Annotated in this window: 43 protein-coding genes; 23 read left to right on the plus strand and 20 right to left on the minus strand. The window is 74.6% G+C overall.

Features of this window, described 5'->3' with window-relative positions:
- A partial coding sequence (locus tag AC0IVP_RS17725; RefSeq protein ID WP_471758254.1) for a hypothetical protein occupies nt 1–597 on the minus strand: 597 nt, incomplete at its 3' end.
- Nucleotides 598–683: 86 nt separating this feature from the next.
- Here AC0IVP_RS17725 and AC0IVP_RS17730 point away from each other — a divergent pair.
- The 6 genes from AC0IVP_RS17730 to AC0IVP_RS17755 all read left to right on the plus strand — a co-directional run bounded on the left by AC0IVP_RS17730 (nt 684) and on the right by AC0IVP_RS17755 (nt 6,124).
- Nucleotides 684–1,283 (plus strand): signal peptidase I, encoded by a 600-nt coding sequence (locus AC0IVP_RS17730; protein ID WP_471758256.1) that lies wholly within the window; start codon nt 684–686, stop codon nt 1,281–1,283.
- A 29-nt stretch (nt 1,284–1,312) separates the two neighbouring features.
- On the plus strand, nt 1,313–2,398 hold the full coding sequence (locus tag AC0IVP_RS17735; protein ID WP_056301058.1) for an ATP-dependent DNA ligase: 1,086 nt from the start codon (nt 1,313–1,315) through the stop codon (nt 2,396–2,398).
- A gap of 65 nt (nt 2,399–2,463) precedes the next feature.
- Nucleotides 2,464–4,041, plus strand: a complete 1,578-nt coding sequence (locus tag AC0IVP_RS17740; RefSeq protein WP_056301061.1) for an alpha/beta hydrolase — start codon at nt 2,464–2,466, stop codon at nt 4,039–4,041.
- 21 nt (nt 4,042–4,062) lie between these two features.
- The gene (locus AC0IVP_RS17745) at nt 4,063–5,118 is read left to right on the plus strand and encodes a DNA polymerase domain-containing protein (RefSeq protein WP_471758258.1); all 1,056 of its coding nucleotides are present in this window, start codon (nt 4,063–4,065) and stop codon (nt 5,116–5,118) included.
- The gene (locus AC0IVP_RS17750) at nt 5,115–5,792 is read left to right on the plus strand and encodes a lysostaphin resistance A-like protein (protein ID WP_471758260.1); all 678 of its coding nucleotides are present in this window, start codon (nt 5,115–5,117) and stop codon (nt 5,790–5,792) included. The genes AC0IVP_RS17745 and AC0IVP_RS17750 overlap by 4 nt, the downstream gene beginning before the upstream one ends.
- Before the next feature lie 128 nt (nt 5,793–5,920).
- Nucleotides 5,921–6,124, plus strand: a complete 204-nt coding sequence (locus tag AC0IVP_RS17755) for a cold-shock protein (protein ID WP_055766945.1) — start codon at nt 5,921–5,923, stop codon at nt 6,122–6,124.
- Nucleotides 6,125–6,226: 102 nt separating this feature from the next.
- Here AC0IVP_RS17755 and AC0IVP_RS17760 read toward each other — a convergent pair whose 3' ends face one another.
- A complete protein-coding gene (locus AC0IVP_RS17760) occupies nt 6,227–6,715 on the minus strand; it encodes a hypothetical protein (RefSeq protein WP_235565016.1) in 489 nt (162 codons plus the stop codon).
- Nucleotides 6,716–6,947: 232 nt separating this feature from the next.
- Between AC0IVP_RS17760 and AC0IVP_RS17765 the strand changes: the two genes are divergently transcribed.
- From AC0IVP_RS17765 to AC0IVP_RS17775, 3 genes are all read left to right on the plus strand, one after another.
- On the plus strand, nt 6,948–9,641 hold the full coding sequence (locus AC0IVP_RS17765; protein WP_471758262.1) for an ExeM/NucH family extracellular endonuclease: 2,694 nt from the start codon (nt 6,948–6,950) through the stop codon (nt 9,639–9,641).
- An 80-nt stretch (nt 9,642–9,721) separates the two neighbouring features.
- The gene (gene msrB, locus AC0IVP_RS17770; RefSeq protein ID WP_056301070.1) at nt 9,722–10,144 is read left to right on the plus strand and encodes a peptide-methionine (R)-S-oxide reductase MsrB; all 423 of its coding nucleotides are present in this window, start codon (nt 9,722–9,724) and stop codon (nt 10,142–10,144) included.
- A 46-nt stretch (nt 10,145–10,190) separates the two neighbouring features.
- Nucleotides 10,191–11,171: a hypothetical protein gene (locus AC0IVP_RS17775; RefSeq protein ID WP_471758264.1), complete on the plus strand. Its 981-nt coding sequence runs from the start codon at nt 10,191–10,193 to the stop codon at nt 11,169–11,171.
- A 27-nt stretch (nt 11,172–11,198) separates the two neighbouring features.
- Here AC0IVP_RS17775 and AC0IVP_RS17780 read toward each other — a convergent pair whose 3' ends face one another.
- The 4 genes from AC0IVP_RS17780 to hemE form a co-directional block, all read right to left on the minus strand.
- The gene (locus AC0IVP_RS17780; protein ID WP_471758266.1) at nt 11,199–11,579 is read right to left on the minus strand and encodes a hypothetical protein; all 381 of its coding nucleotides are present in this window, start codon (nt 11,577–11,579) and stop codon (nt 11,199–11,201) included.
- Between the two features lie 119 nt (nt 11,580–11,698).
- A complete protein-coding gene (hemQ, locus tag AC0IVP_RS17785) occupies nt 11,699–12,451 on the minus strand; it encodes a hydrogen peroxide-dependent heme synthase (protein WP_471758268.1) in 753 nt (250 codons plus the stop codon).
- Between the two features lie 32 nt (nt 12,452–12,483).
- Nucleotides 12,484–13,851 carry a protoporphyrinogen oxidase gene (hemG, locus tag AC0IVP_RS17790; RefSeq protein ID WP_471758270.1) on the minus strand — a complete coding sequence of 456 codons (1,368 nt, stop codon included), beginning with the start codon at nt 13,849–13,851 and terminating at the stop codon, nt 12,484–12,486.
- On the minus strand, nt 13,848–14,945 hold the full coding sequence (gene hemE / locus AC0IVP_RS17795; RefSeq protein ID WP_471758272.1) for a uroporphyrinogen decarboxylase: 1,098 nt from the start codon (nt 14,943–14,945) through the stop codon (nt 13,848–13,850). The genes hemG and hemE overlap by 4 nt, the downstream gene beginning before the upstream one ends.
- Before the next feature lie 126 nt (nt 14,946–15,071).
- On the opposite strand from hemE, the gene AC0IVP_RS17800 reads away from it, so the two are divergent.
- From AC0IVP_RS17800 to AC0IVP_RS17820, 5 genes are all read left to right on the plus strand, one after another.
- Nucleotides 15,072–15,698, plus strand: a complete 627-nt coding sequence (locus AC0IVP_RS17800; RefSeq protein ID WP_056301259.1) for a DUF3000 domain-containing protein — start codon at nt 15,072–15,074, stop codon at nt 15,696–15,698.
- Between the two features lie 117 nt (nt 15,699–15,815).
- Nucleotides 15,816–16,544, plus strand: coding sequence for a LuxR C-terminal-related transcriptional regulator (locus tag AC0IVP_RS17805; RefSeq protein ID WP_082557250.1), 729 nt, complete (start codon nt 15,816–15,818; stop codon nt 16,542–16,544).
- A complete protein-coding gene (locus AC0IVP_RS17810) occupies nt 16,541–17,785 on the plus strand; it encodes a ribonuclease D (RefSeq protein ID WP_471758274.1) in 1,245 nt (414 codons plus the stop codon). The genes AC0IVP_RS17805 and AC0IVP_RS17810 overlap by 4 nt, the downstream gene beginning before the upstream one ends.
- Before the next feature lie 140 nt (nt 17,786–17,925).
- Nucleotides 17,926–18,222: a YciI family protein gene (locus AC0IVP_RS17815; RefSeq protein ID WP_056301089.1), complete on the plus strand. Its 297-nt coding sequence runs from the start codon at nt 17,926–17,928 to the stop codon at nt 18,220–18,222.
- Nucleotides 18,219–18,506 (plus strand): hypothetical protein, encoded by a 288-nt coding sequence (locus AC0IVP_RS17820; RefSeq protein WP_471758276.1) that lies wholly within the window; start codon nt 18,219–18,221, stop codon nt 18,504–18,506. Before AC0IVP_RS17815 ends, AC0IVP_RS17820 begins: the two co-directional genes overlap by 4 nt.
- Here AC0IVP_RS17820 and AC0IVP_RS17825 read toward each other — a convergent pair.
- The 5 genes from AC0IVP_RS17825 to AC0IVP_RS17845 form a co-directional block, all read right to left on the minus strand.
- Entirely contained in the window at nt 18,503–18,793 is a 291-nt protein-coding gene (locus AC0IVP_RS17825; protein ID WP_235565017.1) for a thiamine-binding protein, read from the minus strand. The genes AC0IVP_RS17820 and AC0IVP_RS17825 overlap by 4 nt on opposite strands.
- On the minus strand, nt 18,790–20,700 hold the full coding sequence (dxs, locus tag AC0IVP_RS17830; protein ID WP_471758278.1) for a 1-deoxy-D-xylulose-5-phosphate synthase: 1,911 nt from the start codon (nt 20,698–20,700) through the stop codon (nt 18,790–18,792). Before dxs ends, AC0IVP_RS17825 begins: the two co-directional genes overlap by 4 nt.
- 69 nt (nt 20,701–20,769) lie before the next feature.
- Nucleotides 20,770–21,168 (minus strand): hypothetical protein, encoded by a 399-nt coding sequence (locus tag AC0IVP_RS17835; protein WP_471758280.1) that lies wholly within the window; start codon nt 21,166–21,168, stop codon nt 20,770–20,772.
- Nucleotides 21,169–21,200: 32 nt separating this feature from the next.
- The gene (locus AC0IVP_RS17840; RefSeq protein WP_471758282.1) at nt 21,201–22,442 is read right to left on the minus strand and encodes a class I SAM-dependent RNA methyltransferase; all 1,242 of its coding nucleotides are present in this window, start codon (nt 22,440–22,442) and stop codon (nt 21,201–21,203) included.
- Nucleotides 22,435–24,468, minus strand: a complete 2,034-nt coding sequence (locus AC0IVP_RS17845; RefSeq protein WP_056301103.1) for an APC family permease — start codon at nt 24,466–24,468, stop codon at nt 22,435–22,437. Before AC0IVP_RS17845 ends, AC0IVP_RS17840 begins: the two co-directional genes overlap by 8 nt.
- 145 nt (nt 24,469–24,613) lie before the next feature.
- Here AC0IVP_RS17845 and AC0IVP_RS17850 point away from each other — a divergent pair, with 145 nt between their 5' ends.
- Both AC0IVP_RS17850 and AC0IVP_RS17855 read left to right on the plus strand, forming a co-directional pair.
- Nucleotides 24,614–25,282, plus strand: a complete 669-nt coding sequence (locus AC0IVP_RS17850) for a potassium channel family protein (RefSeq protein ID WP_056301107.1) — start codon at nt 24,614–24,616, stop codon at nt 25,280–25,282.
- Nucleotides 25,282–25,941 (plus strand): potassium channel family protein, encoded by a 660-nt coding sequence (locus tag AC0IVP_RS17855; RefSeq protein WP_056301110.1) that lies wholly within the window; start codon nt 25,282–25,284, stop codon nt 25,939–25,941. The genes AC0IVP_RS17850 and AC0IVP_RS17855 overlap by 1 nt, the downstream gene beginning before the upstream one ends.
- Nucleotides 25,942–25,965: 24 nt before the next feature.
- On the opposite strand, the gene AC0IVP_RS17860 is transcribed toward AC0IVP_RS17855, so the two are convergent.
- The 7 genes from AC0IVP_RS17860 to AC0IVP_RS17890 all read right to left on the minus strand — a co-directional run bounded on the left by AC0IVP_RS17860 (nt 25,966) and on the right by AC0IVP_RS17890 (nt 30,517).
- Nucleotides 25,966–26,775, minus strand: a complete 810-nt coding sequence (locus tag AC0IVP_RS17860; protein ID WP_471758284.1) for a DUF3159 domain-containing protein — start codon at nt 26,773–26,775, stop codon at nt 25,966–25,968.
- Nucleotides 26,772–27,149 carry an OB-fold nucleic acid binding domain-containing protein gene (locus AC0IVP_RS17865; RefSeq protein WP_056301112.1) on the minus strand — a complete coding sequence of 126 codons (378 nt, stop codon included), beginning with the start codon at nt 27,147–27,149 and terminating at the stop codon, nt 26,772–26,774. Before AC0IVP_RS17865 ends, AC0IVP_RS17860 begins: the two co-directional genes overlap by 4 nt.
- On the minus strand, nt 27,146–27,931 hold the full coding sequence (locus AC0IVP_RS17870; RefSeq protein WP_056301115.1) for an alpha/beta hydrolase family protein: 786 nt from the start codon (nt 27,929–27,931) through the stop codon (nt 27,146–27,148). The genes AC0IVP_RS17865 and AC0IVP_RS17870 overlap by 4 nt, the downstream gene beginning before the upstream one ends.
- Nucleotides 27,928–28,677, minus strand: a complete 750-nt coding sequence (locus AC0IVP_RS17875; protein WP_471758286.1) for a DUF3710 domain-containing protein — start codon at nt 28,675–28,677, stop codon at nt 27,928–27,930. Before AC0IVP_RS17875 ends, AC0IVP_RS17870 begins: the two co-directional genes overlap by 4 nt.
- Before the next feature lies 1 nt (nt 28,678).
- Complete coding sequence (gene dut, locus AC0IVP_RS17880; RefSeq protein ID WP_056301121.1) at nt 28,679–29,188, minus strand: dUTP diphosphatase; 510 nt, start codon at nt 29,186–29,188, stop codon at nt 28,679–28,681.
- A gap of 41 nt (nt 29,189–29,229) precedes the next feature.
- Nucleotides 29,230–30,147, minus strand: coding sequence for a hypothetical protein (locus AC0IVP_RS17885; protein WP_471758288.1), 918 nt, complete (start codon nt 30,145–30,147; stop codon nt 29,230–29,232).
- Nucleotides 30,148–30,217: 70 nt separating this feature from the next.
- Nucleotides 30,218–30,517: a DUF4193 domain-containing protein gene (locus AC0IVP_RS17890; RefSeq protein WP_056301126.1), complete on the minus strand. Its 300-nt coding sequence runs from the start codon at nt 30,515–30,517 to the stop codon at nt 30,218–30,220.
- A gap of 315 nt (nt 30,518–30,832) precedes the next feature.
- On the opposite strand from AC0IVP_RS17890, the gene AC0IVP_RS17895 reads away from it, so the two are divergent.
- Both AC0IVP_RS17895 and AC0IVP_RS17900 read left to right on the plus strand, forming a co-directional pair.
- Nucleotides 30,833–31,891, plus strand: a complete 1,059-nt coding sequence (locus tag AC0IVP_RS17895; RefSeq protein WP_471758290.1) for a phosphotransferase family protein — start codon at nt 30,833–30,835, stop codon at nt 31,889–31,891.
- A gap of 79 nt (nt 31,892–31,970) precedes the next feature.
- On the plus strand, nt 31,971–32,504 hold the full coding sequence (locus AC0IVP_RS17900) for a LytR C-terminal domain-containing protein (protein WP_471758292.1): 534 nt from the start codon (nt 31,971–31,973) through the stop codon (nt 32,502–32,504).
- Between the two features lie 20 nt (nt 32,505–32,524).
- On the opposite strand, the gene AC0IVP_RS17905 is transcribed toward AC0IVP_RS17900, so the two are convergent.
- On the minus strand, nt 32,525–33,385 hold the full coding sequence (locus AC0IVP_RS17905) for an inositol monophosphatase family protein (protein ID WP_471758294.1): 861 nt from the start codon (nt 33,383–33,385) through the stop codon (nt 32,525–32,527).
- Between the two features lie 62 nt (nt 33,386–33,447).
- Between AC0IVP_RS17905 and ppgK the strand changes: the two genes are divergently transcribed.
- The 5 genes from ppgK (at nt 33,448) to AC0IVP_RS17930 (ending at nt 40,251) form a co-directional block, all read left to right on the plus strand.
- Entirely contained in the window at nt 33,448–34,191 is a 744-nt protein-coding gene (gene ppgK, locus AC0IVP_RS17910) for a polyphosphate--glucose phosphotransferase (RefSeq protein ID WP_056301139.1), read from the plus strand.
- A 275-nt stretch (nt 34,192–34,466) separates the two neighbouring features.
- Entirely contained in the window at nt 34,467–35,774 is a 1,308-nt protein-coding gene (locus AC0IVP_RS17915) for an RNA polymerase sigma factor (RefSeq protein ID WP_471758296.1), read from the plus strand.
- 418 nt (nt 35,775–36,192) lie between these two features.
- Nucleotides 36,193–36,408, plus strand: coding sequence for a DUF7455 domain-containing protein (locus tag AC0IVP_RS17920; protein ID WP_056301144.1), 216 nt, complete (start codon nt 36,193–36,195; stop codon nt 36,406–36,408).
- A gap of 142 nt (nt 36,409–36,550) precedes the next feature.
- Entirely contained in the window at nt 36,551–39,097 is a 2,547-nt protein-coding gene (locus tag AC0IVP_RS17925) for a VanW family protein (RefSeq protein ID WP_471758298.1), read from the plus strand.
- 56 nt (nt 39,098–39,153) lie between these two features.
- The gene (locus AC0IVP_RS17930) at nt 39,154–40,251 is read left to right on the plus strand and encodes a YihY/virulence factor BrkB family protein (protein ID WP_056301146.1); all 1,098 of its coding nucleotides are present in this window, start codon (nt 39,154–39,156) and stop codon (nt 40,249–40,251) included.
- Nucleotides 40,252–40,329: 78 nt separating this feature from the next.
- Here the strand turns inward: AC0IVP_RS17930 and AC0IVP_RS17935 are convergent, their stop codons facing one another.
- Nucleotides 40,330–40,554 carry a DUF3039 domain-containing protein gene (locus tag AC0IVP_RS17935; RefSeq protein ID WP_056301150.1) on the minus strand — a complete coding sequence of 75 codons (225 nt, stop codon included), beginning with the start codon at nt 40,552–40,554 and terminating at the stop codon, nt 40,330–40,332.
- Between the last annotated feature and the right edge of the window lie 111 nt (nt 40,555–40,665).

A 40,665-nucleotide genomic window follows, 5' to 3' on the forward strand; every position in this document is an offset into this window, starting at 1 on the left:
TCCCACGACCCCGCCGCCACCGGTCACCCCGCCGGCAGCAGCCCCACCGGAGGCCGCACCGCCACCCGGGTCACCCGCCCCCACGTCCGCACCGGAGCCGGCCGCGACGAGGGACAGGCCGACCCCGAGCGTGTCGGACTGGGCGACGTCGTCGTCGGCGCCGTCGGGGAAGTCGAACGTGAGCACCAGGCACTGTGGGCCGGCCAGCGCGAGCCGGGTGACGGCCCCGCCGGTCAGCGCGAGGGCGGCGGGCGCGGTGGCGGCCACGCAGGTGCCGTCGTCGTAGCGGCCGGCGGCGATCGAGGCGGACACCTGACCGGCCAGGTCACCCTCGTCGGCAGCACAGGTCTGGTCGCCGGCCCGCACCTCCGGGCGCAGACAGTCGTTCTCCTGCTGGTCCAGCGTCACCACCGAGACGCCCAGCCGGTCAGCCTGGTCGGCCCACGCGTCGGGCAGGTCGACCGGGGTGGACCAGGTGGCGCCGGGCAGCAGCTGGGTGCCGGCCCACGCGGTCCCGGCCGGGGCCAGGACCGCCAGCACGACGCCGGCCAGCGCGGCCACGGCGACCGGGCGGCGGTGGGGACGGGGGTGTGGCACCCGGCCATCCTGGGACGGCGGGGGCAGGCCCGGCATCGTCTGTCTTGATGATGCGCCGCGCGTGCGGGCCCGCCCACGATCGTCCCGTGCACCCCGCGACGCGCGTCCTCCGTCACCTGCTGACGTGGCTGCTCGGCCTGCTGCTGCTGGGCGCGACGGCGGCCGCGCTCACCGTCGCGCTGTACCCGCGGGTCACCGACGGCCAGGCGCTGGCGGTGCTCAGCGGCAGCATGGAGCCACGCATGGCGGTGGGCGCGATGGTCTTCACCCGGCCCGTCGACCCGGCCGAGGTCGCCGTGGGCGAGGTGATCACCTTCGTGCGTCCCGGCGGACAGGGCGAGCTGGTCACCCACCGGGTCGTCGGCGTCGACGCCACCGGACCGGTGCCGGCCTTCACCACCCAGGGCGACGCGAACGACGTCGCCGACCTCGACCCGGTCCCCGCCGCTGCGGTCGTGGGCGCACCGCAGTGGGTCGTGCCCGAGCTGGGCCGCTGGGCGGCGGTGCTGCACAGCCCCAAGGGGCTCGGTGCCCTGGTGCTGCTGGCCTGCGCGGTGATCGCCCTGGCGCCGGGGAGGCCCACCGGCGAGGGCAGCGAGACCGGCACCGACGCCGACGACGTCGAGGACACCGGGGCACCCCGACCCGGCGGCACCACCACCCTGGACCGGCTGCGCCTCGTCTGAGCCCGGCGCACGCTGCCAGACTCCCCCGCATGGACCTGCCCGTGATGCCCCCGGTGAAGCCCATGCTGGCCAAGGCGACCAAGGACGTGCCGACCGGCGAGGGCTGGTTCTACGAGCCCAAGTGGGACGGCTTCCGCTGCATCGTCTTCAAGGACGGCGACGAGGTGGAGCTGGGCAGCCGCAACGAGCGGCCACTGACCCGCTACTTCCCCGACGTCGTCGAGGCCGCCCGCGCCCAGCTGCCCGAGCGTTGCGTGGTCGACGGCGAGATCGTCGTGCCGCGCGGGGACCGGCTGCACTTCGAGTCCCTGCTGCAGCGCATCCACCCCGCGGCGTCCCGGGTGACGAAGCTGGCCGCGGAGACCCCGGCGTCCTTCGTGGCCTTCGACCTGCTGGCCCTGGGCGACGAGTCGCTGCTGGGCACCCCGTTCGCGCAGCGTCAGGCCCGGCTGCGGGAGGCGATGGCGACGGCCCAGGCACCGGTGTACGTCTCCACGATCACCCAGGACGCCGCGGTGGCCCAGCGCTGGTTCGAGGAGTTCGAGGGTGCGGGCCTGGACGGCGTCGTCGCCAAGCGGGGCGACCAGGGCTACGAGCCCGACCAGCGGCTGATGGCCAAGGTCAAGCACGTCCGGACGGCGGACTGCGTGGTGGCCGGCTTCCGCTGGCACAAGACGACGACCCCGGAGAAGCCCCTGGTCGGGTCCTTGTTGCTGGGGCTGTACTCGGCGGACGGCACGCTGCAGCACATCGGCGTCGCTGCCTCCTTCACCACCAAGCGGCGCGGCGAGCTGGTCGGTGAACTGGCGCCCTTCCGGGCCGATGCTGTCTCCGGGCACCCCTGGCAGGACTGGGCCAACGCTCAGGTCGAGGGTGAGGGTGAGCACCGGATGCCGGGGGCGACGAGCCGCTGGAACGCGGGCAAGGACCTGTCCTGGGTGCCGCTGCGACCCGAGCTGGTCGTCGAGATCCGCTACGACCAGCTGGAGGGCAGCCGGCTGCGGCACACCGGCCAGTTCCAGCGCTGGCGCCCGGACAAGGACGCCGCCCAGTGCACCTACGACCAGCTCGACGTGCCGGTGCGGTACGACCTCGCCGAGGTGCTGGGAGGTTGAGAGTCTGACCACCCGGGGCCGCTGGGACGGGCGTGACGCGTGAGGTCCTCCTAGGGTGGACGACCGTGACCGCTCGCTCCCGGCCCCGCGCCGGCTCCCGCACCCGGGCCGCCGCCCTCCTCGCCGTCGGGCTGGTGGCCCTGACCGCCTGCACGTCCGGGGACGACACGGCACCCGCGGCCGGCTCGACGACCGCGTCGCCGACGCCCACCGAGGCCCCGGTCGAGCCGGTCGCCTGGGACGACTGCACCGCCCAGATCGCCCCGATCATCGCCGGGCGGCCCGGCGCCGACCGGCCGCTGACCTTCTCCTGCGGCACCATCGACGTGCCCCTGAGCCACGAGGACCCGACCGGCCCGACCCTGTCGCTGTTCGCCGTCCGCGCGGTCTCGGGCACCCAGGCCGACCGGATCGGCTCGCTGGTCGTGAATCCCGGCGGCCCCGGCCTCTCGGCCACCGACGCCGCCGTGCAGTCCGCGCTCACGCTGCCCGACGCCGTGCTGGGCCGCTTCGACGTCGTCGGCGTCGACCCGCGCGGGGTCGGGCTCTCGCAGCCGGTGGAGTGCGTCTCCGACGCCCAGAAGGACGAGTTGTCGGCCGCCGAGCCGCGCCCGACGTCGGCCGCGCAGCTGGACGACGCCTTCGGCCTGGTCGACGAGGTCGCCGCCGGTTGCGCCGAGGAGTACGGCGCCGGGCTGGGTGCCTTCTCCACCGTCGACTCCGCCCGTGACCTCGACATCGTCCGCGAGGCGCTGGGCGACGAGCAGCTGAGCTACCTGGGCTACAGCTACGGCACCACCCTGGGCTCGACGTACGCCGAGCTGTTCCCGGAGAACGTGCGGGCGCTGGTCCTCGACGGCGCCGTCGACCCCGACGCCGACCGCGAGGAGGCCGCGGAGGCGCAGGCCGCCGGCTTCGAGGCCGCCTTCGACGCCTTCGCCGCCAACTGCGTGGCCCTGGTCGGCGGGTGCCCGGTCGGCGCCGACCCGCGCACCTTCGTCAACGACCTGCTCACCCAGACCGCCACGACCCCGATCGCCAGCTCCCGCGAGGGCGAGACCCGCGCGGCGACGCCGGGTCTGGTGCTCGCCGCCGTCCGGTCCGCGCTCTACACCCCGGCCGCCTGGCCGCAGCTGGCCCAGTCGCTGGCCACCGCCCAGCAGGGCGACGCCGCCGGGGTGCTGACCCTGGCCGACACGTTCACCGGGCGCGGCGAGGACGGCACGTACACCAACACGATCGACGCCAACCTGACGGTGAGCTGCTCGGACACCGAGGAGACGCACGACCAGGACGAGGTCCGCGCGCTGGTGGCCGAGTGGAACACCACCTACCCGCTGTTCGGCGCGGACGCCGCGCTGGGCCTGTACACCTGCACGCCGTGGGAGGCCCCGCGCACCCCGCTGCCCGACCGGGACGCCGAGGGCGCCGCACCGATCCTGGTCATCGGCACCCAGGGGGACCCGGTGACCCCGCTGCCCGGCGCGGTGGACATGGCCGAGGACCTGACCTCGGGCGTGCTGCTGACCTGGCAGGGCTCGGGCCACACCGCCTACCCGCAGACCGAGTGCGTGACCGCGGCGGTGGACAGCTACCTCGTGGACCTGGTCGCGCCGCTGGACGGGCTCACCTGCCCCGCCTGAGCACCACCTAGGGTCCCCGGCATGGCCAGCAGCAAGGACGCCGTGGTGCTCGACGTCGACGGGCGGGAGGTCCGGGTGTCCAGCCCGGGCCGGGTCGTCTACGACGCCACCGACCGCACGCCGGCGATCACCAAGCTGCAGGTCTGCCAGTACGTGGCGGCCCTGTCCGGGCCGATGCTGCGGGCCCTGGGCGACCGGCCCACGGCGATGGAGCGCTGGCCGGACGGCTGGCAAGAGGGCATGCGGCTGGCCACCGGGCCGCGCGACCCCGATGCCGACGGCTTCTACCAGAAGCGGCTGCCCAAGGGCGCGCCCGAGTGGATCCAGACGGCCCGGATCACCTTCCCCAGCGGGCGGACGGCCGACGAGCTGTGCCCCACCGAGGCCGGGCACCTGGTGTGGGCCGCCCAGATGGGCACGCTGACCTTCCACCCGTGGCCCGTGCGCCGTCCCGACGTCGACAACCCCGACGAGCTGCGCATCGACCTGGACCCCCAGCCGGGGACCACGTTCGCCGACGTCCGCCGGGTCGCCGAGACCACCCGGGAGCTGCTCGCCGAGCTCGGGATCCGCGGCTACGCCAAGACCAGCGGCAACCGCGGCGTGCACGTCTACGTGCGGATCCGCCCGGAGCACTCCTTCGAGGACGTCCGGCACGCCGCCATCGGGCTGGGCCGCGAGCTCGAGCGCCGGGACGACGGCGTCACCACGGCCTGGTGGAAGGAGGAACGCGGCGAGCGGGTCTTCGTGGACTTCAACCAGAACAACCGGGACCGCACCATCGCCGGCGCGTGGAGCCTGCGGGCCCGCCCCGGCGCCCCGGTGAGCACCCCGGTCACCTGGGCACAGCTGGCCGAGGTCGAGGACCCGGCGGAGCTCAACCTGGTGACCGTCCCCGACCGGCTGGCCGACGGCGACCCCTGGGCCGAGGTGGACGACGTCGCCCACGACCTGGCGCCGCTGCTCGAGCTGTGGGAGACCCTGCCCGGCGGGGAGCTGCCCTTCCCGCCGGACTACCCGAAGATGCCCGGTGAGCCGATGCGCGTGCAGCCCTCCCGGGCGCGCACCCAGGAGTGACCCGGCGGGGCCTGCCGCTGCTGTCCACCGCGCTGGCGCTGCTCGTCTGGGGGGTGCTCGTGGTGCCCCTGCTGCCCCCGGCCCCCGGGGTCCGGACGGTGGCGAACCTGCTGGCCGTGGCCGTCCTGGTCGCGGCGACCCGGCTGTCCCGCGCCGAGCTGGGACTGACCCGGGACCGTGCCGGAGCGGGCCTGCGCTGGGGCGGTGTGGTGCTGGGTGCGGTCGGGGCGGGGTACCTGGTGGCTCTCCTGGTGCCGCCGCTGCACGTGCTCCTGGACGACGCCGCCGGCACCGACACCACCGCCGAGCTGCTGCTGCGCGTGCTGGTGTTCATCCCGCTGGGCACCGTGCTGGCCGAGGAGTTGGCCTTCCGCGGGGTGCTGCTGGGGCTGGCCCGGCGGGTGCTGCCGACCCCGAGGGCCGTGGTGACCACCTCGGTGGTGTTCGGGCTGTGGCACCTGGCGACCGCCCGGACGCCCGACGCCGCCGTCAGCGACCCGCTGCCGGCCGCCCTGGCCGTGCTGGGCGTGGTGGTGGCCACCACCGGTGCCGGGGTCCTCTTCGCCCTCCTGCGGGTGCGCAGCGGCAGCCTGCTGGCGCCCGTGGCGGCCCACCTGGCGACGAACGTGCTGGGTCTGGTGGCCGTCGCGGTCGCCGTCCGAACCGGTTCCTGAACCACTCCAGGACACCCCCGGGAGGGTGCGGTGCTGCGGGGACTGGACAGGTGTGGTTAGGGTTCAGGTGTCGGGAAGGCTCTGTAAGTGGCAGGACCCCGACGTACGACCTCAGCTAGGAGCGAGCAATGCCCGAAGGAACAGTGAAGTGGTTCAACGCCGAGAAGGGGTTCGGCTTTGCCACCCCCGATGGCGGCGGCCCGGACGTCTTCGTCCACTACTCGGCGATTCAGACCAGCGGGTACCGCTCGCTCGATGAGGGCCAGCGCATCTCGTTCGACGTCGAGCAGGGCCAGAAGGGCCCGCAGGCTGCGAACGTCAACCCGGTCTGATCTCCTGACCGGCGGCTGACCTCAGCCACCTGATCCACCGACAGCGCCCCTCGACCTCCGGGTCGGGGGGCGCTGCCGCGTTCCGCGGGCCGGCGGGGCCGCTCAGTGGGCGCGCGGCACGTACCCGCCGATGAGCGCGGACATCAGCAGCGCGCCGGCGTCGTCGCCGACCGCGGTCGCGGCCTCGGCCATCGCCCGCCAGCGGTCCCGCTCCACCTCGGTGGCCGCGTTCGCGACGCGTGCGGTGAGCTGCTCGGTCAGCCGGGCCCACTCCGACTGCGGGGTCGGCCACAGCCCGGTGAGCCGGCGGGTCTCCCCCGACACCCCGGTGATCCGCACGACGTCCCCGGCGACGTTGGTCAGCGCCGCCACGTACCCGGTGTCCACCAACCCGCGGACGGCGGCCACCACGTCCTTGCGGGGCAGTCCGCTGGCCGGCACGACCTGGCCCAGGTAGGGCGCTCCCCCGTGCTCCGGGCTGTCCACCAGCCGGGCGATCGCGCGCAGCACCGGCAGATCGCGGCTGAACCAGACGTCGGGCAGCGGTGCAGCGGCGGGCGGGGTGGGGTTCGAGGACGGGGGCGTCGTCACGGGGGTCCTCTCGTACCGGGGTGCCCGGCCGGGTGCGGCCGAGCCGCTCCACGGTACGCAGTCGCCGTCGCCACACCGTCCGGTCACCCGCACCGCCACCCGGAAGATGACCCCGGGTCATTACCCGAGCTGAATTGGTAACCCGTTGTTCATCGACGTGGACACAGCGCGCTGCCAGGATCGACACATCCCCCGTCCCGGAACGGCCGCCCCGGTGGCCGTGAGGAGAACCGTGTCCCCGAGCAGAACAGCACGACCCGCCGTCCTCGGCCTGGCCGTCGGCGCCCTGGTCGCCGGCGGTCTGGTGACCACGGCCGCCCCGGCCGCCGCGGTGTCCCCCGACGTCGTGGTCAACGAGGTGTACGGCGGTGGCGGCAACTCCGGCGCCACCCTGCGCAACGACTTCATCGAACTGCGCAACGACGGCAGCACCGCCGTGGACCTGACCGGCTGGAGCGTGCAGTACGCCTCGGCGACCGGCACCAGCTGGGCGGCCACCCCGCTCACCGGCTCGATCGCGCCGGGCGCGACGTACCTGGTGGCGCAGGCAGCCGGCACCGGCGGCACCGCGGACCTGCCGACCCCCGACGCGACCGGTCGACTGGCCCTGGGCGGGTCCGCCGGCAAGGTGGCGCTGTCCACCGGCAGCACCCCGCTGGACTGTGCGACCGCCTGCGCCGGCACCGCCTCGGTCCGCGACCTGGTGGCCTGGGGGTCCTCCGCGACCGGCGGCGAGGGCGCCCCGGCGGCCGGCACCACCAACACCACGTCGGTCTCCCGCGTCGCCGGTCCCGACACCGACGTCAACGCCGCGGACTTCACCGTCGGCGCCCCGACGCCCACCCCGTCGGGCAGCACCACCCCCGACCCGGACCCCGAGCCGGACCCCGACCCGGAGCCGGTGCCGACCGCACCCACCTGCGACACCACCCCGGTGTCCATCGGCAGCGTGCAGAGCGACGGCGCCACCAGCCCGGTCACCGGCCGCACCGTCACCGTCGCCGGCACCGTCGTCGGCGACCTGCAGGCCGGCGGCCTGGGCGGCTTCCACGTCCAGGACGCCGGGGACGGCGACCCGGCCACCTCCGACGGCGTCTTCGTCTACGCCCCGGGCGGGACCGACGTCGCCCTCGGCGACCGGGTCGTCGTCACCGGCACGGTCGCGGAGTTCAAGCGCACCGCGGACGCCGCACCCGGCACGGTCACCCAGCTCACCGCCCCGCTGACCACGGTCTGCGGCGCCGGCGAGCTGCCCGCCGCCGCCACCCTGCCGCTGCCCTCGACCACCGAGCAGCGCGAGGCCCTGGAGGGCATGTCCGTCACCCTTCCGGCCGACCTCACGGTCACCGAGGTCTACGGGCTGAACACCTTCGGCGAGGTGCTGCTGTCCTCCGGCGGCCGGCTGCTGGCCCCCACCGAGGCCGCCGAGCCGGGCGCGCCCGCCCAGGCGGTCGCCGCCGACAACGCCCTGCGGTCGATCACGCTGGACGACGCGGTCAGCACCAACCTGTCCACGTCCGACCAGGCGCCGCCGTACCTGACGGCGACCGACCCGGTGCGGGTCGGTGACACCGTCTCCACCCTGCAGCCCTCGGTGCTGGGGTACGGGTTCGACGAGTACCGCCTGCAGCCGGCCGACGGCAGCGCGGCGGGCACCGACTTCGCCCCGACCAACCCGCGCACCGCAGCGCCGGCGCCGGTGGGCGGTGACCTGCGGGTCGCCGACTACAACGTCCTGAACTACTTCGTGACGTTCGGCGGGCAGTCCCGGGGGGCCTCGAACGCCGAGGAGCTGGCCCGCCAGCAGGCCAAGATCGTCGCCGGGATCACCGCGCTGGACGCCGACGTCCTCACCCTGCACGAGATCGAGAACTCCGCCGTCACCACTCCCGGCGACGACTACCGCGCCGTCGAGACGCTCCTCGCCGCCATCGAGGCCGCCGACCGCCAGGACTGGGACGTCGTTCGGGCACACGAGGACACCGACGTCATCACCAACGCGATCGTCTACCGCACCGGGGCCGTGACCCCGGCCGGGCCGCCGCAGGTACCGGCCGACCTGTCCGCGTTCGGCAACGCGCGCAGCCCCATCGCGCAGACCTTCCTGGCCGCTGGAGCCTCCGGTGAGGTGTTCACCGTCGTGGCCAACCACCTGAAGTCCAAGGGCTCGGGCAGCGGCGGGGACAACGCCGACACCGGCGACGGCCAGGGTGCCTCCAACGGCGACCGGGTCCGTCAGGCGCAGGCGCTGGTGGCCTTCGCCGACCAGCTCGTGGCCACCTCCGGCGACCCGGACGTGCTGCTGACCGGGGACTTCAACTCCTACCGGTACGAGGACCCGCTGGACGTCGTCCGGGCGGCCGGGTTCCAGGACATGGGCCCGGTGCTGGCCCCGGACCAGTACAGCTACGTCTTCGACGGCGGGTCCGGCTCGCTGGACCACGTCTTCGCCTCGCCCTCGATGGCGGGCAAGCTGTCCGGGCTGACCGTCTGGGAGACCAACGCGGTGGAGTCCTACGCCTACCAGTACGACGGCCACGGCCCGCTGTTCGCCGCCGACCCCTACCGGGCCAGCGACCACAACCCGACGGTGCTGGGCATCGAGCTCACCCCGGCCGACGTCCCGGCGACGGCCACGGTCAGCGAGTCCCGGCCCTTCCGGGGCGACCGGGTCACCGTCACCGGCGCCGGCTTCGCCGCCGGTGAGCAGGTCACGGTCACCATCGGCGGACGCCGGGTCGGCACCGCGACCGCCGACGACGCCGGCGCGGTGACGCTGTCGCCGCGGGTGCCGGTGCTGCTGGCCGCCGGGGACCAGGCCGTCGTCCTGACCGGCTCCTCCGGGGAGACCGCCACCTCGACGGTCACCCTGCGGTCGGTGCTCGGGGAGCTGCTGGACCGGCTGCGGCAGCTCTTCGGCCGCTGACCCCAGCACGTCCCACGACCGGGCCGTCACCCCTCCCGCACCACGGGCGGGGGTGGCGGCCCGGTCGTACCGTGGGGTGCATGACCCAGCATGTCGAGCACCAGCCCACGGTCACCAAGAGCGACGAGGAGTGGCGCGCGCAGCTCTCCCCCGAGGAGTACGCCGTGCTGCGCCAGGCCGGCACCGAGCGGCCGTGGGTCGGCGAGTACACCGACACCAAGACCCAGGGCGTCTACTCCTGCCGGGCCTGCGGCGCCGAGCTGTTCACCTCCGAGACCAAGTTCGACTCGCACTGCGGCTGGCCCTCGTTCTACGAGCCGTCGGCCGGTGACAACGTGGTGCTCAAGGAGGACCGCAGCCTGGGCATGCGCCGCGTCGAGGTGCTGTGCGCCAGCTGCCACAGCCACCTGGGCCACGTCTTCGAGGACGCCCCGCAGACGCCCACCGGCGACCGCTACTGCATCAACAGCGTCAGCATCCGGCTCGCCCCCGCCGAGGGCTGAACCGCACCTCCCGCACGAGCAGGGGCACCCCGGGGATGATCCCGCGGTGCCCCTGACCCGTCCCACCCGCTGGACCTGCACCGTCGGCCTGGTCGTCGGCCTCGCCGCCCTCCCCGGGTGCGGCCTCCTCACCCCGCAGGAAGCCGTTGACGCCGCCGAGGCGCAGTGGGAGTCCGTCCCCGCCGCCGCCCGTGACGCGCTGCGCCTGGGTGAGCGGCAGTCGCAGGCCGAGGGGTCGGTCGCCGACCGGTGGGCGATCTGGGCGGACTCCGCGCTCGCCCCCGGCGAGGGGGACGGCGAGGTCCTGGGGAGCGGCGTCGTCGCGGCCTGCACCGCGGTCGCCGACGCCCTGGCCGGCACCGGCGTGCAGGCGTTCGGGGTGCTGCCGCTGACCCCCGGGCTCGTCGCGGCCGACGGCGACACGTGTGCCCGCGGCCTGACGCTCGGGTCCTGGCGGACCACCACCCGGGACCAGGACGTCCGTGACGGGCAGGGCCGCCCGCTGGCCACGGGCGAGCTGCAGCTGGGCCGCGCCGGGGACGACGACCGGGTGCAGCTGCTGGGCGTGGCCCTGGACCTCACCAGCGGCCTGCTGGAGACCAGCAGCGACACCCCGCCGTGGACCGCGCCGGTCACCGAGGTGGACGCGGTCGACGTCGACGCCGCCCTCCTCGACGCCGCCCTCGAGCTCCCGTCGGACCTGACCGGCACGGTCGAGGACGTGGTCGTGGTCGTCGCCCCGGCCGGGACGCCGCTGCGGGCGACCGTCGGCTGCAGCGCCCCGCTGGGCGGGATCGGCGTCGAGTCGCCGTCGACCACCTACGGCCTGACGTCGGCGGTCACCGTCGAGTACGGCTCCCCCGGCGAGGACGCCGGCCAGGTGGCCTGCGACGGCGCCCCGGCCGTGGTCGACCTGGTGCCGACCCTCCGCTGGACGCCGGCGGGCGGGGAGCCCACCGACGTCGTCGTGCTGGACACCGCCCGCCTGGCCGACGGCCCGACCACCCTGCTGGTGGACGAGACGTAGGTCGCTCCGTTGGTGAGAGGGGCGACCTCAGAGGAGAGACACGGCGTAGACGACGGCTGCGGTTGCGACCACCACCGTGACGATGCGTGGGATGACAACCCCGATCAACCCTGCTCGACTCTTCGACGCAAGCGGATTCGCTGAACGATCTGCCAGTTCGTTGACGATCGCAGCCGGGTGAGACGGGTCGCCGTACAGGGCCTTCATGAGCAATGACACCTTGACTTGAGCCCGTTCGAGCGTCAGCAGCAACAGGAAGCTGACGGCTGCACCGACCAGCAAGACCGTGAGCCGGACCGGGACCTCATCGCTTGCGACGAATCCAGCGGCAACCAGGCCTGCAAACGCCATGAAGAAGTTGAAGCGCTGATTGAGCAGGTTCTCGAGAAACGCCCGTTCGTCACTCATCGACCAGCCGTCTGAACTCCGCCTCAGCGGTGAGCCCGTGTGATCGCCAGGGTCAGCGGACGAACCGTGGTCACTCACAAGGGCCCCCCATCACACCGATCGGTCATGCACGGGCAGGGTCAGGCCAGGCCCTGCACCAGCTCGGTGACCGACTTGCGGGTGCCGGTGTAGAACGGGATCTCCTCGCGCACGTGCCGGCGGGCGCGGCTGGCCCGCAGGTCGCGCATCAGGTCGACGATCCGGTGCAGCTCGTCGGCCTCGAAGGCCAGCATCCACTCGTAGTCGCCCAACCCGAACGAGGCGACCGTGTTGGCCCGCACATCGGGGTAGGGCCGGGCCTGCATGCCGTGCTCCTTGAGCATGTCCCGCCGCTCCTCGTCGGGCAGCAGGTACCACTCGTAGGACCGCACGAAGGGGTACACGCAGACGAAGCGGCGGGGCTCCTCGTCGGCCAGGAACGCCGGGATGTGCGACCGGTTGAACTCCGCGGGGCGGTGCAGCGCCATCTGCGACCAGACCGGCTCCAGCCGGCGGCCCACCTGGGTGCGGCGGAAGCGGGTGTAGGCCTCCTGCAGGTCCTCGGCGCGCTCGGCGTGCCACCAGACCATCAGGTCGGCGTCGGCGCGCAGCCCAGCGACGTCGTAGACCCCGCGGACGACGACGTCCTTGCCGGCGAGCTCGTCGACCAGGCCCTGGGCCTCCTGGGCGGCGGACTGCCGGTCGGCGTCACCGAAGGGCTGGGCGAGCTTGAAGACCGACCACATCGTGTAGCGGATCTGGGCGTTGAGCTCGTTGGCCCGCTTGCCGATGCTCTTCTGCTCGGGTGCGGTCTCCGTGGGGCCCGTGGTCGCTGCAGGCGTCGCGTCGGTCATGTCCCCATCTTCCTCCCGGCGCGGGAGCGCGATCAGGTGAGGCTGGCCACCGCGCGACGGGCGTCCCGGATGCAGGCCGGCACACCGACCCCCCGGTAGGCGGCGCCGGCGACGGCGAGACCGGGCACGGCGGCCACGGCGGCGTCGACCGCCGCGACCCGGTCGGGGTGCCCGACCAGGTACTGCGGGAGGCCCCCGCCCCAGCGGACCAGGTGGGTCTCCACCGGTTCGGGGCGCTCCAGTTCCAGCAGGTCGGCGACGTCGGCGACCACGGCGGCGGTCAGCTCGTCGTCCTCGCGCCGGAGCTGGTCCTCCTCCAGGTGGCGGCCCACCGAGGACCGCACGCGCAGCAGGCCGTCGCCGGACAGGTGCGGCCACTTCTGCGAGGAGACCGTGACGCCCTTGACCAGCCGCCCGGCGACCGGGGGCACCAGCAGGCCCGACCCCGAGGCGAGCTCCTGGCCGGGGAAGGCCATCGCGACCACGGCCATCGAGGCGTACGGGATGCCCTGCAGCGCCTCGACCGCGTCCGGGGCGACGTCGGCCAGCAGCCGGGCGGCCTTGCCCGCGGGCACCGTGACGACGACGTGGTCGGCGCTCAGCACCTCGCGGTCGGCCCCCACGGTGAGCTCGAACCCGCCGGGGACGCGGCGCAGCGCGTGCGCCGGCGTCCGCAGCCGGACGACGGCGCCGGAGGCCTCGACCAGCCGGTCCGGGAGCGACCCGATGCCGTCGGCGACGGTGGCGAAGACCGGGCCGTCGGGGGTCCCGGCGGCGGCCTCCCGGCTGCGCGACCCGGCGTCCCGGGCTGCCGCGGCGGCGGCCAGCACCGTGTCGTGCCGGGGCAGGTGGGCGGCCAGCGCGGGCATCGTGGCAGCCAGCGACAGCCGGTCGGCCTGACCGGCGTAGACCCCGCCCAGCAGCGGCTCCACCAGCCGGTCGACCACCTCGTCGCCCAGCCGTTCCCGGAGCAGCCCGCCGACCGGGGCGTCCCGGTCGTAGCGCAGCGGGGGCAGCGCGGCCTCGGCGTGCACCCGGGCCACGCCCTCGGCGGACAGCAGCCCCGCCAGCCCGTCGGCCGAGGTGGGGACGCCGAGCAGGGTGCCCGCCGGCAGCGGGTGCCGGCCGTCGGGCAGCACCACGGCCGCCTGCGTGGTCGAGGGCGCGACCGTCTCCAGGCCCAGCTCGTCGATCAGCTGCAGCGCCTCGGGCACCCGGGCCAGCACCGCCTCGGGGCCGGTGTCGTACCAGGCACCGGCCAGCCGGACGCGGCCCAGCTTCCCGCCGACCCGGTCCCCGGCCTCCAGCACGACGACCTCGTCGCCGGGGTGCGCGCGGGACCAGGCGAAGGCCGCGGTGAGGCCGGTGATCCCGGCCCCGACGACGACCAGCCGGCTCATGCGCGCGTGGTGAGCTCGTGCACCAGCTCGACGACGTGGGTGATCGCGCCCGGGTCGGTGTCGGGGAGGACGCCGTGGCCCAGGTTGAACACGTGCCCGCGGGCGGCGCGGCCCTCGGCGACGATCCGGCGGACCTCGGCCTCCAGGGTCGCCCGGTCGGCCAGCAGCACGGCCGGGTCCAGGTTGCCCTGCAGGGAGTAGCCGGGCCCGACGCGGCGCGCGGCCTCGTCCAGCGGGATGCGCCAGTCGACGCCGACGACGTCGGCACCGGCGTCCCCGATCAGCGGCAGCAGCTCGCCGGTGCCCACCCCGAAGTGGATGCGCGGCACGTCCCGGACGCCGGCGGCACGGTCGCCCAGACCGTCGAAGACGGCCCGGGAGTGCGGCAGCACCCGGGTGGCGTAGTCGCGAGCCGACAGCACGCCGGCCCAGGAGTCGAAGAGCTGGACCGCGGAGGCACCGGCGTCGACCTGGGTGCGCAGGAACACCGACGCCGAGACCGACAGCTTGGCCAGCAGCCGGTCCCACGCCTCGGGCTCGGCGTACATGAAGGCCTTGGTGCGGGCGTGCTCCTTGGAGGGCCCGCCCTCGATCAGGTAGGTCGCCAGGGTGAAGGGCGCACCGGCGAAGCCGATGAGCGGGGTCTCCCCCAGCTCGGCGGTCAGCGCACCGACGGCCTGCACCAGGAAGCCCAGCGCCTCGGGCTCGAGGTCGGGCAGCGCGTCGACGTCGGCCACCGAGCGCACCGGGTGGGCGACGACCGGGCCGATGCCGGGCTTGATCTCGATGTCGACACCGGCCACCACCAGCGGCAGCACGATGTCGGAGAAGAGGATGGCCGCGTCGACGCCGTGCCGGCGGACCGGCTGCAGGGTGATCTCGGTGACCAGGTCGGGGTCCTGGCAGGCGGCCAGCATCGCGGTGCCGGCACGCAGTGCGCGGTACTCCGGCAGCGAGCGGCCGGCCTGGCGCATGAACCAGACGGGGGTGCGCCGGACCTCGCGACCCAGTGCCGCCCGGACCAGGTCGGAGTCGGCGGCGGCCCCGGGCGTGCCGTGCGGTGCCGACAGGGGTGCTGCTCCAGGGGTGCCCACGAGGGTCCATCCTCCCAGAAGGCCCGCCGTGGGGCAGGACACGCCCCGACGGTCCGACGAGGCCCGCTGACCTGCGGCGGCGCGTCGGGAGCGGCGGACACGGGCGTGTCGCCCTACCCTGCGGACGTGGAGCGACAGAGCAGGCCGGAGCGCGGGGCCGAGCCCCCCGCGGACTTCCAGGCGGCGCTGGACTCGCTCGCGACGGTACGGGCCCGGCCCGAGGTCGTGCTCGAGGACATTCCTGCACCGCAACGGCTGGCCCCGTGGTCGCACGCGATCGGCGCCCGCGTGGCCGAGCCCGGCGTGCTGCCGGACGAGGACGAGGTGGAGATCGCCAGCGGGCGGTTCATCGTGCTCTTCGACCCGGCCGGCCACGAGGCCTGGGACGGCACCACCCGCTGCGTGGGCTACGTCTCCGCCGTGACCGACGAGTCCATGGTGGACGACCAGATGTTCTCCGAGGTGGCCTGGAGCTGGCTGACCGAGGCCCTGGTGGACCACGACGCCGGCCACCACGCCGTCGGCGGCACGGTCACCCGCACCGCCTCGACCCGCTTCGGCGACATCGCCGGGCCCGAGCACTCCGTCGACGTGGAGATCCGGGCCTCCTGGACCGCCAGCGACACCGACCTCGACCGGCACCTGCAGGCCTGGCTCGAGGTGCTCGGCAACGCCGCCGGTCTCCCCCCGCCGGGGGTGCACCTGCTGGGCTCGGCGGGCAACGGCCGGGCGTCCGGCGGCGGCGGCTCATAGACTCACCGGGACTGCTCCACCCGGAGCAACCCCGTTGGGCCGGCTGCGGCGACACCCCGTCGACACGCAGCCGCGCCGCACAGCACGTGAGGACGCAGTGACCCAGGGACGGACGGCGTGACCCTCGGAGTCACCCGCGCCGACGGCGCCCTGCTCCCCCCGGACGCCACGGCGCTCGTCGTGGACCCGGCGCCCCTGGTCCGGGAGGCCCTCGGTGCGCGCCTGCGGGCCCTGGGCGCCCGCGACGTCGAGGAGTCGGCGTCGCTGGAGGAGGCCAGGGTCCGGGCGCACGTGTCCGGCCCCCGGGCGCTGTGCGTCATGGACGTCGACCTGCCCGAGGTCGGCCGAGACGGTCCCGAGGCCGCGCGCGCGACCGAGGGCCCCCGGGACACGGGCCGCGGCCTGGAGCTGCTGCCCTCGCTGCAGGCCGACGGCTGGCCGGTCACGGTCGTGCTGACCGCGGTCACCGACCCGGCCGTCGTCCGGGCGGCGTTCCTGGCCGGCGTCCAGGCCTACCTGCTCAAGTCCTCACCGCTGGCCACGCTCACCGAGGGGCTGCGCGCCGCGCTGTCCGGTGAGGTGTACGCCGACCCCGGCATCGCCAGCAGCCTGGCCCTGGGGCTCACCCGGGCCGGCGTCGAGGAGGGGGTCGGCGAGCTGTCGGCCCGCGAACGCGAGATCCTCCGGCTGGTCGCCGAGGGACACACGAACAAGGAGATCGGTGATCTGGTGGACCTGTCCGCACTGACGGTGAAGAGCCACCTGGCCCGCATCGCGCGCAAGCTGGGAACCGGCGACCGGGCGCACATGGTCGCCCTCGGCATCCGCTCCGGGGTGATCGTGTGACCTCCCCCGAGGGTGCACCCGCCGTCGAGGAGACGCCGGAGTCGACCGCCGTCCCGCTGCTGGCGCCCCGTGACGGCCTGCCGCCGGTCATCGAGACCTCGACCGCGCTCGCCGACTACGCCCGGGCCCTGCGCGGGGGCAGCGGCCCGGTCGCCGTCGACGCCGAGCGCGCCTCGGGGTACCGCTACGGCCAGCGGGCCTACCTGGTGCAGCTGCGCCGGGCGGGCTCGGGCACCGGCCTGGTCGACCCGGTGCCGCTGCCCGACCTCACCCTGGTCCAGGACGCCATCGGCGACGCCGAGTGGGTGCTGCACGCGGCCAACCAGGACCTGCCCTGCCTGGCCGAGATCGGCCTGACCCCCACCAGGCTCTTCGACACCGAGCTCGCCGCCCGGCTGGCCGGGCTGCCCCGGGTCGGCCTGGGCGCCGTCGTGGAGTCGCTGCTGGGGTACTCCCTGCAGAAGGGCCACTCGGCCGCCGACTGGTCCACCCGCCCACTGCCGGCCGACTGGCTGGTCTACGCCGCCCTCGACGTCGAGGTGCTGGTCGAGCTGCGGGACGCCCTCGCCGGCATCCTGGAGGAGCAGGGCAAGACCGAGTGGGCGCGGCAGGAGTTCGAAGCGATCCTGGCCGCCGGTCCCCCGGCACCCAAGGTGGACCCCTGGCGGCGCACCTCGGGCATGCACGGGTTGCGCAGCCGCCGTCAGCTCGGGGTGCTGAAGACGCTGTGGGAGGCCCGCGACCTGCTCGCCCGCCGTCGCGACGTCGCCCCCGGGCGGGTGCTGCCGGACTCCGCGATGGTCGCCGCCGTCGCCGCGGACCCCAAGACCGAGACCGAGCTGATCGACCTGCCGGTGTTCCGCGGCCGGGCCAACCGCAAGCTGGCCAGCACCTGGTTCGGCGCCCTCAAGGCCGGCCGCGCGCTGCCCGAGGACCAGCTGCCGCTGCACAGCAAGCCCGGCGACGGCCCGCCCCCGGTGAACCGCTGGGCCGACCGGGACCCGGTCGCCGCCAAGCGGCTGCAGGCCGCCCGCGCCGGTCTCGCCGCGCTGGGCGAGCAGTGGTCGGTGCCGGTGGAGAACCTGCTCTCCCCCGACCTCGTCCGCCGCCTGGTGTGGAGCCCGCCGGCCGACGTCACCCCCGACGTCGTCGCCGGGGTGCTGCGCGAGGGCGGCGCCCGCGAGTGGCAGATCGGCCTGACCCGCGACCTGCTCGCCGACGCCGCCGCGATCACCGCCTGACCCGTCGAGCTGCCACCGCGGCACCGCGGCACCGCGGCAATGGAAGCAATGCCCCTCACCAGGAGCCCATGGAGGGGAGCGTTGCTTCCTCAGCCGCTTCGTGGGGGGCCCGCCGCGCGCGGGGCCCCTAGGGTGGCGGCGTGATCTTCGCCGTGACCTACCGCTACACCGACGACACCGAGACCCGGGACGCCGTGCGTGCCGAGCACCGGGACCACCTGCGCGCGCTCGCCGCCGACGGCAAGCTGCTGATCTCCGGGCCGTTCGCCCCCGGGGAGCCGGCCGGTGCGCTGCTGCTCTTCCGCGCCGAGACCCGCGACGAGGTGGCCGGCTGGATCGCCGCCGACCCGTTCAGCGTCCGCGGCGTCGTCGCGGAGTCCACCACCACCGAGTACCTGCCGGTGCTGGGCTCGCTGCTGCCCGCCTTCGAGGGGTGACCGCCGGCGGGGACGTCGAGGTCGGCGCGCTGGCGATCAACGTCGTCGTCCCCCCGGAGCTTCGGTGGACCGACACCCGGGCCGGCGTCGAGTTCGAGCTGACCAGCCTGACGGTCCGGCTGCTGCCCGACGGCACGCGGGCGGTGAAGGCCTACGGCCGCCCGGTCACCGGCGGCCGGGGTGGCTACACGTCCTTCCCGGTGCCCGACCGGCCCGGACTGGCGGCACTGGTCGAGGCCGGTGCCGGACGCGCCGCCGAGCTGTGGGCGGCCAGCCGGGCCTAGCGGAACTTCGAGGTCAACGAGTCCATCGTCCGCGACACCTGGGCGATCTTCACGTGGCTGATGCCGCCGGTGGCCCCGGCGGCCAGCATCGCCTCGTGCGCGGCCCGCAGGGTGGCCCACACCTCGTCGGCCGTGCCCTCCAGCGTCGTCCCGAGGGCACCGACCTCCGAGCGCAGGCCGGACGCCTGGATGACCGCGATGGCCGCCTCGACGTGGGCGTGCGGGTCCTCCGGGGTACCGGGCGGCGAGGGCGCCACCTGGATCTCGGCGATCACCTGGTCGCTCACTGCTGCTCCCCCACCCGGGCGACGACGTCGTCGCGGTCGACGATCTTCGCGGCCCACTCGGCGATCCGCCGGGCCACGTCCTGCTCGGTGAGGCCGTGGTCGGCCAGCACCTGGGCGCGGCTGCCCTGCTCCAGGAACACCTGGGGCAGCCCGATGGTGCGCAGCGGGACGTCGACCTCGGCCTCGCGCAGGGCGCTGGCCAGGGTGTCGCCCACTCCGCCGGAGCGGCCGCCGTCCTCGACGGTGACGGCCAGCCGGTGCGCACGGACCAGCTCGACCAGCTCCGGGGACGCCGGCAGCACCCAGCGCGGGTCGACGACGGTGACGGCGATGCCGTGGTCGGCGACCCGCTCGGCGGCGGCCAGGCACAGCGGCACCATCGACCCGCAGGCGACCAGCAGCACCTCCTCGCGCTCGCCGCGCCGCAGCACGTCGACCGGTCCGCGGCGCTCGAGCGCCGGGATGTCGGGAGGCACCGACCCCTTGGGGAAGCGGAGCACGGTGGGCCCGTCGGTGACGGCCAGTGCCTCGCGCAGCGCCTCCTTGAGGGTCGCCTCGTCGCGCGGCATGGCCAGCCGCAGACCGGGGACGACGGCGCAGATCGAGGTGTCCCACATGCCGTTGTGCGAGGGGCCGTCGGTGCCGGTCACCCCGGCCCGGTCCAGCACCACGGTCACCGGCTGGCGGTGCAGCGCGACGTCCATCAGCAGCTGGTCGAAGGCCCGGTTGAGGAACGTCGAGTAGACCGCGACCACCGGGTGCAGCCCGGCCATCGCCAGGCCCGCCGCGGAGGTGAGGGCGTGCTGCTCGGCGATGCCGACGTCGAAGGTCCGCTCGGGGAAGCGCTCGGCGAACGGCGCCAGGCCCGTGGGGTGCAGCATCGCGGCGGTGATGGCGACGACGTCGGAGCGCTCCCCGCCGATGTCGACCAGCTCGTCGGAGAACGCCGAGGTCCAGTCCCGGCCGGCCGAGGCCGAGCTGACCCCGGAGTCGGGGTCGAAGACGCCGGTGGCGTGCCAGGCGTCGATGAGGTCGCTCTCGGCGGGGGCGTAACCGAAGCCCTTGGTGGTGACCGCGTGCACGATGACCGGGCCGCCGAAGGCCCGGGCGCGGCGCAGCGCGGACTCCATGCCGGCGACGTCGTGGCCGTCGACGGGGCCGACGTACTTCATGCCCAGGTCCTCGAACATGCCCTGCGGGCTCAGGACGTCCTTGAGGCCCTTCTTGATCGCGTGCAGCGCGTCGTAGAGCGTCGTCCCGACGACGGGGGCCCTGTGCAGGGTCTGCCGGACGGCGTCCAGGGCCTGCTCGTAGCCCGGGCGCAGGCGCAGGGTGGCCAGTGCGTCGGCCACCCCGCCGATCGTCGGGGAGTAGGAGCGGCCGTTGTCGTTGACCACGATGACGACGGGCCGGTCCTGGGCGGCGGCGATGTTGTTCAGCGCCTCCCAGGCCATCCCGCCGGTGAGCGCGCCGTCGCCGATGACGGCGACCACGGGCCGCACGTCACCCCGGACGGCGAAGGCCTTGGCCAGCCCGTCGGCGTAGGACAGCGAGGTGGAGGCGTGGCTGTTCTCCACCCAGTCGTGCTCGCTCTCGGCCCGCGCCGGGTAGCCCGACAGGCCCCCGCGCTGGCGGAGCTGCTCGAAGCCGGCGAGCCGGCCGGTGAGGAGCTTGTGCACGTAGGACTGGTGGCCGGTGTCGAAGACCACGGGCTCGCGCGGGGAGTCGAAGACCCGGTGGATCGCGATGGTCAGCTCGACGGTGCCCAGGTTCGGTCCGAGGTGGCCGCCGGTCTTGGCGACGCTGGTGACCAGCGCGTCGCGGATCTCCGCGGCGAGGACCGGGAGCTGGTCGGGCGCCAGCGCCCGCACGTCGGCGGGCCCGGTCAGGGATCGGAGCAACGACACGACGGGGCAGGGTCCTCTCGGGGGGCGGCGGGTGCCCCGATGGTAGTCGCGGGGCCGCAGGGCGCAGGTCTACAGCCGGGGCACCCACCGCTCACCGCGCAGCGCACCGCCGACCAGCTCGACGCCGCGGGCCGCCGCCGCCAGCCGGGCGCCCTCCCGCTCGTAGGCGGCCACCGCGGCCTCCATCGCCTCCGGGGGCAGCTGGTCGGCCAGCTCCACCCGGACCGTGCGCCAGCCCGCCCGGGCCGCCTCGAGCCCCGCGGCGACGTGGTCCCCGGCGAACCGGGCCAGCAGCACCGGGTAGCGCCGCAGCACCTCGTGGGAGCGGTACTCCGGGGGCACCAGGTCGTACAGCCAGGCGACCGCGGTCCGCTCCCAGTCCGGGACACCGGGTGGGCGGACCTGCTCGGGCCAGCCGGGCGGCGCGGTGCCGTCCCGGCCGGGGGACGCGCGGTCGATCGGGGGCACGTACCCGAGTGTGCCCCGCCGGTCCGACAGCCTCAGCGGGCCGCCGGGACCAGCAGCGCGACGCACTCCACGTGCGCGGTCATCGGGAAGGCGTCGAAGGCCCGCAGCCCCGCCACCGTCCAGCCGGCGTCGGCGAACACCGCGACGTCCCGGGCCAGCGACGCCGGGTCGCACGCGACGTAGACCACGGCCCGGGCGCCGGAGTCGGCCAGCACCGCGCTGACCTCGCGCCCGGCACCGGCCCGGGGCGGGTCCAGCACGACCACGTCGGGGGCACCGGGGAGCTCGGCGAGCAGCTCGCCGAGGCCCTCGGCGTCCACCGCGCCCTGCCAGACCTCGGCCTGCGGCAGGTCGGAGAGGTTGTCGGCGGCCGCGGCGCACGCCCCGGCGTCGTACTCGACGCAGACGACCTGGCCCTCGGGGCCCACCCCGGGCGCCAGAGAGCCACCGAAGAGCCCGGCGCCGGCGTACAGGTCCAGCACCCGCTCCCCCGCGCTCACCGCGGCGAAGCCGGCCACGGCGCCCACCAGGGCGTCGGCCGCGGCCGGGTGGACCTGCCAGAAGCCGGTGCCCTCGACCTGCCAGTCCCGGTGCCAGGCCCGGCGCTCGGCCCGCTGGTCGTCCCGCTCGGCGCCGGCGTCCGGGCGGACCACCCGGGTGGACTGGGCGTGCCCGCGGCGGTCCAGCCGGGTGGTGGTCACCCCGCCCACCGAGTCCACGGCGACGTCGACCGCGCCGGCGCCGTCCCAGGTGCGGCCCAGCACGGCGTCGACGGCGGGCTGCACGGTGATCGGGCAGTCGTCGAGGACCACGACGTCCCGCGACCGGTGCGGTCGCAACCCGGGCCGGCCCGACCGGTCGACGGCGAAGCGGGCACGGGAGCGCCAGCGCAGCGGCCCACCGGGCAGCTCCTCGACGTCCAGGGAGACGTCCATCCCGGCCAGCCGGGCGAACTGCTCTGTGACGACGTCGCCCTTGAGCCGGCGCTGGGCCTCGGGGGCCACGTGCTGCCAGTCGCAGCCGCCGCACTTCCCGGGCCCGGAGTACGGGCAGGGCCGCTCGACCCGGTCCGGGGAGGGGTCGAGCACCTCGACGGCGTCCGCGCGGCAGTAGCCGGGGTGCCGGTCCTCGGTGACGACGACGACGACCCGCTCGCCGGGCAGCGCGTGCCGGACGAAGACCACCCGGCCCTCGTGCCGGGCGACGCAGTGCCCGCCGTGCGCGACCGGCCCGACGGTGACCTCGAACCGCTCTCCGACCCAACCGTCAGCCACGGCCGTCCAGGTCGTCGTCGACGATGCCGCGCCGCAGGTCGCCCGGCGCGGGGCCGGCGCTGCGCTGCAGCTCCTCCTCGCGGTCCCGGGAGCCCTCCAGCTGCCAGGGCACGGTGGTGATCATGACGCCGGGCTGGAACTGCAGGCGGGCCCGCAGGCGCAGGGCGCTCTGGTTGTGCAGGACGTTCTCGAACCAGTGCCCGACGACGTACTGCGGGATGAAGACGACGACCAGCTCGCGCGGGCTGTCCCGCCGGATGTCCTTGACGAAGTCCAGCACCGGGCGGGTGATCTCCCGGTACGGGGAGTCCAGGACGGTCAGCGGGATGGGGATGTCGTAGCGCTCCCAGTCGGCCTGCAGGGCCCGGGTGTCGGCCTCGTCGACGTTGACGTTGAGCGCCGTCAGCTGGTCGGGCCGGGTGGCCCGGGCGAAGGCCAGGGCGCGCAGCGTGGGCTTGTGCACCTTGTTGACCAGGACCACCGCATGCACCTTGGAGGGCAGCGTGCGGGAGTCCCCGGAGGGCACGAGCTGGTCGGCGACCTGGGTGTAGTGCCGGTTGATCTGCCGCATGAGCAGGTAGATGAACGGCATCACCAGGATGACCAGCCAGGCACCGCGGGTGAACTTGGTCAGCACGATGATCACCAGGACGACGGTGGTCAGCGACCCGCCGACGGTGTTGATGACCTGCGAGCGGCGCATCCTGGCGCGCTCGGCGCCCTCGGCGGTCGCCATCTCGCGCTTCCAGTGCCGGACCATGCCCCACTGGCCGATGGTGAAGCTGGTGAAGACGCCGATGATGTAGAGCTGGATCAGCCGGGTCGAGTCGGCCTGGAAGGCCACGATCAGCAGCGCGGCGAACCCGGCCAGCAGCAGGATCCCGTTGCTGTAGACCAGCTTGTCGCCGCGGGTGTGCAGCTGCTTGGGCATGAACCTGTCCTGCGCGAGCACCGAGCCCAGCAGCGGGAAGCCGTTGAACGCGGTGTTCGCGGCCAGGATCAGCACCAGCGCGGTGGCGGCCTGGATGTAGAAGAACCCGAACGAGGTGTCCCCGCCGAAGACCGCTGAGGCGACCTGGGCGATGACGGTCCGCTGCGGCTCGGTCTCGCAGTCGGTGAAGCCCTCGAGGTCGCAGGGGAACTCGGCGTACTTGACCCCGGAGAACAGCGCCAGCGCGGTGACGCCGGCGAACATGGTGGCCGCGATGCCGCCCATCAGCGCCAGCGTGGTCGCCGCGTTCCTGGACTTCGGCGGCTTGAACGCCGGGACGCCGTTGGCGATGGCCTCGACCCCGGTCAGCGCGGTGCAGCCCGAGGCGAAGGCCCGCAGCGCGAAGAACAGCAGCGCGACCCCGGTCAGGTTGTCGAACCCGGGCTCGGGGGTGATCGTGTACGCCGCGCTCTCGGCGACCAGCGAGGCGTCCCGGAAGAAATACTCGATGAACCCGGTGACGATCATCACCATGATGCCGGCCACGAAGAGGTAGGTCGGGACGGCGAAGCTCTTGCCGGACTCCCGCAGGCCGCGCAGGTTCGCCGCCGCCAGGAAGCCGACCAGGACCACCGCGATCAGCACCCGGTGCTCGGCGAGGCCGGGGAACGCCGAGATGATGTTGTCGGTGCCGGCGCTGACGGACACGGCCACGGTGAGCACGTAGTCGGTGAGCAGTGCGCTGGCCACGACCAGCGAGGCGAACCGGCCGTGGTTCTTGGCCGCGACCTCGTAGTCACCGCCGCCGGAGGGGTAGGCGTGCACCACCTGGCGGTAGGACAGCACCACCACGACCAGCAGCAGGACGACGGCGACGGCCAGCCACGGGGCCAGGAACAGGAACGCCGTCCCGGCCAGGGTCAGCACGATGAGGATCTCCTGGGTGGCGTAGGCCACGGAGGAGAGCGGGTCGCTGGCGAAGATCGGCAGCGCCAGGCGCTTGGGCAGGAGCGACTCCCCGGCCCGGTCGCTGCGGACCGGCCGACCGAGGACGAGGCGTTTGGGGAGTTGTCCGAGGTCGGACAGCGAAGGCACGGCGAGGATGGTACGGCGGGGACGGCGGGCCGACGGCGGCCGTGACGCGCGATGGGCCACACCCCGGTCACCCATCGGTGTACGTTCGCGCGCTGTACGCCTCGGCGGTCCGCGCCGGGGCGCGAGAACCCCCGGGAGTCCCCTCGTGCACGTGGTCGTCATGGGCTGCGGCCGGGTCGGTTCGGCCATCGCCCGCCGCCTGGAGGAGATCGGCCACAGCGTGGCCGTGATCGACCAGAACGCCGAGGCCTTCCGCCGTCTGGGCCCGGAGTTCGCCGGCCGCCAGGTCACCGGGCTCGGCTTCGACCGGCAGACCCTGCTGGACGCCGGCATCGACTCGGCCGGGGCGTTCGCCGCGGTCAGCAGCGGCGACAACTCCAACATCATCAGCGCCCGGGTGGCCCGGGAGACGTTCGGCGTCGAGCACGTGGTCGCCCGGATCTACGACTCCAAGCGGGCCGAGGTCTACGAGCGGATGGGCATCCCCAGCGTGGCCACCGTGCCGTGGACGGTGAACCGGCTCATGCGCGAGCTGCTCAGCGTCAAGGTCACCGAGATCTGGCGCGAGCCCACCGGTCAGGTCCTGCTGATGCGGGTCACCGTCACCGACGGCTGGGTCGGCCGGCCGCTGGCCGAGCTCGAGCGGGCCACCGGCGCCCGGGCCGCCTGGGTGGTCCGGTTCGGCGAGGCCCAGCTGCCCAAGCCGGGCACCGTGCTCCAGACCGGCGACCACCTGGTCGTCGCCGCGACCGACGACATCGTCGCCACCGTGCACGACGTCGTGGGGCACGCCCCCGAAGGAGGGAACCACTGATGCGGGTCGCCATCGTGGGGGCCGGCGCCGTCGGCCGCTCCATCGCCGGGGAGCTGCTGGGCAACGGCCACGCCGTCATGCTCATCGAGAAGAACGGCGCCAAGGTCCGGGCCCGAGCGGTCCCCGGCGCCGAGTGGGTCCAGGCCGACGCCTGCGAGGTGACCGCGCTGGAGGAGGCCCACCTGGCCACCTGCGACGTCGTCATCGCCGCCACCGGCGACGACAAGGCCAACCTGGTCGTGTCGCTGCTGGCCAAGACCGAGTTCGCGGTCAACCGCGTCGTGGCCCGGGTCAAGGACCCGCGCAACGAGTGGCTCTACACCGAGGCGTGGGGCGTCGACGTCGCCGTCTCCACCCCGCGGGTACTCGCGGCCCTGGTGGAGGAGGCGGTGACCGTCGGCGACGTCGTGCGGCTGATGAGCTTCCGCAAGGGCGCCGCGAACCTGACCGAGATCACCCTGGCCGAGGACACCCCGTGGGTGGGCCGGCCGCTGCGCGACGTGCCGCTGCCTCGGGAGACGGTGCTCACCGCGATCCTGCGGGGCGACCGGGTCATCACGCCCTCCCCGGACGAGCCGTTGGAGGCCGGGGACGAGCTGCTCTTCATCATGCACGGGGACGTCGAGGACGAGCTGCAGCAGGTGCTCTGCGCCGGCTGAGCACCGCCCGCGGGCTGACCGGGGTCAGCCCGCGGGACGCTCGTCCGGTGCGTCGGGCCGGTGCTCGGCCGGCGCCGTGGTGTCGGCACCGGCCGGGGCGCGGTGACGGTGCAGCCGGGCCACGGCCCACAGCGTCACCACCAGCGCGAGCCCGGTGACGGGCAGCCCGAGCACCAGCGAGGCGGTGCCGAGCAGCTCCACCTCGTTGCGCAGGTACAGCACGCCCTGGACGGCGAACCGCACCACGAAGGTGGCCGCCCACAGGAGCGTGAGCCAGGTGTAGACCCGCACCACCCGGCGGTCGGTCCGCCAGTGCCGCTCGGCGACGGCGTCGGGCTCGCGTTCCGCGTCGGGGTCCGCACGCTGGGTCAGCTTCCCCCCGGCCCGCCCGCGCAGGCTGCCGCGCACCGTGTGGGTGGCCAGCCCGCCCAGGTGGCTGGGGGCCAGGAACTCCGCGGCCACCCCGACCAGCGGCCAGCGGACGACGACGGAGCCCAGCAGCACCAGCCCGATGGCGGCGTTGCGGACCAGGCCCAGGACGAAGAAGTCCCGGGCCTCGCCGGACTGCCGGGCGATGAACACCGCGATCGCGACGCCGACGAGCCCGCTGAACGCCTGCTGGACGCTCTCCCGGCGGACCAGCCGCAGCCCGAACACCAGCACCGCGGCCACCCCGGCCGCCCAGATGCCGGCGGTGAGGCCACCGAACCCGTTGGCGACCACGAAGGCCACGGTGGGCAGCGAGACGTCGACCATCCCGCGCCAGCCCCCGAGCTGGTCCAGGACGAGGTGCCGGTCGACCGCCAGCGACTTCTTGCCGCTGGGGGCGCTCACCCGATGCCCAGCTCGTACCAGGGGTTGTAGATGACCTTGCGGCCCTCGAAGGAGGCGAACCGCCCGCGGGCGGTGAGCGTGCGGCCGGGCTCGATGCCGGGGATGCGACGGCGACCCAGCCAGACCAGCGTCACCGAGCCCGAGCCGTCGAACAGCTCGGCCTCCAGCGTCGGCACGGTCTCCCGCGGGGTGTAGACGACGGACTTCAGCCGCCCGGTCACCGCGACCACCTTGCCCTTCTGGCAGGTGCTCACCGGCTCGCAGCCGGAGCTGGCCACGCCGGACTGCAGCTGCTGGGCGTCGATGGTCTGGTCGTCCGCGGTCAGCGACTGCAGCTTGCGGGAGAGCCAGCTCTTCGGACGGGTCTCGGTCACGGGACCAGCGTAGACAGCTCCGGGCCCGGCGTGCGGTGTCTGTCCAGCCACGTCCTGGCCAGGTCCCACGCGGCACCGTCGACGTCGATGAGCGGCATGTGGTCCCCGGGCACCGCTGCGACCTCCACGGAGGGGTCCACGGCGGCGTACCGCTCGCTCTGCTCGGGGACGACGGTGGTGTCCTCCACCCCGTGCACGCACAGCACCGCCGCACCGGTGGGGGCCAGCCGGACCGGGCTGGCCGTCGCGTAGCGGCCGGGGTGCTCGGCCGGGGTGCCGCCGAGCAGGTCGGTGACCGCACCGTCGCCCATGCCCTGCTCCGCGGCCCGCTCCAGGTCCAGCACACCGGCCTGCAGGACGGCGGCGGTCACCCGCACCCGGGGGGCGGCCCCCGGGGCGCCGGCGGGCAGCAGGTGCCGGCCGGCGGCCCAGCCGGCCAGGTGGCCGCCCGCGGAGTGCCCGACGACGGCGAGCACCGAGAGGTCCAGCCGGTCGACGTCGGGGAGGCCGGGCAGCGCGTCGAGCGCGGCTGCGACGTCGTCCAGGGTCTGCGGCCAGCCGCCGCCGCTGCCCACCCGGCGGTACTCGACCGACACGGCGGCCCACCCGCGCGCGGCCAGGTCCTCGGCCAGCGGGCGGGCCAGCTCGATGCCGTACGCGGCCCGCCAGAACCCGCCGTGCAGCACCACGGCGACCGGTGCGGGGCCGGACCCGGCCGGCAGTGTCAGCTCGAGGAACTGCTGCGGGTCGGGTCCGTAGCTGCTGCGACGGGGGGCGCTCACGGAGCGGGCGACACCCCGCCGGCGGGCGGGGTCGTGCCGGCGGCTGGCGGGGTCGCCCCGGCGGCCTTGGCGGCGGCCTGCTGGCGGGCGACCTGTTCGGCGGCCTGCGGCGGCAGCGTCATCGGCAGCTGCTCACGCACCGGCATGGGCTCGGTCCCCCGCACCACGACGATGCCGCGGAAGGCGTCCTCCAGGGCGGCACCGGCCTCGGGGGTCTCGGCGGCGGCGCCGCTGATCATGCCGCGCAGGAACCAGCGCGGGCCGTCGACGCCGATGAAGCGGGTCGCCCGGCGCACCGGCGGGGAGGGCTGGGTCTGTCCTGGCTGCGGCGGCGGGCTGGCCTGCACGTACCCGGCCAGCTCCGGGCCGAAGGGGCCCTCCTGCTCGGTGAGCGACCCGCCCTGGCTGCTGGCGCTCTGCGCGAGGTCGCCCCGCACGCCGTCCCAGATGCCGCCGGCGCGCGGCGCGGCGAAGGCCGACACCTGCAGCAGGGAGTCCCCCGCGCGCAGGCTCGCCCCGACCACCTTCTGGCTGGCGTTGACGTCCACCCGCAGCTCCATGCCGGGGACCGCGGGCAGCCGCAGCGACCCCAGGTCCACCCGGTTGACGCCGTCCTCGGGCGCGTCCGCCTCGTCCCACGGGCCGAGGGTCTCCTCGACGTCGCGCTCGCGCACCTGCGGCTCCGGGGGCACGCCCCGCTCCCGCACGCTGCGCTCGATCCGGTTGCGCCGCCGTCCGAACGGCATGTCAGACCTGCCCCTCTGTCGTCTCTGTCTGTGGCAGGGGGGCCGGCGGACCGCCGGAGCCCCCGGTCGACCCGTGCCCACCGCTGCCGCGCACGCTGTCGGGCAGCCGGTCCACGGGGGTGAAGACCGCCCGCACCACCGGCTGGACCACCAGCTGGGCGACCCGGTCGCCCCGGCTCAGCCGGATCGTCTCGGTGGGGTCGGTGTTCACCAGGTTGACCTTGATCTCGCCCCGGTAGCCGGCGTCGACGGTGCCGGGGGCGTTCACCAGGCTCAGGCCCACCCGGTGGGCCAGCCCGGAGCGGGGGTGCACGAAACCGGCGTACCCGTCGGGGATCGCCACCGACACCCCGGTGCCCACCAGCGCCCGCTGGAACGGGGCCAGCACGACGTCCTCGGTGACGGCGAGGTCGGCCCCGGCGTCCCCCGGCAGCGCGTAGGCCGGCAGCGCGGCGCCGTCGGCGAGGGTCACCGGGACGGTCACCGGGGGCTGGGGTGTGGCGTCGGGCACGGCAGCGAGGCTAGTGCCCGCCGCTGGCGGCGGGTCGGCGGTCAGGACGAGCCGGGCAGCGCCGTGCGCAGGTCGGCGAGCACCTTCTCGGCCAGCTGGGTGGTGGCCTTGCGGTTGCTGCGGGCGGCCAGCGTGGCGCCCAGCAGGAAGGGGGCCGCGGAGGAGACGTTGCGGGCCAGCCGGCGGGTGACCCGGCGGCGGAGCGCGTTGACCCCGGCGCTGCCGATGGTGGACAGCAGTCCGCCCTGCCCGGGGACGCCGTCCACGGCGCGCTGCGAGGTCCAGGCGTTCAGGTAGGCGCCGGCACGCTGCCCGGCCTCGCCCACGGCGGGTCGGCCGTGGAGCTCGTGCAGCTCGCCGATCAGCACGACCTCGACCGCGGCGACCAGCACGGTCTCCGCGCCCAGCTCCAGCGGCAGTGCCACCATCGAGGGCGGTGCGAACCACTGCGCGGCGGTCAGCCCGCCGGTGGCGGCCCCGATGCCCGCGGTCAGGGTCGCCGCGCGGGACACCAGGTGCTCGGCGATCTCGCTGTCGGTGCGGCCGGGGTGCGCGGCGCGGATGCGGTCGCGGTCCCGGATGGGCAGCCTCGGTGCGGCGGTGCGGAGCAGGTCGGTGAGGACCGTGCCGGGGTTCCAGCTGCGGCCGCCGGCCTCGCCCGCGCCGGCGGTGGCCGCCGGGGCGCCGTCGTCACCCCCGCCGCGGACGGCGGAGGCGACGGCACCGACGACGTCACGCAGGGTGCGGGCGGCCCGGCTCCCCGCGGCCGGGCCCGCCGTGGAGGGACCAGACGCCGGGGCGTCGCGGTCACCGAGCAGTCCGGCGACGGCGTCGGCGAGGGACCGGGCCGCGCGGCCCAGACCCCCACCGCTCTCCGGGCCGGGGACGACCTCGCCCTCCACCGGGCGGGGCCGCGGCACGTCCCGCACCGGTCCGGTGCGCGGTCCCTCGCTGCTCACGGCTCCCCCTCGGTGGTCCTGCAGTGGTGGTGCGGTGTGGCGGTGTGGCGGTGCGGTGTGGCGCGACCGGTCAGGCGCAGTCGCGGCAGACCAGCCGGTCGCCCTTGGTGGAGGCCAGCCGGCTGCGGTGGTGCACCAGGAAGCAGCTCGAGCAGGTGAACTCGTCCTCCTGCTTGGGCAGCACGCGGACGGTGAGCTCCTCGTTGGACAGGTCGGCGCCGGGCAGCTCGAGCGCCTCGTTGAAGTCGGTCTCGTCGACGTCGACCGAGGAGGACTGGGCCTCCGCGCGACGGGCCTTGAGCTCCTCCAGGGAGTCCTCGCCCATCTCGTCGGACTCGTTGCGGCGTGGGGCGTCGTAGTCGGTGGCCATGGTGTGTGCCCCTCTTCCCTGATGTCGCGGGCGCGCACGGTGTGGCGTTCCCGCTCGGTGTCTCTCGTCGGCCGCCCGGTGGGGCGACCCGGAGGTCTGTGTCGTGCACCGGTGTCGGCCGGGACGGTGTCGCCCGAGGGCTCCGACCCGGTCCCCCGATCGGCTCCGGCAGCCCCCCAACGCGGTGCGCACCGCGTTTGTGCCCGGCTGGGCCGCGGTCACACCCCGTGCCCACCGTGACGTGCGACGGCCTCGGCGGGGAGACGTCGTCCGGCACTGCAGGGGGGCGGGGGCGCCAGAGGTTACCCTGCGCCGATGACCGCCGCCGTGGGTGCTGATCCAGGGGTCGTGGGCCCCTACCTGGCCACCGTCCTGGCCGACGAGCGCTGGCGGGAGGTGGACGTCGACCTCATCGCCGCGGGCATGTCCAACCTCACGTACGTGGTGACCCCGACGGCAGGTCCGGGCGGCCGGGACGACGAGGCGGCGGTGATCCTGCGGCGTCCGCCGACCGGGGCCGTGCTCGCGACCGCGCACGACATGGCCCGGGAGCACCGGGTCGTCAGCGCGCTGGGCGGGACGCCGGTGCCGGTCCCCCGCACGCTGCACCTGTGCACCGACACCGAGGTGCTCGGGGCGCCGTTCTACGTGATGGAGCGGGTCGTCGGCGTGCACGTCGTCGACGAGCTGCCGGCCGGGTACGCCGAGACGCCGGCCCAGCGGCGCCGGCTGGCCGAGGGCCTCATCGACGTGCTGGCCGACCTGCACGCGGTGGACCCGGCAGCTGTGGGGCTCTCCGACTTCGGCCGGCCCGAGGGCTTCCTGGCCCGTCAGGTGCGCCGCTGGACCACCCAGTGGGAGGCCACCCGGGACCGCGACCGGCCCGAGCTGGACGCCCTCGCCGCCCGGCTGGCCGCGACCGTGCCCGACACCCGCCGGACAGGCATCGTGCACGGGGACTTCCGGCTGGACAACTGCCTGCTGGACCCGGAGGTGCCCGGCCGGGTGCGCGCGGTGCTGGACTGGGAGATGTCCACCCTGGGCGACCCGCTCACCGACCTGGGGATGCTCTTCGTCTACTGGCCCCAGGCAGGTGAGGACCGCGGCGTCGCCCTGTCGCCGGTGACCACGCTGCCGGGCTTCCCGACCCGGGCCGAGGTGGCCGAGCACTACGCCGCCCGCAGCGGCACCGACCTGGGCGACCTGTCCTGGTACGCCGGGTTCGCCTACTTCAAGTTCGCCTCGATCCTGGCCGGCATCGTCGCCCGCTCGGCCGCGGGGGCGATGGCCGGCAAGGACACCGCCGGCTACGCCGACAAGATCGACCCCTGCGTGCGGCTGGGACGCGCCGCGCTCGAGGACGGTGCCCTCTGAGACGGTCGGGTCCCACTAGAGTCCCCGACGTCGAGAGCCCCAGCCCCCGAACGCGGGGGGCCGCCCGAGTGGAGCGCAGTTGAGCGAGTCCCGTCCCCCGGTCCGCTCACGCAGTGGCCGTCGGCCGATCGTGCCCCTCGTGTTCCTGCTGGTGCTGGCCATCGCCGCGCTGGGTGTCTGGTGGAACGTCTTCCGGGACGCTGCGGCCACCGACCGCGCCCAGGCCGCGGCCTGCACGAGCGCCGCTGTCGCCCCGCCGTCCCTGGACCCGGCCACGCTGCAGGTGCGGGTGTTCAACGCGACCGACACGGCGGGTCTCGCCCAGACGGTGGCCAGCACCCTGCAGTCGCGCGGCTTCGCCGTCACCGAGATCGCCAACGACTCCAGCGGCCGCGAGGTCGCCGGGGCCGGCGAGGTGCGGCACGGTCCCCGCGGCAGCGAGGCCGCCCGGTACCTGGCGGTCCAGCTGCCCGGGTCGACCGACTTCGTCGACACCCGGGCCGACGCGACCGTCGACCTGGTGATCGGCCCGGCCTTCACCGAGCTGGCCACCGCCGAGCAGGTCGCTGCCACCCTGGCCCCCGCGACGGACGTCCCCGCCGCCGCCTGCTGACAGCGGGCCCTGCGCCCGGGCTACCGGTGTGCCTCGTGCGCCCGGGCCACCAGCGCGAGGAAGTCGGTCTCGATCGAGGCCGGGACGGCGGTCACCAGCGGGTCACCGGACCCGTGCCCCGTGGTCACCGCGACGCGCAGACCGGCCTCGGCGGCGACCAGGTCGGCCGCGACGTGGTCCCAGGGCTTGAGGTCCAGCTGGTAGAACGCGTCCACCCGACCGGCCGCGGCCAGGCAGATCTCCACCGCCGCCGACCCCCAGCGGCGCACGTCGCGCACCTCGGGCAGCACGGCGGCCAGCACGTGGCCCTGCCGGGTGCGGATGCCCCGGTCGTAGGCGAACCCGGTGGCCACCAGCGTCAGCTCCAGGCTCGCGGGCGAGGACGAGCGCAGCGCCGTCCGGACGCCGTCGCGGGTCACCCAGGCGCCCCCGCCGCGCACCGCGGCGTAGGTCTCCCCCGTGGGCACGTCGACGACCACGCCCACCTCGGTGACCCCGTCGACCTCTGCGGCGATGCAGACGGCGAAGGACCCCAGGCCGTAGAGGAAGTTGACCGTGCCGTCGATGGGGTCCACGACCCAGCGGACGCCGCTGGAGCCCTCCCGGGAGGCCCCCTCCTCCCCCAGCACCCCGTCGTCGGGCCGGGCCCCGAGCAGCCGGTCGACGACGAGGGCCTCGCTGGCCTTGTCCACGGCAGTGACGACGTCGACGACGCTGGTCTTGGTGTCCACGTCGTCGCCGGCGCTCGCGCGGCCGGCGGAGACGAGGGCGGCGGCCTCGGCGGCGGTGGCCAGGGCCAGCTCGAGCAGCTCCGTGGCCAGGGGGGTGGGCAGGGCGGCGGACGGGGCGGCGGACGGGGCAGTGGACGCGGGAGTGGTCACGTGGGGTGATCCTGCCGGAGTCGGTGCTGTGCGACTGCGGCGGCGATCACTAGCCTGTCCGCGTGCAGGGCTTCGGAGTAGACGTCGGTGGCAGTGGCATCAAGGGGTGCCTGGTCGACCTGGACAGGGGTGAGCTCATCGGGGAACGGGTCCGGATACCGACCCCGCAGCCGGCCATGCCCGACCCGGTGTACGACGTGATCGGCGACATCGTCGGTCAGTTCGGCTGGGAGGGGCGCATCGGCGTCACCTACCCCGGGGTCATGAAGAGCGGCGTGGCCTACACCGCCGCCAACATGGACCCGACCTGGATCGGCACCGACATGGCCGCCGGCGTCGAGACCCGGATCCCGGGCACGGTGCAGACCCTCAACGACGCCGACGCCGCAGGGCTCGCCGAGATGGCCTACGGCGCCGGCAAGGGCCAGCGGGGCCTGGTGCTGATGCTGACCTTCGGCACGGGCATCGGCAGTGCCCTGTTCATCGACGGGCGTCTGGTGCCCAACACGGAGTTCGGCCACATCGAGGTCGACGGCGCGGACGGCGAGAAGGCCGCCTCGGCCGCCGCGCGCGAGCGTGAGGACCTCAGCTACCCGGACTGGGCCAAGCGCGTGGACCGCTACCTGGACACCCTGGAGCGGGGCCTGTGGCCCGACCTGATCGTCGTGGGCGGCGGGGTGAGCAAGAAGGCGCACAAGTGGGTGCCGCTGCTGTCGACCCGCACCCGGGTGGTGCCCGCCGAGCTGCTCAACGACGCCGGCATCGTCGGTGCGGCCCTGGCCGCCGAGCAGCGCATCGGCCAGTGAGCCCGGCGCTGGGCAGTCGCACAGCGGACGCACACGTCCGGGCGACCCGATCACGTACCGCAACTGCTGACCGGCCGCGGGCCCGTCGTTACAATGGTGACGCCCCGCACCTCGCCGGCCCAGCCGGACAGACCTCTCCGTCCCGCAGCCGGTCGTCCCACACCACCGGTCTCCCGTGCCGGAGTGCGTCTGTGCGTCCGGTCCCGGGGCCGCTGCCCGAGGGCCTCCACCCCGGGGAACGCACCGCAGCACCGCAGCACGGGAAGGAACCCCGAGTGACCGCCGCCAAGTCCGTCGCCCCCCAGGACACCGCGCCGTCCACCGCCAGCCCCTCCACCGCCAGCCCCGCCGCCGCACCGGCGAAGCGGGCCGCGGCGAGGAAGCCGGCCGCGCGGACCAAGCCGACGATCACCCCCTCCCCCGGGCAGGACGCCGCCGAGGGCACGGTGCTCACCGCCGTCGCCACCCCCGGGCAGGCCACGGCCGTCGTCGCCGGCAAGGAGGGTCTGACGCTGGACGAGAGCGCCGTCGTCGGCAAGGACGGCGTGGCCGAGACCGAGGAGAAGCCCGAGGCCGACGCCGCCGGCTCGACGGAGTTCGAGTGGGACGACGAGGAGGAGAGCGTCGCGCTGCGCCAGGCGCGCAAGGACGCCGAGATGACCGCCTCGGCGGACTCGGTGCGCGCCTACCTCAAGCAGATCGGCAAGGTCGCCCTGCTCAACGCCGAGGAGGAGGTCGACCTCGCCAAGCGCATCGAGGCCGGCCTCTACGGCTCCGAGCGGCTGCGCCAGGTCGAGGCCGAGGGCACCAAGCTGACGACGCAGATGCGCCGGGACCTCAACTGGATCGTCCGCGACGGCGAACGCGCCAAGAACCACCTGCTGGAGGCCAACCTCCGCCTGGTCGTCTCCCTCGCCAAGCGCTACACCGGCCGCGGCATGGCCTTCCTGGACCTCATCCAGGAGGGCAACCTCGGGCTCATCCGAGCGGTCGAGAAGTTCGACTACACCAAGGGCTACAAGTTCTCGACCTACGCGACGTGGTGGATCCGCCAGGCCATCACCCGCGCGATGGCCGACCAGGCGCGCACCATCCGCATCCCGGTGCACATGGTCGAGGTCATCAACAAGCTGGGTCGCATCCAGCGCGAGCTGCTCCAGGACCTGGGCCGGGAGCCCACGCCGGAGGAGCTGGCCAAGGAGATGGACATCACCCCGGAGAAGGTGCTGGAGATCCAGCAGTACGCCCGGGAGCCGATCAGCCTGGACCAGACCATCGGCGACGAGGGCGACAGCCAGCTCGGTGACTTCATCGAGGACTCCGAGGCCGTCGTGGCCGTCGACGCGGTCAGCTTCACCCTCATGCAGGACCAGCTGACCAGCGTGCTGCAGACGCTGTCCGAGCGGGAGGCCGGCGTCGTCCGGCTGCGCTTCGGCCTCGCCGACGGCCAGCCGCGCACCCTGGACGAGATCGGCCAGGTCTACGGCGTCACCCGGGAGCGGATCCGGCAGATCGAGTCCAAGACGATGTCCAAGCTGCGCCACCCCAGCCGCTCCCAGGTGCTGCGCGACTACCTGGACTGAGAGGGAAGACCCCCTCGTCTCCCGGACCACGCTGCGCGCGGCCCGGGTCCCTGCGAGGGGGCCGTTCCATCCGGTCGGGGGTCACTCCACGGGAGCGGGTCGGTCGCGGTGTGGGAGGACGGGCTGGCGGGTAAGCGCGTAGCGTGGGAGGCGTCAAGCAAGCAGCGGACCCCACTGCCGGCCCCCGGGTCGGTGCACCGATGAACCACCGAGCACGTGCACCACGAACGACCACCACGACCAGTGAGATCCCTGCCGACCCGCTCCACCCCCAGGTCCCGCGGACCCGCGACACGCCGCCATCGGCGAGTCGGGAGTCCATCGGACCGGATCGGGAACACCGGGGGTCATCCTGGCGCTGTGCAGGAGGCCGATCCGCAAGCGCGGGTCCGTGCGGTAGAGAGCGAGTGATGACCAGATGACACAGACCCTGACGACGAGCCCGCCCACCGACGACCTGGTCGTTCCCTTCCACTGCGACCGCTGCGGCGCGCTCGCCAAGGTGCGCGTCGTGCTCGCCAGCGGCAGCGACCTCGTCTTCTGCGGGCACCACGCCCGCGAGTACGACGCCAAGCTGCGCGACATCGCCGTCGACATCATCGACGCCGACAGCGAGCAGCCCGTCACGACCTGATCGAGACGCTATCGTCGCTCCCAGCGATGGAGCTCTCACCTGACGACGCCGCCGGTGCTCCCGTCCTTCCCCGGGACGAGCACCGGCGGCGTCGTCGTACCCCGGGCAGGTGCCCCGGCCAGATCGAGGCGGAGACCACCCGATGAGCGACCCCACCCCGCGCGAGGAGACCCCGCGCGAGGACCAGCAGCGAGCCGACGAGACCCCGGACCAGCCCGCGGAGACCGCGGCCACCCCCGAGGACCCTGCCGCCGAGCGGCCTGCGCTCGAGGACCCCGCGCCTGCGGACACTGCGCGTGCGGACCCGGCGTCCGCCGACGCCGCGGACCGCACCGAGCGACTGCAGCCCGACGGCACCGTCGGGTCGGCCCGCCCGGGCTCCCCTGCCGCGCCGCCCGCGGTCTCCCCGCAGCGACCCGTCGCCTCCGTGCGGCCCACCCCGCCGTCGGCGCCGGCACCCCAGCTGCCGCTGACCCCCCGTCGCCGCGCCCGCGACGAGGACGCTCCGCCGCCGGTCCCGGTCGAGCAGCTGCCCACCAGCGAGCTGGCCACGCCGTCCACCCGCACGCCGTCCGCCCGCACGACGCCGGCGCCCGACGAGCGGCCCGCGGCCCCGGTCCGCGACGAGGAGCCCAGCGACCTGGAGACCACCGCCGAGGTGCCGGCGGCCGTCGTCCCGCGCGACGTCTTCGACGACGTCCCGCCGCGCAGCCCTGCCTCGGCTGCACCGCAGCCGCCGGACGAGCCCGAGCGGGAAGACCCCACCGTCGTCGCGGCCGCCTCGTCGGCCTGGGCGGACTCCCCCGCGGAACCGTGGCCCGCGTCCGGCACCGAGCACGAGGCCGTCACCGGCGACACCACGGACGACGGTCCCGGTGACCCCGAGGACACGGGCACGTCCCGTCCCTGGTGGCGCCGTCCCGCCGTGCTGGCCCCGGTGGGCCTGCTCGTCCTGCTCGGCGTCGTCTACGGCGCCGACCTGGCCGTGGCCGGGGACGACGTCCCCCGCAACACCGTGGTCGCCGGCGTCGACGTCGGCGGCATGTCCCCCGCCGCCGCTGCCGACACGCTGACCGCCGACCTGGCCCCGCGGGTGACCGCGGACCACGTCCTGGTCGCCGACGACGTCCAGGGCACGCTGTCCCCCGCCACCGCCGGCATCACCCTGGACGTCGACGCCACCGTGCAGGCGGCGTCAGGTCAGCCGCTGAACCCGTGGACCCGGGTCGTCTCGCTGTTCACCGACCGCGAGGTCGAGCCGGTCATCACCGGCGACGAGACCGCGCTGGAGGCCCAGCTCGAGCAGTTCGCCGGCCAGGTCGACCGGGCGCCCAGCGACGCGACCATCGCCCTGAGGGGCACGGAGGCCTCCGTCGTCCCGGCGGTGACCGGTCGCGAGCTGGACCGCGCAGGCGCGGCAGAGGCCGTCACCGAGGCGCTGGCCTCCGGCGGCGACCCGGCCACGCCGATCGACCTGCCGGTGGAGACCACCGACGTGCTGGTCCACGAGGAGCAGGCCCAGCAGGCCCTCGACGAGACCGTCACCCCGGCACTGTCGGCACCGGTCACCGTCGTCGGCGACGACGGTGCGACGACCGCGGAGATCGACGAGGCCGGGATCGGCTCGGCCCTGGTCTTCACCGGGCAGGAGGACGGCACGCTCGCCGTCACCCTGGACCCCGCGGCCCTCTCGACCGCCCTGGGCGACCAGCTCGGGGAGTTCGGCACGCCCGCGGTGGACGCCGACTTCGCCGTCAGCGGCAGCTCGATCTCCGTGGTGCCCTCGGTCGACGGCACCGGCATCGACCCGACCGCGCTGGCCGGGCAGCTGCTGCCGGTGCTCGCCCAGCCGGCCCCGCGCCAGGTCACCGCGAGCCTGGGCCCCGTGCCGGCGGAGTTCACCACCGACGAGGCCAACGCCCTGGGAGTGGTGGAGCAGATCAGCACGTTCACCACCAACTTCACCAGCCAGGCCTCGGGCACCAACATCCGCGTGGTGGCTGCCGAGGTGGACGGCGCGCTGATCCTGCCGGGCGAGGACTTCAGCCTCAACGGCTACACCGGGCCGCGCGGTGAGGCCCAGGGCTACGTCGCCGCCGGCGTCATCAACAACGGCGAGTTCACCCAGGCCGTCGGTGGTGGCATCAGCCAGTTCGCCACCACGATGTTCAACGCCGTCTTCTTCGCCGGGCTCGAGGACGTGTTCCACAAGCCGCACAGCTACTACATCTCCCGGTACCCGGCGGGCCGCGAGGCGACGGTCTACTACGACTCGATCGACCTGAAGTGGCGCAACGACAGCCCGACCGGTGTCTACGTGCAGACGATCTGGACGTCGAACTCCCTCACCGTGACGTTCTGGGGCACCCAGCGCTACGACATCGAGTCGATCAGCAGCGACCGGTACAACGTGCGCTCCCCCGTGGTGCAAGAGAAGCCCGACGACGGCTCGTGCTCCCCGCAGGGCGGGTCCAACGGGTTCGACATCACCGTGACCCGGGTCTTCAAGGACCCGGCGACCGGTGCCCAGATCCGCACGGAGGACTTCCAGACCCGCTACGCCGCAGAGCCGGTCATCCGCTGCGTGCCCGTCGCGCCCCCCGCGCCGGAGGGCACCGCCCCCGCGGCGCCGGCCCAGCCGACGGGCCGCCGCCCGTCCCGGACGGTCCTCCCGGGCGTGTCGACCTGACCCGTCCGGGTGGGCGGCCCCCGACGGGGGACGGTTGGCCCGTGCACACTGGTCGGATGGCGACGGTCCTGCCTTCGGGCGCTGCGGCGGGTGCCGGCGCCGAGGAGCCGGACCCGGTCCTCGACGACCGGGCGCCCGACGAGGAGCACACCGGCTCGACCGCCAGTGCGTCCTCGGCCCGGGTGCCGTGGTCGCCGAAGCTCGCCGTTGCCCGGGCGCCGGCGCCGGTCCGGGTGCCGTTGCAGGTGCTGGGCCGGACGGTCGCCAAGGCCTGGCACGACCGCATCCTGGGCCTGTCGGCCGAGGCGTCGTTCTGGCAGGTGCTGTCTGTCCCGCCGCTGCTGATCGGTCTGCTGGGGTCGCTGGGCTACCTGGGCAACTTCATCGGCGACGACACGGTCACCGAGATCGAGGACCGGCTCGTCGACCTGGCCTCCCAGGCGCTGACCCCCGACGTCGTGGAGACCCTGGTCCAGCCCACGCTCAACGACATCCTGGGTTCGGGTCGGCTCGACGTGGTGAGCCTGGGCTTCCTGGTCTCGCTGTGGGCGGGGTCCTCGGGGGTGGCGACCTTCATGAACACCAGCGTCATCGCCTACGACCAGCGCGACGTCCGCGGTCCGATCCGCACCCGGCTGATGGCCCTGGGCCTGTTCGTCGTCGCCCTGGTGATCGCGGTGCTGTCCCTGCCGCTGCTGGTGCTGGGCCGCACGTCGATCGTGGCGCTGCTGCCGACCGAGTGGCAGGACACCGCGACCGTGTTGGTGAACGCGGTCTACTGGCCCTCGGTGCTGGTGCTGCTCGTCCTGGCCCTGACCAGCTTCTACCACGTGACCCTGCCCCGCCGGCTGCCCTGGCTGCGGCACCTGCTGGGTGCGCTGTTCGCGGTGGCGTTCTTCATCGCGGCGTCCCTGGTGCTGCGCACGTACGTCGCCGACATCCTCACCACGGCGCTGCCCTACGGCGCGCTGGCCGCCCCGATCGCGGCCCTGCTGTTCTGCTTCTTCCTCGGCATGGCGATCCTGCTGGGCGCGGAGATGAACGCCACCGTCGAGGCACGCTGGCCCAGCGGCCAGCGCCGCCACGACCGCCGCCGCAAGCGCCGCCGCGAGGCCAAGATCCACCTCGAGGCCCGCAAGCTCGGCCTTCGCTGACCAACCGCGCCCGATGGAACGGCCTCGTCGCAGGGGCCCGCCCGGCGCGCAGCGTCGGGTGGGGGGCGACGAGGTCCTTCACTTCTTGAGCTGCGCGTAGACCTCCTTGCACGGCTCGCACACCGGACTGCCGGGCTTGGGGCTCTTGGTGACCGGGAAGACCTCGCCGCACAGCGCCTCGACCATGGTGCCCATGACGGCGCTCTCGGCGATCGCGTTCTTCTTCACGTAGTGGAAGACCTCGGGGCCCTGGTCGGTGCTCGAGTCGCGGACGTCGGGACGCTCGAGGATCTCGGTGCTCACGGTGGGACTCCCTGTCGGTGGTCGGGGGCTGCGGGCGGGCCGGCACCGGGGGGTCTCCCGGGCGCTGCGACCCGCCGTCCATGATGACAGGGTGTCTGCCCCCACACCCCG

This window comes from Klenkia sp. AC732 (assembly GCF_979256525.1).

Excerpts from the sequence above, each read along its gene's own strand:
- AC0IVP_RS17735 (WP_056301058.1), top strand. The coding sequence starts at position 1,313 with ATGGACCTGCCCGTGATGCCCCCGGTGAAGCCCATGCTGGCCAAGGCG.
- AC0IVP_RS17745 (WP_471758258.1), top strand. The coding sequence starts at position 4,063 with ATGGCCAGCAGCAAGGACGCCGTGGTGCTCGACGTCGACGGGCGGGAG.
- AC0IVP_RS17755 (WP_055766945.1), top strand. The coding sequence starts at position 5,921 with ATGCCCGAAGGAACAGTGAAGTGGTTCAACGCCGAGAAGGGGTTCGGC.
- msrB (WP_056301070.1), top strand. The coding sequence starts at position 9,722 with ATGACCCAGCATGTCGAGCACCAGCCCACGGTCACCAAGAGCGACGAG.
- AC0IVP_RS17780 (WP_471758266.1), bottom strand. The coding sequence starts at position 11,579 with ATGAGTGACGAACGGGCGTTTCTCGAGAACCTGCTCAATCAGCGCTTC.
- hemQ (WP_471758268.1), bottom strand. The coding sequence starts at position 12,451 with ATGACCGACGCGACGCCTGCAGCGACCACGGGCCCCACGGAGACCGCA.
- hemG (WP_471758270.1), bottom strand. The coding sequence starts at position 13,851 with ATGAGCCGGCTGGTCGTCGTCGGGGCCGGGATCACCGGCCTCACCGCG.
- AC0IVP_RS17855 (WP_056301110.1), top strand. The coding sequence starts at position 25,282 with ATGCGGGTCGCCATCGTGGGGGCCGGCGCCGTCGGCCGCTCCATCGCC.
- AC0IVP_RS17875 (WP_471758286.1), bottom strand. The coding sequence starts at position 28,677 with ATGCCGTTCGGACGGCGGCGCAACCGGATCGAGCGCAGCGTGCGGGAG.
- AC0IVP_RS17890 (WP_056301126.1), bottom strand. The coding sequence starts at position 30,517 with ATGGCCACCGACTACGACGCCCCACGCCGCAACGAGTCCGACGAGATG.
- AC0IVP_RS17895 (WP_471758290.1), top strand. The coding sequence starts at position 30,833 with ATGACCGCCGCCGTGGGTGCTGATCCAGGGGTCGTGGGCCCCTACCTG.
- AC0IVP_RS17920 (WP_056301144.1), top strand. The coding sequence starts at position 36,193 with ATGACACAGACCCTGACGACGAGCCCGCCCACCGACGACCTGGTCGTT.
- AC0IVP_RS17925 (WP_471758298.1), top strand. The coding sequence starts at position 36,551 with ATGAGCGACCCCACCCCGCGCGAGGAGACCCCGCGCGAGGACCAGCAG.
- AC0IVP_RS17930 (WP_056301146.1), top strand. The coding sequence starts at position 39,154 with ATGGCGACGGTCCTGCCTTCGGGCGCTGCGGCGGGTGCCGGCGCCGAG.